This window comes from Jiangella anatolica (assembly GCF_003236295.1).
GTDB classification, from domain to species: domain Bacteria; phylum Actinomycetota; class Actinomycetes; order Jiangellales; family Jiangellaceae; genus Jiangella; species Jiangella anatolica.
Window position 1 is genome coordinate 1 of the sequence record NZ_POTW01000001.1, and the last position, 57,671, is coordinate 57,671.

Annotated in this window: 44 protein-coding genes and 1 pseudogene (1 of these 45 running past the window's edge); 29 read left to right on the forward strand and 16 right to left on the reverse strand. The window is 71.5% G+C overall.

Features of this window, described 5'->3' with window-relative positions; all coding sequences use genetic code 11:
* From C1I92_RS33565 to C1I92_RS00015, 4 genes and pseudogenes are all read left to right on the forward strand, one after another.
* Positions 1-187 (forward strand): annotated as a pseudogene (locus tag C1I92_RS33565) (hypothetical protein); the annotation flags it as partial.
* A complete protein-coding gene (locus C1I92_RS00005) occupies positions 157-834 on the forward strand; it encodes a DUF305 domain-containing protein (RefSeq protein ID WP_111252603.1) in 678 nt (225 codons plus the stop codon). The pseudogene C1I92_RS33565 and the gene C1I92_RS00005, both read left to right, overlap by 31 nt.
* Positions 831-1,373 (forward strand): signal peptidase I, encoded by a 543-nt coding sequence (gene lepB, locus C1I92_RS00010; protein WP_111252604.1) that lies wholly within the window; start codon positions 831-833, stop codon positions 1,371-1,373. Before C1I92_RS00005 ends, lepB begins: the two co-directional genes overlap by 4 nt.
* A 354-nt stretch (positions 1,374-1,727) precedes the next feature.
* Positions 1,728-3,839, forward strand: coding sequence for an alpha/beta hydrolase (locus C1I92_RS00015; RefSeq protein WP_199520802.1), 2,112 nt, complete (start codon positions 1,728-1,730; stop codon positions 3,837-3,839).
* A gap of 50 nt (positions 3,840-3,889) precedes the next feature.
* Here C1I92_RS00015 and C1I92_RS00020 read toward each other — a convergent pair whose 3' ends face one another.
* Positions 3,890-4,924, reverse strand: coding sequence for a LacI family DNA-binding transcriptional regulator (locus C1I92_RS00020; RefSeq protein WP_111252606.1), 1,035 nt, complete (start codon positions 4,922-4,924; stop codon positions 3,890-3,892).
* Positions 4,925-5,127: 203 nt separating this feature from the next.
* On the opposite strand from C1I92_RS00020, the gene C1I92_RS00025 reads away from it, so the two are divergent.
* The 7 genes from C1I92_RS00025 (at position 5,128) to C1I92_RS00055 (ending at position 14,147) form a co-directional block, all read left to right on the forward strand.
* Positions 5,128-6,501 (forward strand): ABC transporter substrate-binding protein, encoded by a 1,374-nt coding sequence (locus C1I92_RS00025; RefSeq protein WP_111252607.1) that lies wholly within the window; start codon positions 5,128-5,130, stop codon positions 6,499-6,501.
* A gap of 82 nt (positions 6,502-6,583) precedes the next feature.
* Positions 6,584-7,528: a carbohydrate ABC transporter permease gene (locus C1I92_RS00030; RefSeq protein ID WP_111252608.1), complete on the forward strand. Its 945-nt coding sequence runs from the start codon at positions 6,584-6,586 to the stop codon at positions 7,526-7,528.
* Positions 7,525-8,409 carry a carbohydrate ABC transporter permease gene (locus tag C1I92_RS00035; RefSeq protein WP_111252609.1) on the forward strand — a complete coding sequence of 295 codons (885 nt, stop codon included), beginning with the start codon at positions 7,525-7,527 and terminating at the stop codon, positions 8,407-8,409. Before C1I92_RS00030 ends, C1I92_RS00035 begins: the two co-directional genes overlap by 4 nt.
* A 43-nt stretch (positions 8,410-8,452) precedes the next feature.
* Positions 8,453-9,961, forward strand: coding sequence for an arabinosylfuranosidase ArfA (gene arfA, locus C1I92_RS00040; RefSeq protein WP_111252610.1), 1,509 nt, complete (start codon positions 8,453-8,455; stop codon positions 9,959-9,961).
* An 11-nt stretch (positions 9,962-9,972) separates the two neighbouring features.
* Positions 9,973-11,355: a glycoside hydrolase family 5 protein gene (locus C1I92_RS00045; protein WP_111252753.1), complete on the forward strand. Its 1,383-nt coding sequence runs from the start codon at positions 9,973-9,975 to the stop codon at positions 11,353-11,355.
* Between the two features lie 48 nt (positions 11,356-11,403).
* Positions 11,404-12,414: a LacI family DNA-binding transcriptional regulator gene (locus C1I92_RS00050; protein WP_146604962.1), complete on the forward strand. Its 1,011-nt coding sequence runs from the start codon at positions 11,404-11,406 to the stop codon at positions 12,412-12,414.
* Positions 12,415-12,683: 269 nt separating this feature from the next.
* Complete coding sequence (locus tag C1I92_RS00055; RefSeq protein WP_111252612.1) at positions 12,684-14,147, forward strand: HNH endonuclease; 1,464 nt, start codon at positions 12,684-12,686, stop codon at positions 14,145-14,147.
* A gap of 17 nt (positions 14,148-14,164) precedes the next feature.
* Here C1I92_RS00055 and C1I92_RS00060 read toward each other — a convergent pair whose 3' ends face one another.
* The 5 genes from C1I92_RS00060 to C1I92_RS00080 are packed head-to-tail and all read right to left on the reverse strand — an operon-like array spanning position 14,165 to position 19,580.
* Positions 14,165-15,367 (reverse strand): fumarylacetoacetate hydrolase family protein, encoded by a 1,203-nt coding sequence (locus C1I92_RS00060; RefSeq protein WP_111252613.1) that lies wholly within the window; start codon positions 15,365-15,367, stop codon positions 14,165-14,167.
* The gene (locus C1I92_RS00065; protein WP_111252614.1) at positions 15,364-16,545 is read right to left on the reverse strand and encodes a mandelate racemase/muconate lactonizing enzyme family protein; all 1,182 of its coding nucleotides are present in this window, start codon (positions 16,543-16,545) and stop codon (positions 15,364-15,366) included. Before C1I92_RS00065 ends, C1I92_RS00060 begins: the two co-directional genes overlap by 4 nt.
* 1 nt (position 16,546) lies before the next feature.
* Positions 16,547-17,377, reverse strand: a complete 831-nt coding sequence (locus C1I92_RS00070) for a carbohydrate ABC transporter permease (protein ID WP_111252615.1) — start codon at positions 17,375-17,377, stop codon at positions 16,547-16,549.
* Positions 17,374-18,315, reverse strand: a complete 942-nt coding sequence (locus C1I92_RS00075; RefSeq protein WP_111252616.1) for a carbohydrate ABC transporter permease — start codon at positions 18,313-18,315, stop codon at positions 17,374-17,376. Before C1I92_RS00075 ends, C1I92_RS00070 begins: the two co-directional genes overlap by 4 nt.
* Positions 18,316-18,320: 5 nt before the next feature.
* The gene (locus C1I92_RS00080; protein ID WP_158563829.1) at positions 18,321-19,580 is read right to left on the reverse strand and encodes an ABC transporter substrate-binding protein; all 1,260 of its coding nucleotides are present in this window, start codon (positions 19,578-19,580) and stop codon (positions 18,321-18,323) included.
* 137 nt (positions 19,581-19,717) lie between these two features.
* On the opposite strand from C1I92_RS00080, the gene C1I92_RS00085 reads away from it, so the two are divergent.
* Positions 19,718-20,491 carry an IclR family transcriptional regulator gene (locus C1I92_RS00085; RefSeq protein WP_146604963.1) on the forward strand — a complete coding sequence of 258 codons (774 nt, stop codon included), beginning with the start codon at positions 19,718-19,720 and terminating at the stop codon, positions 20,489-20,491.
* 70 nt (positions 20,492-20,561) lie between these two features.
* Here the strand turns inward: C1I92_RS00085 and C1I92_RS00090 are convergent, their stop codons facing one another.
* Positions 20,562-22,127, reverse strand: coding sequence for an alpha/beta hydrolase-fold protein (locus tag C1I92_RS00090; RefSeq protein WP_111252619.1), 1,566 nt, complete (start codon positions 22,125-22,127; stop codon positions 20,562-20,564).
* Between the two features lie 124 nt (positions 22,128-22,251).
* Positions 22,252-23,430, reverse strand: a complete 1,179-nt coding sequence (locus C1I92_RS00095) for a XylR family transcriptional regulator (RefSeq protein ID WP_111252620.1) — start codon at positions 23,428-23,430, stop codon at positions 22,252-22,254.
* Positions 23,431-23,515: 85 nt separating this feature from the next.
* Here C1I92_RS00095 and C1I92_RS00100 point away from each other — a divergent pair, with 85 nt between their 5' ends.
* The 11 genes from C1I92_RS00100 to C1I92_RS00150 all read left to right on the forward strand — a co-directional run bounded on the left by C1I92_RS00100 (position 23,516) and on the right by C1I92_RS00150 (position 40,245).
* Positions 23,516-24,619 (forward strand): Gfo/Idh/MocA family protein, encoded by a 1,104-nt coding sequence (locus tag C1I92_RS00100; RefSeq protein WP_111252621.1) that lies wholly within the window; start codon positions 23,516-23,518, stop codon positions 24,617-24,619.
* Positions 24,620-24,663: 44 nt separating this feature from the next.
* Positions 24,664-25,791, forward strand: coding sequence for a branched-chain amino acid ABC transporter permease (locus C1I92_RS00105; RefSeq protein ID WP_199520803.1), 1,128 nt, complete (start codon positions 24,664-24,666; stop codon positions 25,789-25,791).
* Positions 25,788-26,798 (forward strand): branched-chain amino acid ABC transporter permease, encoded by a 1,011-nt coding sequence (locus C1I92_RS00110; protein ID WP_111252622.1) that lies wholly within the window; start codon positions 25,788-25,790, stop codon positions 26,796-26,798. The genes C1I92_RS00105 and C1I92_RS00110 overlap by 4 nt, the downstream gene beginning before the upstream one ends.
* Positions 26,795-28,273, forward strand: a complete 1,479-nt coding sequence (locus tag C1I92_RS00115; protein ID WP_111252623.1) for an ABC transporter substrate-binding protein — start codon at positions 26,795-26,797, stop codon at positions 28,271-28,273. The genes C1I92_RS00110 and C1I92_RS00115 overlap by 4 nt, the downstream gene beginning before the upstream one ends.
* Positions 28,274-28,282: 9 nt before the next feature.
* On the forward strand, positions 28,283-29,029 hold the full coding sequence (locus C1I92_RS00120; protein WP_111252624.1) for an ABC transporter ATP-binding protein: 747 nt from the start codon (positions 28,283-28,285) through the stop codon (positions 29,027-29,029).
* A complete protein-coding gene (locus tag C1I92_RS00125) occupies positions 29,026-29,760 on the forward strand; it encodes an ABC transporter ATP-binding protein (RefSeq protein WP_111252625.1) in 735 nt (244 codons plus the stop codon). Before C1I92_RS00120 ends, C1I92_RS00125 begins: the two co-directional genes overlap by 4 nt.
* Positions 29,757-30,641 carry a sugar phosphate isomerase/epimerase family protein gene (locus C1I92_RS00130; RefSeq protein ID WP_111252626.1) on the forward strand — a complete coding sequence of 295 codons (885 nt, stop codon included), beginning with the start codon at positions 29,757-29,759 and terminating at the stop codon, positions 30,639-30,641. Before C1I92_RS00125 ends, C1I92_RS00130 begins: the two co-directional genes overlap by 4 nt.
* Before the next feature lie 83 nt (positions 30,642-30,724).
* Complete coding sequence (locus C1I92_RS00135) at positions 30,725-35,419, forward strand: ThuA domain-containing protein (protein ID WP_158563831.1); 4,695 nt, start codon at positions 30,725-30,727, stop codon at positions 35,417-35,419.
* A 771-nt stretch (positions 35,420-36,190) separates the two neighbouring features.
* The gene (locus C1I92_RS00140) at positions 36,191-38,377 is read left to right on the forward strand and encodes an MMPL family transporter (protein ID WP_199520804.1); all 2,187 of its coding nucleotides are present in this window, start codon (positions 36,191-36,193) and stop codon (positions 38,375-38,377) included.
* A 24-nt stretch (positions 38,378-38,401) separates the two neighbouring features.
* Positions 38,402-39,577, forward strand: a complete 1,176-nt coding sequence (locus tag C1I92_RS00145) for a sensor histidine kinase (protein WP_111252629.1) — start codon at positions 38,402-38,404, stop codon at positions 39,575-39,577.
* Positions 39,574-40,245: a response regulator transcription factor gene (locus tag C1I92_RS00150; RefSeq protein ID WP_111252630.1), complete on the forward strand. Its 672-nt coding sequence runs from the start codon at positions 39,574-39,576 to the stop codon at positions 40,243-40,245. The genes C1I92_RS00145 and C1I92_RS00150 overlap by 4 nt, the downstream gene beginning before the upstream one ends.
* On the opposite strand, the gene C1I92_RS00155 is transcribed toward C1I92_RS00150, so the two are convergent.
* Genes C1I92_RS00155 through C1I92_RS00170 form a run of 4 tightly spaced genes read right to left on the reverse strand, consistent with a single transcriptional unit; the run spans position 40,209 to position 44,515 of the window.
* Entirely contained in the window at positions 40,209-41,366 is a 1,158-nt protein-coding gene (locus tag C1I92_RS00155) for a glycoside hydrolase family 68 protein (protein WP_111252631.1), read from the reverse strand. The two genes, C1I92_RS00150 and C1I92_RS00155, sit on opposite strands and share 37 nt — an antisense overlap.
* 4 nt (positions 41,367-41,370) lie before the next feature.
* Complete coding sequence (locus C1I92_RS00160; protein ID WP_111252632.1) at positions 41,371-42,195, reverse strand: carbohydrate ABC transporter permease; 825 nt, start codon at positions 42,193-42,195, stop codon at positions 41,371-41,373.
* Positions 42,192-43,145, reverse strand: a complete 954-nt coding sequence (locus tag C1I92_RS00165) for a carbohydrate ABC transporter permease (protein ID WP_111252633.1) — start codon at positions 43,143-43,145, stop codon at positions 42,192-42,194. Before C1I92_RS00165 ends, C1I92_RS00160 begins: the two co-directional genes overlap by 4 nt.
* Before the next feature lie 5 nt (positions 43,146-43,150).
* Positions 43,151-44,515, reverse strand: coding sequence for an ABC transporter substrate-binding protein (locus C1I92_RS00170; protein WP_111252634.1), 1,365 nt, complete (start codon positions 44,513-44,515; stop codon positions 43,151-43,153).
* 147 nt (positions 44,516-44,662) lie between these two features.
* Here C1I92_RS00170 and C1I92_RS00175 point away from each other — a divergent pair, with 147 nt between their 5' ends.
* On the forward strand, positions 44,663-45,721 hold the full coding sequence (locus tag C1I92_RS00175) for a LacI family DNA-binding transcriptional regulator (protein ID WP_199520805.1): 1,059 nt from the start codon (positions 44,663-44,665) through the stop codon (positions 45,719-45,721).
* Positions 45,722-45,863: 142 nt separating this feature from the next.
* Complete coding sequence (locus C1I92_RS00180) at positions 45,864-47,171, forward strand: PHB depolymerase family esterase (protein ID WP_111252635.1); 1,308 nt, start codon at positions 45,864-45,866, stop codon at positions 47,169-47,171.
* Positions 47,172-47,239: 68 nt separating this feature from the next.
* Here the strand turns inward: C1I92_RS00180 and C1I92_RS00185 are convergent, their stop codons facing one another.
* Genes C1I92_RS00185 through C1I92_RS00195 form a run of 3 tightly spaced genes read right to left on the reverse strand, consistent with a single transcriptional unit; the run spans position 47,240 to position 51,479 of the window.
* Complete coding sequence (locus C1I92_RS00185) at positions 47,240-48,835, reverse strand: N-acyl-D-amino-acid deacylase family protein (protein WP_111252636.1); 1,596 nt, start codon at positions 48,833-48,835, stop codon at positions 47,240-47,242.
* Positions 48,832-50,214: a serine hydrolase gene (locus C1I92_RS00190; RefSeq protein WP_158563833.1), complete on the reverse strand. Its 1,383-nt coding sequence runs from the start codon at positions 50,212-50,214 to the stop codon at positions 48,832-48,834. Before C1I92_RS00190 ends, C1I92_RS00185 begins: the two co-directional genes overlap by 4 nt.
* Before the next feature lie 20 nt (positions 50,215-50,234).
* Positions 50,235-51,479, reverse strand: coding sequence for an amidohydrolase (locus C1I92_RS00195; RefSeq protein WP_111252638.1), 1,245 nt, complete (start codon positions 51,477-51,479; stop codon positions 50,235-50,237).
* Between the two features lie 103 nt (positions 51,480-51,582).
* Here C1I92_RS00195 and C1I92_RS33570 point away from each other — a divergent pair, with 103 nt between their 5' ends.
* Positions 51,583-52,107, forward strand: coding sequence for a hypothetical protein (locus C1I92_RS33570; RefSeq protein WP_158563836.1), 525 nt, complete (start codon positions 51,583-51,585; stop codon positions 52,105-52,107).
* Positions 52,104-53,357, forward strand: coding sequence for a glycoside hydrolase family 183 protein (locus C1I92_RS33575; RefSeq protein WP_158563838.1), 1,254 nt, complete (start codon positions 52,104-52,106; stop codon positions 53,355-53,357). The genes C1I92_RS33570 and C1I92_RS33575 overlap by 4 nt, the downstream gene beginning before the upstream one ends.
* 10 nt (positions 53,358-53,367) lie before the next feature.
* Here C1I92_RS33575 and C1I92_RS00205 read toward each other — a convergent pair whose 3' ends face one another.
* On the reverse strand, positions 53,368-54,855 hold the full coding sequence (locus tag C1I92_RS00205) for a GntR family transcriptional regulator (RefSeq protein WP_111252639.1): 1,488 nt from the start codon (positions 54,853-54,855) through the stop codon (positions 53,368-53,370).
* Between the two features lie 105 nt (positions 54,856-54,960).
* On the opposite strand from C1I92_RS00205, the gene C1I92_RS00210 reads away from it, so the two are divergent.
* Positions 54,961-56,448: an aldehyde dehydrogenase family protein gene (locus tag C1I92_RS00210; protein WP_199520806.1), complete on the forward strand. Its 1,488-nt coding sequence runs from the start codon at positions 54,961-54,963 to the stop codon at positions 56,446-56,448.
* A 61-nt stretch (positions 56,449-56,509) separates the two neighbouring features.
* A protein-coding gene (locus C1I92_RS00215) for an ABC transporter substrate-binding protein (protein WP_111252640.1) crosses the window boundary here: on the forward strand, positions 56,510-57,671 show its 5' portion. 494 nt of this gene lie beyond the right edge of the window; only the first 1,162 of its 1,656 coding nucleotides appear in the window; it begins with the start codon at positions 56,510-56,512; its stop codon lies beyond the right edge, outside the window.

A 57,671-nucleotide genomic window follows, 5' to 3' on the forward strand; every position in this document is an offset into this window, starting at 1 on the left:
CGCCGACCCCGTCCGCCACGCCGACGGCGACGCCGACCCCGTCGCCCAGTCCGACGACGAGCCGGCCCCGGCCGACCTCGGTGCCGCGGCCGACCGGCCGGCCGACCGGCTGGGGCTGACCGTCGTGACCGCCGGCGCGCGAGGGAGGAGGTTCGGATGTCGCTGGACCTGGACGAGCCCGTCCTGACCGCGCCGGCCGGCCGGCGGCGCGGGTCACGGTGGCTGCCGTGGCTCGCGGTGGCGGCGGCCCTGGTGCTGCCGGCCGCCTGGGTGACGACGGCCGGCGGCGGCCACGACACGCACGCCGCCGGCGGGGCCGCGACTGCGGCGCCCGCCGGGGACGTGCCGACCGCCGCCGACGTCTGCTTCGTCGAGATGATGATCCCGCACCACGAGCAGGCCGTGGAGCTGAGCGACCTGCTGCTGGCCAAGCCGGGGGTGTGGGAGCGCGGGCGCCGGTACGCCGAGTTCGTCCGCGCCGCGCAGTCCCGCGAGATCGAGGCGATGCGCCGCTGGCTGGACGCGTGGGGCGCGGCGACCCACGGCGCGCATGCGGGCGCCGCGGCCGGCTGCGGCCACGCCGGCCCGATGCCCGGGATGCTGCCGGCCGAGCGCGTCGACGCCCTGGCGGCGGCGGACGGTCCCGCGGCCCAGCTGCTGTACCTGCAGCTGATGATCCCGCACCACGAGGGCGCGGTCGAGATGGCCTACGACGAGATCGCCGCCGGCTCGAACGTCTACGCGATCTCCGTCGCCAAGCACGTCGTCCAGGACCAGCTCGGTGAGCTCGCCGCGATGGAGTCGATGCTCGCCGAGCTCGCCGCGGTTCCGTGACCCGGGCGCGGCCGCGGGCCGGGCGGCTCCGGCTCGCGGCCGTGCTCGTCCTGGCGCTGCTCGTGGGCGGGTTGCTGCCCGCCCGGGTGGCCCACGTCTTCACCCTCGACAGCACCTCGATGCTGCCGACCCTCCAGCCCGGCGACCGGGTGGTCGCGAACCGGCTGGACCGCCCCGGCCGCGGCGACCTCGTCGTGTTCCGCGACCCGGGCGGCTGGGTGCGCTCCGGCGCCGGCGAGTACCTCGTCAAACGGGTCATCGGAGTGCCCGGCGACCGGGTGAGCTGCTGCTCCCGCGGCGCCCTTGTCGTCAACGGCGCCCGGTTGCCAGAGCCGTACCTGTCCGCCGGCCCGGCCAGCGCGCTCGCCTTCGACGTCACCGTGCCCGGCGGCACACTCTGGGTGATGGGCGACAACCGCGCCGACTCCAGGGACTCCCGCTCCGACCCGCTCGGCGAGCACGGCGGCGCCGTCGGCCTGGAGCTCGTGGTCGGCGTGGCCGTCCTGGCCTGGGGCGACGACGGCCTGCGCGCCCTCTGACGCGGCCTCGGTTGCACATCCTAAATCATACCGTTGCACATTATGCAACCAATCACAACGTTATAAATGCCGCCTCAGAAGTATTGACACCCTCCGAGCGGCGCCGCCAGCATGGGCGTCGGGCCATTTTTGCCGACGTTGTAAATGAGGAGGGCGCCCACACGTCGCGACCGGCCCGCCCGCACGGCCGAGGGTGAACGGCTCTCTCGGTGGTCGCATCCGTGTCGTCCCGCGCCGCGCCGGACGACGACGGACTCAGGACAGAGAGGATCAATGGTGATGGCATCTCGCCAGAGACGAACGCGCCGGTTCGGGATCGGGCGGCGCTTGGCCGCCCTGCTCCTCGGCGCTGCGATGGCCGTAGCCGGCTTGGCGGCCGCGCCGCCCGCGGTGACGGCGGAAGCGCCGTGGGTCAGCGTGGACGAGAACGGCTTCGTCACGTTCACGATCTCCGCCGAGGAGGCACAGAGCACGTTCGGCGACTTCAGCCAGATCGTCGCCGAGGGCAACTTCGGCCCGTCGGCCAACTGGGCCCAGTGGGGTCTCGCGCGCCGCGGGGCCAACTGGACGTCGGTGATGGGGCCGCTGGAGCCGGGCCTGTACTACTACCAGTTCACCGCCGACGACACGAACGTCGTGAAGGACCCGACGAACCCGACGAGCGTCGCGTCGGAGCCGGAGTGGAGCACGTTCTTCGTCCCCGGCGACTCCGCCGACCTGCTCGCGGACGTGCCCGAGGGAAGCGGCGGCGCGGTCGAGACGATGACCTATCGCAGCACCGTCACCCGCGGGGAGCGTTCCGCCCTGGTGTGGACGCCGCCGGGCTACGACGCCGACCGCAGCGAGCCGTACCCGGTGCTGTACCTGCAGCACGGGGGTGGGCAGGGCCACCGCGACTGGGTCGAGGTGGGCCGCGCGAAGCAGATCTTCGACAACCTGACGCTCCGGGGCGAGATGGAGCCGATGGTGGTCGTGATGGGGGACGGCAACGTGGCGGACTTCCAGAAGGAGCTGCTGCGCAACATCATGCGCGAGGCCCGGCACGACTACAACATCTCCCACAGCCCCTCGCAGCAGGCGCTGGCCGGCCTGTCGATGGGCGGCGGGCAGACGTTGGCCACCCTGTCCGAGCGCCCGGGTGAGTTCGCGTACCTCGGTGTGTTCGCCGGCGCACGCAACCTGACCACCATCGACGCCGAGAAGATCAACGAGGGCACCGAGCTGCTGCGGCTGTACACCGGCAACGTCACCGACGGGGCGCACAACCGCACCTACCGCCTCATGCAGCAGCTCGACGCGGCCGGCGTCGAGTACCAGTTCGACGGCGTCAACCCCGACCGCGGGCACAACTGGAACGCCTGGCAGGAGAACCTGATCGACTTCGCGCCGCGGCTGTTCCAGAAGGTCGACGACGACGGCCCCAGCCCCGGGCACCTGCCGCTGGAGGGCGAGTTCACCCTCCCGCCGACCGGCACCACCCCGACCCCGTGGATCACCGAGGACCGCTTCGTCACGTTCGAGACCACCACGGACTTCAAGGACGCCGAGCACGTCACCGTGTGGGGCAACTGGGCGCCCGGCGGCAGCTGGATCCGCGTCGAGATGGCGCGCGTCGGCGACCGGTGGCGCGCCACCATCGGCCCGCTGAAGCCCGGTTTCCACCACTACCGCCTCATCGTCGACCGCGTGTCCACGAAGGACACGTCGAACCCGACCAGAGTGACCTCGGAGCCGACCTGGAGCACGTTCTTCATCCCCGGTGAGGAGGCTCGCCTCCTGGCCGACGTCCCGGAAGGTCAGGGCGGCACCGTCGAGACGATGACGTACCAGAGCACGGTCGCCGGGGCCGAGCGGAAGGCCTACGTCTGGACCCCGCCCGGCTACGACCCGAACCGGGCCGAGCCGTACCCCGTGTTCTACCTGCAGCACGGCGGTGGGCAGAACTACACCGACTGGATCGAGATGGGCCGCGCCAAGCAGATCCTCGACAACCACTTCCTCGACGGCAACCTCGAGCCGATGGTCGTGGTGATGGGCAACGGCAACTCCTCGAACTTCACCAGGGAGTTGCGGGAGAACATCGTCCCGGTGTCGTTGGAGCGGTACAACATCTCCGACGAACCGTCTCAGCGGGCGCTGGCGGGCCTGTCGATGGGCGGCGGGCAGACGTACACCGTGCTCAAGGCCTTCCCGGGTGAGTTCGCCTACATCGGCACGTTCTCGGCCGGGTTCGGCAGCGCCACGGGGGTCGATGCCCAGGCGATCAACGACGGCACGACGCTGCTGAAGATCTACGTGGGCGATCCCACGGACTTCGTGTACCCGTCGTTCATCAACTCGCTGGCCGTCATGGACCAGCTGGGGATCGACTACGAGTACGACGGCCCGACCCCCGGGCCGCACGGCTGGGACGCATGGCAGAAGAACCTCATCGACTTCGCACCGCTGCTGTTCCGGTCGGAGTGATGCAGTCGTCGCGGGCGCCGGCCCTCCGCAGCAGGCGCCGGCGCCCGCGATCAGCTCGACCCGGTGGACCCGGTGGACTCGCGGGCGACGATGCGGAACTCGGACTTCACCAGCAGCGGCGGTATCGCCTCGCCGTCCTTCTCGTTGATGCGCTCGACCAGCAGCTCGACCGCCGTCTCGGCGATCTCCTGCCGGCCGGGGTCGACGCTGGACAGCGACGGGATGGAGTACCTGGCCTCGTCGATGTCGTCGAACCCGATGACGGCGACGTCGTCGGGGACCCGGACGCCGGCGTCGCCGAGGGCGCGCAACGCACCGAGCGCGAGGGTGTCGTTGAGCGCGAACAGGCCGTCGAACGCGACGCCGGACGCGATGAGGTCGCGCATCGCCTCGGCGCCGTTCTCGCGGTGCCACGGCGCCGCGACCCGGATCAGCTGCGGGTCGACGGGGATGCCGGCCGCGCCGAGGGCGCGCTTGTAGCCCCGCACCCGCAGGTCGGCCGAGCGGATCTCTTCGCGCTGGTCCGGGTGCGCGCCGATGATCGCGATGCGCCGCCGGCCGATCTCGAGCAGGTGTTCGGTGGCCGCCTGCGCGGAGCTCACGTTGTGCATCGTCACGTGGTCCGTGGGGCCGCCGAAGATCCGCTCGCCGAGCAGCACGAAGGGGAACTTGGGTTGGATGAGGTCACGGTCGTCCTGGCCGAGACGTTCGGGGCTGAACAGCAGCCCGTCGGTGAGGCGCAGCCGGCCGGCGCCGGTGACCGCGGCGATCTCGCGCTCGCGGTCGCCGCTGGTCTGCTCGACCAGCACGCCGAGGTCGTGCTTCTCCGCCGCGCGGATGATCGCGTCGGCCAACTCGGCGAAGTAGTTCTGCCGCAGCTCGGGCACCGCCAGCCCGATGACGCCCGTGCGGCCGGACCGCAGGCCGCGCGCCGACAGGTTCGGCCGGTAGCCGAGCTCCTCGATGGCGGAGAGGACCCGCATCCGCGTCGACGGCCGGACGTGGGGAAAGTCGTTGATCACGTTCGAGACCGTCTTGATGGAGACTCCGGCCACCCGTGCGACGTCGTGCATCGTCGGGGTCACGTGGGTGCCTCCTCTGTCCGGCGGCGCGGCGGCGCCGCCTCTGCATTGTATGGGCCGACCTGCGCTCCGACGGTGCAGAGAGCGCTGGCCACGTCGGTCTTGACAGGGGTGAAGCGCGTTGCCATAGTCGCCTTTATCGCTAAATATACAACGTTATAAATGCTCTCCGCGGCCGACTCAGCATCTGGAAGGGAACTCACGCAATGAAGCGCAAGCAATTCCTCGCCGCGGCGGCGACCCTCGTCCTCGCCGGCTCGCTCGCCGCCTGTTCGTCCGACGACGACGGCGCCAACAGCAGCAGCAGTGAGGGCGGCGGCGGGTCCGACGCCACCAACTGCACCAACACCATTCCCAAGCCGGACCTGCCCGCCGTGACGCTGTGGGCCTGGTACCCGAACATGGAACTGGTCGTCGACAACTTCAACGAGCAGAACGACGAGGTCCAGGTGTGCTGGACCAACGTCGGCGAGGGCGGCGACGAGTACGAGAAGTTCCAGACCGCCATCGCCGCCGGCACCGGCGCGCCCGACGTCATCATGATCGAGGCGGACCGGATCCCGACGTTCCAGGTGCAGGACGCGCTGGTCGACATCAGCGACTTCGGCTACGAGGACGTCAAGGACGACTACAGCGAGGGCGCCTGGCAGGACGTCTCGGTCGGCGACGCGGTCTACGGCGTCCCCGTCGACGGCGGGCCGATGGGGATGATCTACCGCAAGGACATCTTCGAGCAGTACGGCATCACGCCCCCCACGACCTGGGCGGAGTACGAGCAGGCCGCGCAGACGGTGCGCGACGCCGGCGGCCCGCTGTTCGGCGACCTCGGCGCCAACGTGCCCGCGGTGATGATGGCGCTGCAGATCCAGAACGGCGCCGACCCGTTCACCTACGACACCGACAACCCGGAGAACATCGGGATCGCGCTGAACGACGAGGCGTCGAAGGAGGTGCTCGACTACTGGGGCGGCCTGGTCGAGAAGGGCCTCGTCGGCACCCAAGACCAGTTCACGCCGGAGTACATCGCCGGGGTCATCAACGGCGACTACGCCACCTACATCTCCGCGGCCTGGGCGCCGGGCTACCTCACCGGCGCCGGTGTCGGCGCGGGCGCGGACTCCGGCCAGTTCGCGGTCGCGCCGCTGCCGCAGTGGGACCCGGCCAACCCGGTCCAGGTGAACTGGGGCGGGTCGGCGTTCTCGGTGACCAGCCAGGCCTCGGACCCGGAGCTGGCGGCGCAGGCGGCCTTCGGCCTCTACGCCGACGAGGCGTCGCTCACCGACGGCTGGACCAACCAGGTCATCTTCCCGCTGAACCTCAACGCGCTCGAGGACCCGGCCTTCGCCGACCTCGCGGTGGAGTTCTTCGGCGGCCAGCAGGCGAACAAGGAGGTCTACGTCCCGGCGGCGAACGCCTACGAGGGCTTCACCTACAGCCCGCTGCAGCAGTACTACTACGACGCGATGACCGAGCAGCTCGCATCGGTCAACGAGGGCTCGATCACGGGCTCCGAGGCGGCGGACCGGCTGCACGAGGACGTCGTGGGCTACGCCGAGGAACAGGGGTTCACGGTCGAGTGACCTGACCGGGTGGGACCGGCGCACCCCCCGGCGCCGGTCCCACCCACCGCCCCTGCCCGTCCACCCACTCCGGAGCTCGAGAATGACCCTGCAGATCACCGAGACCGCGCCACCGCGGACCCCGAAGACAAGACGCAAAGCGCCCAAGTTACCGCTGCGCGAGCAGCTCATCGGCTGGCTCTTCATCGGGCCGTTCGGGCTGGTCTTCCTCGCCTTCCTCGTCGCCCCGCTGGTCTACGCGCTCTACCTCAGCCTGTTCCGGAAGGCGATGATCGGCGGGACCAGCTTCGTCCTCCTGGAGAACTACACGAAGGCGTTCACCGACCCGAGCTTCCTCGACGGCGCGTGGTTCGTCATCCGGTTCTCGCTCGTCCTCATCCCGGTGCAGATGCTGATCTCGCTCGCGATGGCGCTCATCCTCGACATGGTCACGTCGCGGTTCGCGCGGTTCTCGCGGCTGATGATCTTCCTGCCCTACGCGATCCCCGCGGTCATCGGCGCCCTGATGTGGGGGTTCCTGTACAGCAAGAACTTCGGCCCGCTCGGTGACTTCTTCGGCCTGTTCGGCGCCACCGCGCCGGACTTCCTCAGCCGGGACCTGATCTTCTACGGCCTGCTCAACATCGTCACCTGGCAGTGGGCCGGCTACTACATGATCATCCTGTACGCCGCGCTGCAGGGCATCGACCCGACCCTGTACGAGGCCGCCCGCATCGACGGCGCCAGCAACTGGCAGATCACGCTGCGGATCAAGATCCCGCTGATCACACCGGCGCTGTTGCTCATCCTGGTGTTCGCGCTGATCGGGACGCTGCAGTTCTTCAACGAGCCGAAGATCCTGCGCGACCTCGCCGCCGGCGCGATCGGGCCGGACTTCACGCCGAACATGTACGCCTACCAGCAGGCGTTCGGCCTGGCGAACTTCAACTACGGCTCGGCCATCTCGTTCGCGCTCGGCGCTGTCGTCTTCGTCTGCGTCTACATCTTCCTGTTCGCGACCCGCAAGCGGGGGAGCTTCCTCTCATGACCGTGTCCATCGACGCCGCCTCGCGACGCCGGCGGCCGCAGCGCCACCTGCCGTTGCAGATCCTCCTCGGCTTCCTGCTCGTCTACTTCCTCATCCCCTTCTGGTGGGTCGTCGTCAACAGCTCGAAGGACGCCTCGGGCCTGTTCGGCGGCGGCAGCGCGCTCTGGTTCGCCGAGGACGTCGACTTCATCGGCAACCTGCGGGAGCTGTTCACCTACAGCGGCGGCATCTACACCCGCTGGCTGCTCAACTCCACGCTCTACGCCGTCGTGGGCGGGGTCGGCGCCACGGCGCTGGCCGTCCTGGCCGGCTACGGCTTCGCGAAGTACCGCTTCGCCGGCCGGCGGTTCAGCTTCGCCGTCCTGCTCGGCGCGGTGATGGTCCCGGCCACCGCGCTGGTCATCCCGACGTTCATCATGTTCTCCCGGCTGGGCCTGACGAACACGATCTGGGCGGTGATCCTGCCGTCGCTGCTCAACCCGTTCGGGGTGTACCTGATGCACGTCTACGTGCGCGACGCCGTTCCCGACGAGCTGCTGGACGCCGCCCGCGTCGACGGCGCGGGCGAGCTGCGCTCGTTCCTCCAGGTCGCGCTGCCGATGATGCGACCGGCGATGGTGACCGTCCTGTTGCTCTCGATCGTGGCCACCTGGAACAACTACTTCCTGCCACTGGCGATGCTGTCGGACAACGACCTGTATCCCGTGACGGTCGGCATCGGGCAGTGGCAGGGCATCGCCTCGGCCAACAACTCCGGCGGCACGTCGCTGTGGAGCATCATCATCATGGGATCCCTCGTCTCGGTCATCCCGCTGATCATCGCCTTCCTCACGCTGCAGCGTCACTGGCGCGGCGGCCTGGCGATCGGCAGCTTGAAGTAGGCCGGCGCACGTCGCTGCCCGTCCGTCGACCGATAAGAGGATCATGAACCGCGCTCATCTGACCATCGACCCCTATTTCACCGTCGGCACCGTCAACCGCCGCCTCTTCGGCTCCTTCGTCGAGCACCTCGGCCGCGGCGTGTACGACGGCATCTACGAGCCCGGCCACCCGGCCGCCGACGAGAACGGCTACCGCGAGGACGTCATCGCGCTGGTCCGCGAGCTCGGCGTTACGGCCATCCGCTACCCCGGCGGCAACTTCGTGTCCGGCTACCGCTGGGAGGACGGGATCGGCCCGCGCGAGCAGCGGCCGCGCCGGCTCGACCTCGCCTGGCACTCGATCGAGACCAACGAGGTCGGGCTGGACGAGTTCGCCGCCTGGCTGCGCAAGGTCGGCAGCGAGCTCATGTACGCGGTGAACCTCGGCACCCGCGGCATCCACGAGGCGCTGGACGTGCTCGAGTACGCCAACGTCCCGTCGGGCACCCGGCTGTCCGACCTGCGCATCGCGAACGGCACGCCCGCGCCGCACGACATCAGGATGTGGTGCCTGGGCAACGAGATGGACGGGCCGTGGCAGCTGGGCCACGGCGCCGCCGAGGAGTACGCGAGCCTCGCCGCCAAGACCGCCCGGGCGATGCGGCAGGTCGATCCCGGCCTCGAGCTCGTCGTCTGCGGCAGCTCCAGCGCGCAGATGTCGACGTTCGGCAGCTGGGAGCGGACGGTGCTCGAGGCGACCTACGACGAGGTGGACTACATCTCCTGTCACGCCTACTACGAGCCGAAGGACGGCGACCACGCCAGCTTCCTCGCCTCGGCGGTGAACATGGACCGGTTCATCGAGTCGGTCGCGGCGACGGCCGACCACGTCAAGGCCGAGCGCCGCAGCCCGAAGACCATGTACATCTCCTTCGACGAGTGGAACGTCTGGTACCAGTCGCGCTACCGCGCCGAGCGCCACACCGGCATCGGCGACTGGCCGATCGCGCCCCGGCTGCTGGAGAACACCTACTCGGTGATGGACGCGGTCGTCTTCGGCAACCTGCTCATCTCGCTGCTCCGGCACGCCGACCGCGTGACGTCGGCCAGCCTCGCCCAGCTGGTCAACGTCATCGCGCCGATCATGACCGAGCCCGGCGGGCCGGCCTGGCGCCAGACGACGTTCTTCCCGTTCGCGCTCACGTCCCGGCTGGCCCGCGGCGAGGCGCTCGAGGTCAAGCTGGACAGCCCGACGTACGCGTCGGGCCTGCACGGCGACGTCACGGTCGTCGACGCGGTCGCGACACACGACGCCGGCAGCGGCGCGACGGCGGTGTTCCTCGTCAACCGCGACGAGGAGGCGGAGGCGGAGATCGAGATCGACGTGCGGATGCTCGGCGAGGTCCGGGTCCGCGACGTGTGGACGCTCAGCGACAAGGACCCGCACGCCGTCAACACACTGGAGCAGCCGGACCGGGTGCGGCCGGCGGCGAACCCGACGGCCGCCCTGGCCGACGGGACGGTGACGGTGTCGCTGCCGCCCGTCTCGTGGACCGCTCTCACCCTCGGATGAACGGAGTCGGCATGCTCAGGATCGACGGAAGCCGGCTCGTCGCCGGGGACGAGCCGGTGGTGCTGCGAGGGGTCGGCCTCGGCGGCTGGATGAACATGGAGAACTTCATCACCGGCTATGCGGGGACGGAGTCGCAGCATCGGCGGGCGCTGCGCCGGGTGCTGGGCGAGGAGGGCTACGCCAGGTTCTTCGACCGCTTCCTCGAGGCGTTCTTCACCGACGAGGACGCCGCGCTGCTGGCGGGGCTGGGCCTGAACTCGGTGCGGATCCCGTTCAACTACCGGCACTTCGAGGACGACGCGGCGCCGTTCGAGCTCAAGCCCGAGGGGTTCGCGCTGCTGGACCGCGTGGTGGAGGCCTGCGCGCGTCACGGCATCTACACGATCCTGGACCTGCACGCGGTGCCGGGCGCGCAGAACCAGCACTGGCACAGCGACAACCCCACGCAGTGGGCGCACTTCTGGGGCCAGCGGCAGTTCCAGGACCGCGTCGTGCACCTGTGGGAGCGGCTGGCCGAGCACTACAAGGACAACGCGTGGGTGGCCGGCTACAACCCGGTGAACGAGCCCGGCGACGTCGAGGGCACAACGATCGGGCCGTTCTACCGGCGGCTCGAGGCGGCGATCCGGGCCGTGGACCCCGACCACATCCTGTTCCTCGACGGCAACCGCTTCTCCACCCAGTTCGACCAGCTCGGCGACCCGTTGCCGAACTGCGTGTACACCGCGCACGACTACGCCCTGCCGGGGTTCGCCGACGGCGGCCCCTATCCCGGCACCAGCAGGGGCCAGTACGTGGACCGCGACCGGGTCGAGGAGACGTTCCTGGCCCGCACCGAGTACATGCGCCGGACCGGCACCCCCGTCTGGGTCGGCGAGTTCGGGCCGGTGTACACCGGCGATCCGGCGCGGGACGAGCAGCGCTACCGGCTGCTGGAGGACCAGCTGGAGATCTACGGCCGGCACGAGGCGAGCTGGTCGCTGTGGACGTACAAGGACATCGGGCTGCAGGGCCTGGTGACCGTCGACCCGGCCTCGCCCTACGCGCAGCGGGTGGCGCCGGTGGTGGACAAGAAGGCGCGCCTGGGCGTGGACTCCTGGGGCTCGACGGACGCGGGGATCCGGCACATCATGCGGCCGATCGAGGAGCTGTTCGAGCGCGAGTTCCCGGACTTCCAGCCCTACCCGTGGGGCGCGGCGCGCTGGATCCACGGGCACGTCCGCCACGTCATGCTGGCCGAGGCCATGGTCGACGACTTCGCGGCGGCGTTCGACGGCGTGGACCCCGACGAGGCCGAGCGGCTCGCGGACTCGTTCGCCCTCGGCCGCTGCCAGGTGCGCAAGACGCTCGCCGAGATCCTCCGCCAGGCGACGGCGGGGGAGCTGAGCCGGTGACGGTCCGGCATTCCGGCCGGAGCGGGGGATGATGGGTCTGTGGTGCGGATGATCGATGTGGCCCATGAAGCCGGCGTGTCGGCCATGACGGTGTCGAACGTGATCAACGGCCGGCCCGGCGTGAGCGCGCAGACCCGGCTGCGGGTGCTCGCGACGATCTCGAAGCTGGGCTACCAGGTGAACCACGCCGCGCGTCACCTCCGTGCGGGCCGCACCGGCGCCGTCGGGCTGATCGTCCCCGACATCGACCGGCCCTACTACGCGCAGCTGGCCAGCCGGCTCGCGGGCGGCGTGGAGAAGCGCGGCCTGCACCTCGTCGTCGAGCGCACCGGCGGCGACGCGGAGCGCGAGCTGGAGGCGATCTCGTTCGGCCGGCTGCGCATGTACGACGGCGTCGTGATCAGCCCGCTGCGGGTCGACGCCGCCGACCTGGACCAGCTGCGGTTCGAGACACCCGTCGTGTTCATCGGCGAGCGGCCGGTCCCGGCGTCCTTCGACCACGTCATGATGGACAACGTGGGCGGCGCCCGGCAGGCGGTGCGGCACCTGCTCGAGACCGGCTCGCGCCGCGTCGCCGTCATCGGCGGCCGGCACGACGACCAGGTCGACGACATGCCGTCGCTGCGCACCCGCGGCTACCGCCAGGCGCACGCCGAGCTCGGCGTCGACGTCGAAGAGGAGCTGGTGGTGCAGGTCGAGTCGTTCGACCCCTGGTCGGGCTTCCACGCGGTGAAGCGGCTGCACGAGTCCGGCGTCGCCTTCGACGGCGTCTTCGCCCTCACCGACGCCGCCGCGACGGGCGTCCTGCGGGCGCTGGCCGACCTCCGGATCGAGGTGCCGCGCGAGGTCCAGGTGATCGGCTTCGACAACGGCAAGGAGACGGAGTTCCTCGTGCCCCGGCTGTCGTCGGTGGAACCGGGCAACGACGCGATGGCCGACAAGGTCCTCGAGCTGCTGGACCACCGGGTCGCCGCTGCCGGTGACGGCGGCCAGGACGCGCCGGACCCGACGACCACCATCGTCACCGCACAGCTGGCCCTGCGCGAGTCGACCCGCTGAGCTCGCGCCGCATGGCCGATCAGTTGTCGGCCGGACGTGTGTTCGATAAGATCATCGGTAGAAGGTCTGGCCGTCACCGGGAGCGGCAGCAGTGGGTTCCCGGGCGTTGAAGCAGGGCATCACGCCAGGTGTCCCACCTCGTCCACGGTCGCAGCCGATCAGCGAGTCTGCGGTCGTCCCATCCCAGCCCGGACGGGCCAATGCGGGTGGCACGCGCTCGCCCCTGAGGGGGTGGGCGTCCTCATCGTGGACGAGAGAGGTGACCCGCCGTGTCCGATCCGATCGACCACCTGGCCGCCGCGCCGCCGGGCCCAGGGCTGGCCGCGCTGCTGGCCCGGGTGGACCTCACCGTGCTGCCGGCGCACGAATTGGTCGTGGTGGCACAGGCGCGGCAACGTCAGCTCGCCCACGACGAGGCCGCGCTGCTGCGGGTCTTCGCCGAACTCGCCGCCCGGCCCGAGTACCAACGCTGCAGCGCACCCGACGACCTGACACCGGGGCACACCCACCAGGCGGTCCAGGCCGCCGGCGACGAGGTGTCGCTGGCGCTTCGCTGGACCCCGGGCCGCGCCACCGCACGGGTCGCGCTGGCGGTGGAGCTCGAGGAGGACCTCCCCGACACCCTTGCCTCGCTCGCCACCGGCCACATCGACGCGGACAAGGCACGGCTGATCGCCGAACGCACCCGCTGCCTGCCCGACCTCGCCCTGCGCCGACGGGTCGAGGCCGCCGTACTGCCCTGTGCCCGGACACACACCCGATGGACGCTGGACCAGCGGCTTCGCCGCGAGGTCATCGCCGCCGACCCCGCCGGAGCAGAAGAGCGCCACCGCCGGGCGGCCCGAGACCGCCAGGTGAGCCGTCCCGAACCCGCCGCACCGGGCGGTGAGGACGGCATGGCCACGATGACGCTCTGCGGCCCGGCCGAAGACCTCACCACACTGTGGGCCGCCACCGACGCCGCCGCACGCCACACCCGGACCAGCGGCGACCCACGCACCCTCGACCAACTCCGCTTCGACCTGCTCACCGGCCAGGCCTGGACCGCGCTCGAGACCGGGCACCTCGGCTGCTGCCACCCCGCCTGCGCCAACGCCCCCGGCGCCACTGCGCCCACTCGCCCGCCCGACCCCGGCCGACCAGCCGTCCCAGCCGCTTGCGGCGGGCCGGTGGTCCTCGGTCAGCGTCGAGGCCGCGGTGCCGTGGTGCAGGTCACCGTGCCGATCACCGCTCTGCTCGGGGACGACGGCGTGCCTGGCGAGCTCGACGGATACGGACCCATCACGGCCGGCGCAGCCCGGCGCATCGCCACCGATGCCACCATGCGCCGGCTGCTCACCGATCCCGCGGACGGCCGCCTGCTCGAGTACGGCCGCACCACCTACGCCCCGCCGGCCGACCTCGCCGCGCACGTCGTCGCCCGCGATCGCACCTGCCGGTTCCCCACCTGCCACCGCACTGCCACCGAGGCCGAGATCGACCACAAGATCCCTTACGCCCGCGGCGGCACCACCGACCCGGCCAACGCCTGGGCCCTGCATACCGGCCACCACCGCGCCAAGACCTGGCACGCCTTCACCATCACCACCGACACCCATGTCACCACCTGGTGGACCACCCCCGCCGGCCACCGGTACCCGGTCGAACCTGAAGCCATCGGAGCCAATCTCGTGGCGCCGGCCCCAGCACTCCAGCCGGCTGGCACAGCATGCGTCGAGACGCCGCCCTTCTGAACCTCGTCAAGACACGGTCAGAGCAGGCCTCGACGGGCGAGGTTGCCCATGAGGGCTCGGACGCCGAAGTCCCACGGCTCGCAGTCCTCGGCGTGGCGGACCCGGTTGACCAGCGCGCCCAGTGCCGGCGAGCCGATCCGGACGACGTCGCCGAGCTTGTGGGTGAAGCCCTCGCCCGGACGGTCGCGGTCCTGGATCGGCGCGAACATGGTGCCGAGCATGAGCACCGCGCCGTCCGGGTAGTGGTGGTGGCGGCCGACCAGCTGGCGCACCAGGGCCTCCGGCTCGCGCGAGATCCGTGACATCTCCGACACCGCCTCGAGGCGGAACCCGTCCTCGCCCTCGATGGTGAGGCCGACCTCGAGCTCGCGCACCTGGTCCGGGCCGAAGCGCTCGTCGAAGAGGCGGATGAACGGGCCCAGCGCGCAGGAGGCGTTGTTGTCCTTCGCCTTCGGCAGCAGCAGCGCGGACCGGCCCTCGACGTCGCGCAGGTTCACGTCGTTGCCGAGGGTCGCGCCGACGACCCGGCCGCTGGACTGGACGATCAGCGCCACCTCGGGCTCGGGGTTGTTCCAGGTCGACGCGGCGAGCACGCCGACCGGAACGGCGGTGCCCACCGCGGACAGGACCTGGCCCTTGGTGAAGATCTCGGCGTCGGGGCCGATCCCGACCTCCAGGTACGGGCTCCAGGCGCCCTCCGCCAGCAGCAGGTCCTTCAGGCGCGACGCCTCCTCCGAGCCCGGCGTCAGGGCATGGAAGTCGTCGCCGACGTCGGCGAGCATCCGGCCGCGGATCTCCGCGGCGAGGGCGAGGTCGCCGCGGGCCCGTTCCTCGATGACGCGCTCGATCATCGACACCGCGAACGTCACGCCCGCGGCCTTCAGCGCCTGCAGGTCCACGGGCGCCAGCAGCCAGGGCCGGGTGGTGTCGCGAACGGCCGCACCGGTGTTGGCCAGCGCATCAGCGAGGCTCGCGACCGGGCGGCCGTCGAGGCCGGCGACGGCGGCGGCCGGGTCGGGCAGCTCGCAGATGTCGCGGACGGTCGCGAACCGGTCGCTGAGGTCGAGCAGCTCTCCGTTCCGGACGAGCACGGGGGACGGCCCGCCGGCGTCCGGGTCCCAGACCCGGCCGATCAGGACGCTCCGGTCCGCGTCCTCCGGCAACGCGTCGGCGGCGGTTCCGAACCAGGCGTCGACCGCCTCGGACGCGGGCACGGTCATTCGTCGGCTCCCAGGTTGAAGAAGGACCGCTCGTCGGGCGGGCGGATGTCGTAGACGGCGTCGTCGAACAGGCGCAGCGGATGCGGCGTGAACGGGTGCCGGGCGATCTCCTCCAGGTTCAGCTCGATGCCCAGCCCCACACCGGGCGGGACGACCACGTCGCCGTCCTCGGTGAGGGTGAGCCGTTCGCTGGTGACGTCCGGACGCCACGGCACATCGGTCGCCATGATCTCCAGGTACCGGAAGTTGGGCAGGGTGGCGCCCAGCTGCAGGGTCGCCGCCGTGCTCAGCGGACCGCTCGGGTTGTGCGGCGCGAAGCCCACGTAGCTCGTGGCCGCGAGCGTGGAGATGAAGGCCAGCTCGGCCAGCCCGCCCGCGTGCGTGACGTCGGGCTGGACGAAGTCGACCGCCTGACGCGCGAGGGCGGGGACGAAGCCCTGCCGGCCGAACCAGCGCTCGCCCGCCGCGATCGGCACCGGCGACGCCCGGCGGACGTCGACCAGGGCATCGAGGTTGTCCGGCGGGCACGGCTCCTCGAACCAGACCGGCTGGAACTGCGCGATCTCCCGCGCGACCAGGATGGCGTGGCGGACGTCGAAGCGGCCGTGCCCCTCGATGAACAGCTCGACGTCGGGTCCGACGGCGGAGCGGACGGCGTCGATCTGCGCCAGCACCCGGTCCAGCTGCCGGGACCCGATGACGAGGTCGTGGTTCTCGAACGGGTCCCACTTGAGCCCGCGGAACCCGGTGGCGACCGTCCGCGCGGCCGCCGCCGCGTAGTCCTCGGGGCTCCTCGCGCCGGAGAACCAGCCGTTGGCGTAGGCGCGCACCCGGTCGCGGGTGGCGCCGCCGAACAGGCGCGCGACCGGCACGCCCAGCTCGCGCGCCGAGATGTCCCAGAGCGCCATCTCCAGCGAGCTCAGCGCCGTCATGACGACCGGGCCGCCGCGCCAGTACCAGTCGCGGGCCAGCTCGTACATCGTGCCGGCGATGCGGGTCGGGTCGAGGCCGGTGACGGCCTCGGCCAGCTCGGCGAGCGCGCCCTGCACAGCGCGCTCCTTGCCCTCGAGGGTGGCCTCGCCGAGACCGGCGATGCCCTCGTCGGTGGACACGCGGACGATGACGAGGTTCGTGCGGTAGAAGTCGACGACGAAGGTGTCGACCGAGGTGATCTTCATGTCATCCCTTGACTGCGCCGGCGGTCATGCCGGCGACGACGTACTTCTGCGCGAACAGGTAGAACGCGACGGCGGGCAGGGTGAACATGAAGGCCACAGCCATGACCGTCTGCACCGGCGTGCCGACCTCGCCGATGAAGTTCGCGATGCCCACCGACGCCGGCTGCGTCTCCGGCGCGTAGATGAAGGTCACCGCGAACACGTACTCGTTCCAGGCGTGGAAGAACGCGATGACCGCCGCGGCCGCGATCGACGGCCCGATCAGGGGCACGTTGATGCGCAGCAGCATGGTCAGCGGCCGGGCACCGTCGACCCGTCCGGCCTCCTCGAGCTCGCGTGGGATGCCGTCGATCGCGCCCTTGAGGATGAGCGCGACGATCGGCAGCACGAACGCGGAGTTGGCGAGGACCAGCCCGGTGAGCGAGTCGAGCAGGTCGAAGCGGTTGAACAGCGCGAACAACGGCACGACCATGAGCGCCTCGGGCAGCATCTGGGTCAGCAGCAGCACGACGGCCGTCAGCATCTTGCCGCGGAAGGAGAACCGCGAGAGCGCGTAGCCGAGCGGGATGCCCAGGCCGATCGACAGCACGGTCGTCCCCAGCGCGATCACCAGGCTGTTGCGCAGCCAGGTCAGCGCCTCGCCGTCGGCCAGCGCGTCGGCGAAGACGCCGAGCTCGGAGAAGTCCGGGAGCAGCCGGGCGTCGGCGGCGAACAGATCGGCGTTGCTCGACAGGGCCGTGACGAACATCCAGTACAGCGGGAAGACCGCGATCCCCATGACGACCAGGACGCCGACCACGCGCAGCGTCACGCCGATCCGGAGCCGGCTCATCGCAGCCCCTCCTTCTCGGCGGCGCGGGTGACGAGCCGGCTGCCCGCGATGACGATGAGCGAGATGACGACGCCGACCATGCCGATCGCGGCCGCCGTGCCGAGCTGCTTGGAGTCGAACGCCTGCGCGTAGAGGTCGATGACCAGGGTCTCCGTGGAGCCCACCGGCCCGCCCTTGGTCATCAGCCAGATGAGCTCGAAGCGGCGGATCGACCAGATCGTCATCAGCAGCGCGAGCAGCCCCACCGTCGGCTTGATGACCTGCCAGGTGACGGCACGGAACGTCCACCACCGGCCGGCGCCGTCCATCGTGGCCGCCTCGAGGAGGTCGCGCGGGACCGCCTGCAGCGCCGACAGCAGCACCACGGAGGTGAGCGGGAAGAGCTGCCAGACGGTCGTCACGAGGATCGCCGGCAGGGCGTAGGTCGAGCTGTCCAGGATCGCCCCGCCAGGGACGCCCAGCCCGACGGCGTCGAGGAACCGGTTCACGATGCCGTACTGGGGGTTGAGCATCCAGGTCGCGATGAGCGCGACCGCGATGCCGGGCGCGGCCCACGGGATCGTGACGAGCGCGCGCACGACGCCCCGGCCGCGGAAGCTCCGGTTGAGCAGCAGGGCGACCAGGAGCCCGGCGCCCACCGAGCCGGCGACGCAGGCGACGACGTAGACGAACGTGGTGCGCAGGGTGCGGCGGAAGTCCTCGTCGCCGAAGATGTCGACGTAGTTCTCCAGCCCCACCCAGGTGCTGTTCGTGGGATTGAGCAGCGAGGTCCGGGTGAAGCTCAGGTAGACCTCCTGGGCCAGTGGAACGCCCTGGAACAGCAGGATGAAGATCGCTGCGGGACCGAGGAACAGGTAGGGCGTCCACCGGCTGCCGAGCGGGCTGCGGCGGCGCCCCGCCTCGGTGCGGGGCGCTCGCCTCTGCTCGAGAAGGGTCATCGGGGTCAGCCGACCAGGTCGGTCGCCTGCTCCTGGGCGGTGTCCAGCGCGGTCTCCAGGTCGACGTCGCCCTGGAGCGCGGCGATGACGTTCTGGACGACGATCTTGCGGATGTCGGGCGTCTGGGCCTCGAAGCCGAGGACGACCTGCGGGAGGCTGGTCTCGGTGAGCTCGTCGAAGACCGTGAGGAACGGCATGTCCTGCAGCGACTCCGGGCTGCGCTCGGTCGCCGTCGCGACGCTGCTGGCGCCGAGGATCTCCTGCAGCGCCGCCTGGTTCTCGGCCTCGAGCGCCCACTGGATGAACGTGGCCGCCTCCTCCTTCGCCTCGCTGGCCTCGTTGATCACGATGGGTGCGAGGATCGCGCCCTGGCTGCGGACCGGGAAGGGGATCGGCGCGACGCTGAAGTTCAGGTTCGGGCTCTCCGCGCGCAGGTGCGTGGCGTAGCCGCCGTTGTTGAGCTCCATGGCGACCTTGCCCTCAGCGAACATGCGGCGGAACGTGGCCGCGTCGGCGCCGCGCGGGATGACGTTCGCGTCGTACAGGTCCTTGTAGGCCTGCAGGCCCTCGAGGTTCTCCGGCGCGTTGATGGTGAGGTTCTCGCCGTCGGACCACGCGCCGCCGAAGCCGTAGACGTAGTTGAAGATGTCCTGCCAGACGCCGGCCTCCTCGGCCTCCGTCTGGCGGAAGGCCAGCCCGAAGACGTCGCCGGCCGTCAGCGACTGCGCGGTCGCGAAGAAGTCGTCGTAGGTCGTCGGCGGCTCGGGGATCAGGTCCGCGTTGTAGAACATCGCGTAGTTGGACGCCTCGAAGATGACGCCGTGCCGCACGTCGTCGTGGACCATGAACCGGTCGGGCTCCTCGAGCAGGTCGTACTGCTCGACGTCGACGAGGTCGTCGAGCGGCGCGATCAGGCCGGCGTCCGACGCCGCCTCGAACTCGGGCATGTCGAAGCGGACGAGGTCCGGCCCTTCGCCGCCGCCCATCTGCGTCAGCACCGTCTGGCCGAAGGTCGGGTAGGGGACCGACGCGGCCTCGACGATGATCTCGTCCTGGCTCGCGTTGAACTCGTCGAGCCACTCCTGCAGCTTCGGCCCGCGGCCGGGATCGCCGAACGTCGACGCGGCGAACGTGAGCGTCGTGACACCGCCGTCGGAGCCCGAGTCCGAGCTCGAGTCCGAGTCGGAGCCGCAGGCTGCCGTGACGACGAGCCCGGCGGCGGTGGCCGCGGCGACCATGGCGCGGCGAACGCGAGTAGTTCTCATCAGGTGCTCCTTGTGGAGTCGTAGCTCTGATTGAACGTTAAAGGTCTGCAACGATCGTAGGAAGTTCTGCAACGCTGTCAAATCACGGTTGCGCATCGCTACATATCCGTTGCGTATAGTGCAATCTGGAGGTGGTCGTGGCACAGACGATCCAACGGGCGATCGAGCTCATCCGGAGGTCGGCGGAGCACCCGCTGAGCCTCACCGAGGCATCGGAGGTGCTGGGCGTCCACAAGTCGACGGCGCTGCGGATGCTCCAGACCCTCGAGGCGGCCCGGTTCGTCCGGAAGACCGGCGTCGGCACGTACGTGTTCGGGAGCGGCCTCATCGAGCTGTCCGAGCTCGCTCTCGGTTCGATGGACCTGCGCCAGTTCGCCTCGGCGCACCTGCGCCGGCTCCAGCGGGAGACCGGCCACACGGTGCACCTCGCCCAGCTGACCGGCGACGAGATCATCTACATCGACAAGGTCGACAGCCCCGCCTTCGACGCCGTGAAGCTGCCGTCGCGGGTCGGCCGCGCCGTGTCGATCTATGCCAGCGCCGTCGGCAAGGTGATCCTGGCCCATCTGCCGCGCGAGGAGCGCGACCGCCTGCTGTCCCACGTCACGTTCGAGCGCTACACCGACACCACCTTCGCCGATCGTGCGTCGCTGGAGCTCGAGCTCATCGCGGTGCGCGAGCGCGGCTGGGCGACCGACAACGGCGAGCACGACGCCTACGTGATGTGCGTCGCCGCGCCGATCAAGGACACCCGGGGCCGGGTCGTCGCCGCTGTCTCGATCACGGCGATCGAGGTCATCGCGACGCTGCCGCAGCTCGAGGCGCGGCTGCCGCTGCTCCTCGACACCGCGGCGGCCATCTCGGCCGAGCTCGGCCACACCTCCGCCGTGACGGAGGCATCGGCGGGCTGACCGCGCCCGGGCCGGGCCCGGGACGGCGCCTCGGGATCGAGGAGCCGCCCCGGAACCGGTGCGGAGGTGGTCAGCCGGCGTCGGCCGGTGCACTCGACGACCCGTCGAACAGGTCGTCGCCCTGGTAGCGGGCGACCACCGGCTCGTCGAGCAATGCGCCCTCGACCGGCCGGTGGAACCGCGCGACACCGTCGCGGACCGGCGCGGAGCCGAGGTACTGCTCGCCCGCGTAGAACTCGACCCTGCCCGAGGGTGCGGCGACGCTGGTCGTCACGGGATCGACCGTGGCGACCGCGGTCAGGAGCACGTGCTCCGATCGCCCGACCGGCTCGGCGGTGGCCTCGAGCCCGGTCGTGGTGGTGCGGAAGGCGATCTCGCGCAGGTAGTGGTTCAGCAGCGGCCGCCAGACGTGCCAGGTGTGCACGCCCGGGACGTTGTACTCGTCGAGCTCGACGCCGGCCGCCCGCAGTGCGGCGGCGTTGCGCTGGGAGTTCTCGGCGATGTTGCCCAGGCGGTCCTGCAGCCCGGTACCGATCATGATCCCGCCGGCGACGTTCTTCATGCGGTCGATCTGCGCCTGGCTCGCCTGCGGGCCGCCGGCGCTCCACGCCGCGTGGTAGCCGAACAGCTCCGTGTGGTCGTACAGCAGGGTGTAGGCGCGGCTCCCGCCCGCCGAGAACCCGGCGAAGGCGCGGTCCTCGGCCCGGCTGGAGACGTTGTAGTTCTGCTCCACGAACGGGAAGACGTTGTTCCTCAGCTCGTTGACGTAGCCCAGGTTGCCGCCGGGCAGGCCGTTGAAGTCGGTCGACACGATGACCATCGGCTGCACGGCGCCGTCCTGGATGGCGTTCTCCAGGATGCGGTGGGCCACGCCCTGCATCGTCCAGGCGGTCGAGTGGTCGCCGCCGCCGTGGCTCAGGTACAGCGTCGGGTACGGCGTCGACCGGTCCGGGTCGTAGCCGTGCGGCAGGTACACGACCATGTCGTGGACGCCGGCCGGGTTGGTGGACAGCGGCGACGGGTAGCGCCGCGACTCCAGCGTGCCGGCCTTGTTCGGCCGCTGCGGGGCCTGGTAGTCGGTGTCGTAGGTCGGGAACTTCTTGCTCTCCGGCACGTAGACCGTGCTGCGCACGGCTCCCGGCGCGCCGGGGTACTGGGGCTGGAGCTGCCACGGGTTCGCCGGGTCGTCGTGCAGCGGGCAGCCGGTGGCCAGCACGTTGGTGCAGTCGTGGGTGAACGCGTAGCGGAAGGTGCCGGCGGGCAGCGGCACCGTGATCGACCAGACGCCGTCGTCGCCGCGCTCCATCGGCAGGATCTGCCACGGCGTGGCGGCGATGTCGCCCGGCAGCCACTGCGACGGCGGCCGGCCGTCGCCGCAGTCCTGGCAGGTGACGCTCTCGGGACGCGAGTAGAACCAGTCGCCGTAGATGTGGACCGACTCCACGTCGTCCGGCGCCTCGTACCTGAACGTGACGGAGTGCCCGGTCGGTGGCTGGTCGGTGCGGACGACCTCGGGACCGAGCGGCTGCGGCGGCGCGGCCGTCGCCGGCGGCGCCATCGCGGCGGCCGCCACGGCTGCGGCGACGGTGAGGCCGGTCAGCAGCGAGCGCATCCGGTCGGGGCGTAGCAGGTGCATGTATCTCTCCCTCCGTTGGGCGATTACATCGTTGGAACCTTCCCGGAGGGAGTGACACCGTGTCAAGAGCCAATTGCGTATGGCGAGCAACTTCGTTGCGAGATGCGCAACGCCTTCGAAGGGGTCAGCGCTCCCAGAACGCCTGCCGTGCGACCGCCCCTTTGACCGTCCGGCGGTAGTGCCCGGGCGACATGCCGGTGTGCTTCTTGAAGACCACGCTCATGTACTCCGAGTGGCTGAAGTTCAGCCGCTCCGCGATCTGCTGCATCGTCCAGTCCGTCGAGGACAGCAGCTCGGCGACGTGGGCGATGCGGACCCGGATGATCTCGCTGTGGACCGACCGGCCCAGGGTCGCGACGAACCGGAGGTCGAGCGCGCGGCGCGAGAGGCCGACGTGGCGGAGGACGGCGGTGACGGCGAGGTTCTGGTCCGACCGGACCCGGATGAACCGCAGCGCCTCGGACACGAGCGGGTCGTCGACGGCGAGGATGTCCGACGACTGGCGGGCGACGACGCGGACCGGCTCGATCAGGCGCAGGCCCGGCTCCAGCGTGTGGCCCTGCAGCATCAGGTCGAGCAGATGCGCGGCCAGATACCCCGTCGCGGTGGTGTTGGGCTCGATGCTCGACAGCGGCGGCGTGGTGAGGTTGCCGATCAGCTCGTCGTTGTCGACGCCGATGACGGCGACCGAGTCGGGGACCGTGAGACCGGCGATCTTGCACGCCTCGAGCACCTCCTGACCTGCGATGTCGTAGCAGGCGAGGACGCCGACGGGCTTCGGCAGCCCGGTCAGCCAGGCCGCCAGCAGCTCGCGGTCGGCGGCGCGCATGCTCGACGGCTTCATCCGGAACTCGTGCGGCGTCGCGCCGCGCTGGCGGACGTGGCCGGCGAACCACTCGCCGCGCTTGACCGACCAGGCGAACCGCTCGTCGCCGCAGAAGGCGAAGTGCCGCAGGCCGCGCTCGGCGAAGTGGCCGACCGCCCAGCGGGCGATCGTGCCGTCGTCGGTCTCGACGCCGGGCAGCTCCGGCACCAGCCGGGCGGCGCTGAGGTCCACCGTCGGCAGGCCGAGCCGGCGGATGAACCGCGCGGTCTCCTCGTTCTCGATCCGGGCCAGGACGCCGTCGCCCTGCCAGCCCTCGAGCCAGGAGAAGTCGGTCTCGTGCCGGCTGTGTTCGGCCAGGTAGATCGACCAGTGCGGGTGCTCCTCGACGTACTTCTTCACGCCGACGAGCAGACCGCGGGCGTAGGCGTTGGACGTCTCGACGAGCAGCGCGACGTGTCGCGTCCCGGTGACAACCATGTAAAAAATCTAAGCTCTGCTGCTGGATTGCGCATGGTTTGCCCGGTTGTGTCCTCCGTAGCCTTCACGACACAGGAGGTCAACGATGACGCAGAAAGTACGGGTCGCCATCGCCGGACTCGGTTTCGGGTCGGAGTTCGTGCCGATTTATCAGGCCCATCCTGATGCCGAGCTCGTCGCCGTGTGCCAGCGAACCGAAACCGCGCTCAATGCGACCGCCGACCATTTCGGCGTGCCCGGCCGCTATACGGATTTCGACGCGATGCTGGCCGATCCGGACATCGACGCGGTGCACATCAACACCCCCATTCCCGACCACGCGCGCCAGACGATCGCCGCGCTGCGGGCGGGGAAGCACGTCGCCTGCACGGTCCCGATGGCGACGACGCTCGAGGAGTGCCGCGCGATCGTCGAGGCCGTGCGGGAGTCGGGCAAGAACTACATGATGATGGAGACGGTCGTCTACTCGCGCGAGTTCCTGCACGTCAAGGACCTCGCCGACAACGGGACGCTGGGGCGGATCCAGTTCCTGCGCGGTGCACACCACCAGGAGATGGCCGGCTGGCCCGGTTACTGGGAGGGCCTCCCGCCCATGCACTACGCCACGCACGCGGTGAGCCCGGTCCTGTCGCTGGCCGGCGCGCTGGCCGAGAGCGTCGTGTGTCTCGGCTCGGGCCGGATCTCTCCCGAGCTCGCCGAGAAGTACGGTTCCCCGTTCGCCGTGGAGAGCGCGCTCATCACGATGCGCGATTCTCCGGTCGGCGCCGAGATCGCCCGGTCGCTATTCAATACCGCCCGCGAGTACGTCGAGAGTTTCACCGTGTTCGGTGAGCTGGCGACGTTCGAATGGGAGCAGACACAGGGTTCCGGTCACGTGCTGCACGTGGGTGAGATTCCGAAGACCGTCGAGATACCTGACTTCGCGCACCGGCTGCCGGCGCAGATCGCGCCGTTCACGACGCACGGGGTCTACGACGCCGAGAACGAGCACCTCTCGTTCGTCCAGGGCGGCGGGCACGGCGGGTCCCACCCGCACCTGGCCCACGAGTTCGTCCGCAGCGTTCTCGAGGGCCGGGCGCCGGCGATCGACGAGGTCACGGCCGCCAACTGGACGTCGGTGGGCATCTGCGCCCACGAGTCGGCGATGAACGGCGGCGCCCGGGTCCGGATCCCCGACTACACGAGCTGAGACCCGGGTCGTCCGACGACACGCACCGACATGTGGAGGTACCGATGACGCCTGCCTCGAACGGACTCGACCAGGTGCGACGCGAGGACGAGCGCACGACGAGCACCGAGGTGCGCAGCCGGTCCGCCGCGTCCGTGCGGAGCCGGCTGACGGAGCTTCGCCGGCCCTCGGTCTGGGTCGCCGCCGTCGTCGCCGTGGCCGTGGCCGCCTGGGTGCTGGTGCTCGCCGACGGCACCCCGGCCGGCGCGGCGGCGGACGATCCGGGCAAGTTCCTGGTCACGGTCCTGGACGCGGTGACCTTCGCCGGCCTGCTGTTCGTCGCCGCGTCGGGCTTCACCCTGATCTTCGGGCTCATGCGCACGGTGAACATGGCGCACGGCTCGCTGTTCCTGCTGGCCGCCTACGTCGCCATCCGCGTGCAGGAGGCCATGGTGGGCCGCAGCCGCAACATCGACCCCGCCGACGTCGGGCTGCTCGACTGGCTGGTGCCGATGCTGGCCGGCGCGGGGGTCGCGGCCGTCCTCGGGCTGGCGATCCAGCAGGTGTTCCTGCAGTGGAACGAGGGCCAGGAGATGCGGCAGACGCTACTGACGCTGGCGATCACCGTCGTGCTGGCCGACCAGATGCTGCGCGAGTTCGGCGGGCTGGCGCAGCGGATGGTCTGGCCCGGCGCCGTCACGCACTTCTTCACCATCGGCGGCGAGCGGTACGCGGCCACCCGGCTGTTCATGCTCGGCATCGCGGTGCTGGTCGGCGTGCTGCTGTGGCTCTGGCTGAACCGCACCAGCGTCGGCATGGTCATCCGGGCCGGTGTGGACGACCGGCAGATGGTGCGCGGGCTGGGCATCAACATCAAGCGGGTCTTCGCCCTCACGTTCCTCGTGGGCTCGTTCCTCGCCGGGGTGGGCGGCGTGCTCGGCGCGTCGTTCGCCGGCGCCGCGCCCGGCACCGACGGCAGCTGGCTGCTGAACTCGCTCGTCGTCGTGATCATCGGCGGCCTGGGCTCGCTCAAGGGCGCCGCGGCCGGCTCGCTGCTGTACGGCACGGTCGTCGCCTTCTCACCGGCGTACCTGCCGAGCCAGTACTCCTACTACGCGATCATCATGACGTTCGGCCTGCTGGCCCTCGTGCTGGCCGTGCGTCCCTACGGGCTGTTCGGGAGGCCGGCATGAACCTGCGCGCACGCCTGACCGGCGAACCGCTCGCCCTGGCCGGACTGGTCCTGTTCCTGATCCTGCTGCCCAGCCTGGCCACGGCGTTCTTCGTCAACTTCGTCATGACCCAGACGCTGATCCTGGGGCTGGCCGCCGCGACCATCGTGTTCCTGTCCAGGTACGGCGGCATGACGTCGCTGGCGCAGCTGCTGATGTTCGGGATCGCCGGCTTCATGTTCGGCAACGCCGCGCTCGACGGCGGCGCCCGCGGCCTCAACCTCGGCTGGCACCCGTGGGCCGCCGTCGGGTTCGCGATCGTCGTCACGACGCTGGCCGCGGTCGTGCTCGGCGCGATCGCGAGCCGGACGACGGGCATCTACTTCCTGATGCTCACGCTGGTGTACGGCGTCATCGGCTACTTCGTCTTCGCCCAGATCGTCGAGATCTCCGGGCCCGGCGGCATCACCAGCATCCAGCGGCCGGACCTGCTGGGCCCGCCGGTCCGGCTCTACTACGCCGGCCTGCTGCTGTCGGTGCTGGCCTACGTGGGCTTCCGCGCGCTGCGCCGGACCGCCTTCGGGCTCGCGCTGCAAGGGGTGCGCGACGACCCCGTCCGGATGGCGTCGCTGGGCTTCAACGTACCGCTGCACCGCACGCTGGCCTTCGTGCTGGCCGGGTTCGTGGCGGGGCTGGCGGGCCTGCTGAACGTCTGGTGGAACGGCCAGATCGACCCGGCCTCGATCTCGATCGGGCCCACGTTGATCCTGCTGATCATCGCGGTCATCGGCGGCATCTCGTCGCTGGAGGGCGCCTGGCTCGGCGCGTTCGTCTACGTCCTCGTCTTCACCTACCTGCGCGACCTCCCGCTCGTCGACCGCATCGGCATCACGGAGGCGCGCTTCAACACCGTCATCGGCGTCATCGTCCTGGCGATCATGGTCCTCTCGCCCGAGGGCCTGACCGGGATCGCGCGCCGGCTACCCGTACGCACGATCCGCAAGGAACTCGGAGGGACACGAGCATGAGCAGACAGAGGAGACGGGCATCGCTGGCGCTGTCCGTGACGGCCGGCCTGGCGCTGCTGGCCGCCGGCTGTGGTGGCGGGGACGACGACTCGACGGGGCTGCCCGCCGACCAGGAGTCCGCCGGCGGCGGGGACGGCTCGCCGGCCGGCGGCGACGAGGGGATCCGCCTGGGCATTCTCGGCCAGTGCGAGGGACCGTTCGGCGGCTTCCACGAGGACGTCGTCGCCGGCACCACACTGGCGCTGGCGCAGTTCGCCGGCGCGACGCCCAACTCGTCGACCAGCGCGCTGGAGGGGTTCAGCGGCGCCGAGGTCGCGGGCACGCCGATCGAGCTGGTCGGCATCGGCTGCGGCGACGACACCGCCGACCGCATCGTGCAGGAGGTGCGCCGCCTGGTCGAGCAGCTCGGCGCGAACGTCATCATCGGCCCGCTCTCCGGCGACGAGGGCATCGCCATCGCTGAGTACGCGAAGGCCAACCCCGAGATCACGGTGTTCGCCGGCATCTCCGGCTCGCAGGAGCAGACGCTGCAGGTCCAGGCGCCGAACTACTTCCGCTTCTACGGCGACGGCGCCATCTGGAGCGCCGGCCTCGGCGACCTGCTGCACAACCAGGAGGGCTGGGACACCGTCGCGGTCATCGCCGACGACTACAGCTTCGGCCACACGTCGGCCGCGGGATTCATCGCCGACTTCTGTGCCGTCGGCGGCGACGTCGTCAGCCGCGTCTTCCCGCCGCTGGGCACCACCGACTACTCGTCCTACATCGCGCAGCTGCCGAACCCGGACGAGGTCGACGGCTACTTCTGGGCGGTCGGGGGCACCGGCACGCAGGCCGCGCTCGAAGCGTTCGTCAACGGCAAGGGCGACCTCACCGGCGACCAGCACGCGGGCAACCTGTTCTTCAACCCGAACCTGGCGCAGGCGCTGGGCACCGGCATCGCCGGGGCCTACGTGGGCGGCTTCGCGACGCTCCCGGGCGACGTTCAGACACCGGAGATCGAGGAGTACCTGGCCGCCGCCGACGCGACCTGGGAGACCATCCCCGGCTCGCTGAGCGGCAACGAGCCGGCGCCGCCGTCGGTGGCCGCCGCGTTCGGCTTCTTCTACGGCTACTACACGGCCGGCGTCGCGCTGGTGGAGTCGCTGGAGGCGGTGGGCGGCGACATCTCCGACCTCGACGCCTACCACGCGGCGATCTCCGATCTCACGCTCGACCTGCCCTACGGCGAGATCAGCCTGGACGAGAACCGCAGCGGCATCGTCGACGTCGGCCTGTCGCGCCTGGTGCTCGACGACGCCGGCGATGTCGTCCAGGAGACGGTGGCCATCGTGCCCGGCGTCGACCAGACCTTCGGCGGCACGTTCAGCCCCGACACCCCCTCGCCCGGCCGCGACTTCCCGGCCTGCGAGGAGCGGGATCTGCCGTGGGTGGGCAACGCCATCCCGGTCGTCGACGGCGTGCCGCAGGGCTAGGCGAGCGTCATGGCGTCCGTCGTCGAGATCCGCGAGGTCACGGTGGCGTTCGGCGGGCTGCGCGCCCTGCGCGGTGTCGATCTCGACATCGCGCAGGGCGAGCGGCTGGCCGTCATCGGGCCCAACGGAGCCGGCAAGACCACCCTCTTCAACGTCATCGCGGGCGACATCGCGCCGACCACCGGCACGGTGGTCATCAGGGGGCAGGACTGCACCCGCCGGCCGTCGCGGCACCGTCCCCGCCTCGGCCTGGCCCGGACCTACCAGAAGGCCCGCGCCTTCGCCGGCCTGACCGTGCGCGAGAACATCTACCTCGCGCTCGCGGGACACCGGGGCCGGCACCGTGCGCTCTGGCGGACGCCGGCCGACCGCGCGATGGGCGACGAGGCCGCGGACGTCGCGGACCGGGTCTGGCTGTCCGGTCAGCTCGACGAGCTCGCCGGCGAGCTCGCGCACGGGCAGCGGCGCCAGCTCGAGCTGGCGATGGCGATCGCGACCCGGCCGGACGTCATGCTGCTCGACGAGCCGGCGTCGGGCCTGTCCCGCGGCGAACGGGAGCGTCTGGTCGAGCTGCTCGAGTCGTTCGACGACCGGCTGACGCTGCTGCTCATCGAGCACGACATGGACGTCGCGTTCCGGATCGCGCAGCGCGTCGTCGTGATGGCCGACGGCGAGCAGGTCATGGCCGGTACGCCGGACGAGGTCCGGGCCGACCCGCACGTCCATCGCATCTATCTCGGCACGGAGGCGGCATGACACGCGACGACGCGCTGCTCGAGGTCCGCGACCTGCGCTCCGGCTACGGAGCGTCGCTGGTCCTCGACGGCCTGAGCTTCAGCATGGGGGTCGAGGCGGTCGCCGTCGTTGGGCGCAACGGGATGGGCAAGACCACGCTCTGCGACACGCTGGTCGGGTTCCTTCCCGCGGCGGGCGGCGAGGTCCGGCTGGCCGGTCGCCGGCTCGACGGCATGGCGCCGGAGGCGGTCGCCCGCGCCGGCCTCGCCTACGTGCCGCAGGGCCGCCGGCTGTTCCCGTCGCTCACCGTCGACGAGCATCTGGCCATGCTGGCCCGGCGCGCCCGGGGCAGGCGGTGGACGACCGACTCGGTCTACGAGCTGTTCCCGCGGCTGGCCCAGCGCCGGCACCACGGGGGAGCGGCGCTGTCCGGCGGCGAGCAGCAGATGCTGGCCGTCGGCCGGGCACTGATGCTGAACGCGCCGCTGGTCGTGATGGACGAACCGTCCGAGGGGCTGGCCCCGACGATCGTCGACGTGCTGGTCGACGCCGTCCACCACCTCGTGGCCGAGGGCGTCGCCGTCCTCGTCGTCGAACAGAACCTGCGGGCGGCGGTGCGCATGGCGGACCGGCAGCTCGTCATGGTCTCCGGCCGCATCGAGGCCGAGTTCGCCGGCGACGAGTTACTGGACCGGCCCGATCTGCAGCACCGTTTCCTCGGCGTTGGCGCTACGGCAGGAGAACCCGCATGACGACCACGAGGGCGCTGGGCGCCAACACCTGGATCTGGACCTCGCCGTTGACCGACCGGCGGCTGGCCGAGCTGGCGCCGCGCATCCGCGGCTGGGGCTTCGACGTCATCGAGCTACCGGTCGAGAACGTCGGCGACTGGGACCCCCGCCGCGCGGCGACCCTGCTCGACGGGCTCGGGCTCTCGGCCACCATCGTCGTCGCGATGGCGCCGGGGCGGGAGCTGGTGGGCACCGACCAGGAGACGATCCAGACGACGCGCGACTTCCTGCGGCACGTGGTCGACGTCGCGGCGGCCGTCTCGTCGCCGGTGATCGCCGGCCCGATCTACACCTCGGTCGGGCGGACCTGGCGCCTCGACGACGCGGAGCGGCGCGGCTGCTACCGGCAGCTGCGCGACAGCCTCGGGCCGGTGGTCGGGCACGCGATGGACGCCGGCGTGACCGTCGCCGTCGAGCCGCTCAACCGGTTCGAGACCAGCCTGCTCAACACGGTCGACCAGGCGCTGGAGGCGCTGGACGGCCTGCCCACCGCGGGCTGCGGCCTGGGCCTGGACACGTTCCACATGAACATCGAGGAGCGCAGCATCACCGAGGCCATCCGCCGGGCGGCCGGCCGGATCGCGCACGTGCAGGTGTGCGCGAACGACCGCGGCGCGCCGGGCGCGGACCACCTGAACTGGCCCGGGATCGTCGCCGCCCTGGACGCGGCCGGCTACCGGGGCCCGCTCGTGATCGAGTCGTTCACCGGCGACAACGCGACGATCGCCACGGCGGCGTCGATCTGGCGGCCGTTGGCGAAGACCCAGGACGCCATCGCCGTCGACGGGCTCGCGTTCCTCTCCGGCGTCGTGCGGGGAGGAGGTGTGTCCTCACCGATCTGAGCATGTCGGGCTGTTCACATCCGCAACGAAGCGACGGTGAGAGGTCTATGCAACGACTTTATCGTTACATCACATTCACGCTGGTGGCGGCCCTGCTGGCCGTGGTGTTCCCCGGCGCCGCCAGCAGCTTCGCCCATCCGCCGGAGGAGCCCTACGAGGTCCTGTTCTTCCACAAGACCACCGGCTTCCGGCACGACTCGATCCCGGCGGCGCTCGCCGCCGTCCAGGCCCTCGGCCAGGAGCACGGCTTCACGGTGACGGAGACGCAGGACGCGTCGGTCTTCACCGACGCCGGCCTCGGCGAGTACGCCGCCGTCGTGTTCTACACCGACGGCGAGAACACGCTCACGACGCCGCAGCGCACCGCGTTCGAGCGGTACCTGCAGCGCGGCGGCGGCTTCGTCGGTCTGCACTCCACCTCCAACACCGACAAGTCGAACTGGCCGTGGTGGAAGGAGCTGTTCGGCGGCGGGTTCTTCGTCAACCACCCGCCCATCCAGTCCGCCACGGTGAAGGTCGAGGATCCACAGCACCCGGCGACGGCGCAGTTCGGCGCGTCGTTCCAGTGGCCGAGCGACGAGTTCTACAACCTCGCCGCGAACCCGCGCGCGGCGGGCGTCAAGGTCCTGTTGACCGTCGACGAGTCCACCTACACCGGCGGGCAGATGGGCGCGGACCACCCGGTGTCCTGGTGCTCGCTCTACGACGGCGGCCGGACGTTCTACACCGCGCTCGGGCACTCGGCCAGCCACTACGCCGACCCGGGGTTCCGCCAGCACATCGGCTGGGCCATCGAGTGGGCGTCCGGCACGACCGAGGCCGACTGCGGCGAGCCGCGCGAGGGCATTCCCACCGCGGCCGCGTTCGAGAAGGTCGCGCTCGACGACAACACGGCCAACCCGATGAAGCTGGACATCGCTCCCGACGGCCGGGTCTTCTACACCGAGCTGGCTGGCGCGGTGAAGGTCTACCACCCGGACACCCAGCAGATCACGACCGCCGGTCAGATCCCGGTGTACCGGGGCCAGGAGAACGGCCTGATCGGCATCGCGCTGGACCCGGCGTTCGAGGAGAACAACTTCCTCTACCTCTTCCACAGCGACCCGGCGTCGAGGACCGTCGACGGCATCGCCGGCGGCGTGCAGCACGTGTCGCGGTTCACGCTCGACCCGGTGAGCGAGCAGATCGACCTGGCCTCCGAGGTCGTCCTGCTGGAGATCCCGCACCAGCGGGTGGAGTGCTGCCACAGCGGCGGGCACATGGACTTCGACGCCGAGGGCAACCTCTACATCTCCACCGGCGACGACACCAACCCGTTCGCGTCGGGCGGCTTCGGCCCGTTCGACTACCGGCCCGGCCGCCAGCCGTGGGACGCGGCCCGGTCGTCGGGCAACGCCGCCGACCTGCGCGGCAAGATCCTGCGGATCAACCCGATCGAGACGGCCACCAGCACCGACGCTCCCGGCGTCGGCAGCACCTACGACGTCCCGGACGACAACCTGTTCACCAGCGGTGAGCACGACGCCCTGTTCCCCGGCGGCGTCTACGACCCGGCGCTGGGCCGGCCGGAGATCTACGTCATGGGCCTGCGCAACCCGTTCACCCTGGACATCGACCAGGCGACCGGCGTGCTGACGTTCGGCCTCGTCGGCCCCGACGCCAACCCGGCCGGCGGCGTCGACCCGAACCGCGGCCCGCGCGGCTACGACTACTGGGCCCAGGTGCACGAGGCCAGCAACTACGGCTGGCCGTTCTGCATCGTCAACAACCAGCCGTACAACCACTTCGACTTCGCCACGAACGTGTCCGGTGAGCCGTACGACTGCGCCGGCGGCCCGACGAACGACTCGCCGAACAACACCGGCATCGACACGCTGCCGCCGGTGGAGCACCTGCCCACCGTCCACTACCCCTACTGCAACAGCCAGGGCGGCTACCCGGCGCCGCCGCCGCACGCGGGGGTCCCGTGCGGCCCGGTGCCCGGCGGGTCGGCCTATGGGACCGGCCGCGCCGCCTACGCCGGCGACACCTACCACTTCGACCCGGAGGTCACGGCGGACGGCCGGTTCCCGGCGTTCTTCGACGGCAAGCCGTTCGTCATGGAGTGGGAGCGCGACTTCATCGCGACGATGACCCTCGACGCGAACGGGAACTACGTCAACGGGTCGCTGAGCGAGCAGTTCTTCGGCTTCCGGTTCGACGAGAGCCTGCGGCTGCGCAAGCCGCACGACATGGAGTTCGGCCCCGACGGCAACATGTACCTGATCGAGTGGGGCGACGAGTTCAACTTCGGCGGCGGCGGGGTCAACCCCGACTCCGGCCTGTACCGGATCAGCTACGTCAAGGAGGGCCGCACGCCGACGGTCCACACGTCGGCGACGCCGGACAACGGCCAGCCTCCGGTGGAGGTGACGTTCTCCTCCGAGGGCACGTTCGACGCCGACGGCGACGAGATCACCTTCGCCTGGACGTTCGGCGACGGCGGCACGAGCACCGAGCCGAACCCGACGCACACCTACACCGAGGCCGGCGTCTACACCGCGCAACTCGTGGTCACCGACGCCACCGGCCGCTCGGCCAGCTCGAACGCGACGATCACCGTCGGCAACACCGAGCCGGAGGTCACCATCGAGCTGCCGGCCAACGGCCAGGTCTTCGAGTGGGGCGACGAGGTGCCCTTCCGGGTGACCGTCACCGACGCCGAGGACGGGTCCACGGCCGATGGCGGCATCGACTGCGCGGACGTGACCGTGCAGCAGGGCGTCTACCACGACACCGGCGGCGCCGTGCACGTCCACCAGGGGGCGTCGCAGAACGGGTGCGAGGGCACCATCGTGACCGACTCCGAGAGCGGACACGAGGGCCAGAACGTCACCGTGATCGTCACCGCCAGCTACACCGACGAGGGCGATCACCCCGACGCGCAGCCGCTGACCGGCGGCAGCAGCCACCTGCTGCGGCCGGCCCGGACGGAGGCCGAGCACTTCAGCGAGTCCTCCGGCATCGTCACCGGCCCCGGCAACGACGCGCAGGGCGGCGGCGAGACGGCGCGGGGCGCGGACGGCGACTGGGCCGCCTACGACCCGGTGAGCCTGGACGACCTCGAGTCCCTGGACCTGCGGGTCTCGGCGCTCGCCGACACGACCGTCGAGGTCCGCCGGGACGCGCCGGACGGCCCGCTGCTGGGGACCGCGGACATCCCGGCCACGACCCAGATCGGCCGGGCGGCCGGCCAGAACGGGTTCGGCAACGCCGTCCAGTTCAACTCCGGAACGGCGAGTCAGTACGCCACCCTGCCCACCGGCGTGGTCAGCGACCTGACCGGCGACTTCACCATCGCCACCTGGATCAACCGGCCCGCCACCGGCCAGGAGTGGTCGCGGATCTTCGACTTCGGCTCCGGGACCGGTGTCAACATGTTCCTGACGCCGAACGCCGGCGGGGCGCCGGGGCTGCGCTACGCGATCAAGCCGCAGGGCGCCTCCGAACAGCAGATCACCTACAACCAGGAGGTTCCCACCGGCTGGCACCACGTGGCGGTGACGCTGTCCGGCACCACCGGCACGCTGTGGCTCGACGGCGTCGCGGTCGCGACGAACGCGACCATGACGTTCAACCCGTCCGAGCTCGGCGAGACGACGCAGAACTGGCTGATCCGGTCCCAGTACGCCTCCGACCCGTACCTGAACGCGACGCTGGACGAGTTCCATGTCTTCGACAGCGCTCTCGGGCAGGCACAGCTCCAGGCGCTCATGGCCGGGCCGGCTGGTGACGCCGGTGGCAACGTCGTCGCCTACGACTTCGACGAGACCGGTGGCGCCGCCATCGAGGACTCGTCCGGTCAGGGCAACGACGCGACCATCGGGGTGAACGCCTCGGTCGCGAACTGGACCGACGTCAGCGTCGACCTCGCCCCGTCGCAGGGCAGCACCCAGCTGTACCTGGTGTTCCCGGGTGCTGAGGCGAACGTGAACTGGCTGCACCTCAACACGGGTCCGGGTGTCGAGATCCCGGTCGTCTCGGCCGCCGTGGCCCCGGCCTCGCCCGACGGCGACAACGGCTGGTACGTGACGGCGCCGGCCGTGACGCTGTCGGCCGACGACCCCGGCGCCGCCATCGAGTACCGCGTCGGCGGCGGGGCGTGGACGGCCTACAGCGGTCCGGTCACGCTGGACGAGGACGGCACGCACACGGTCGAGTACCGGGCGACCAACGCGGCCGGCACGTCCGAGCCCGGCTCCGTCGAGGTGGCGGTCGACCTGACCGCGCCGGAGACCGTGGCCACGGTGGACGGCGATCTCGACCAGGACGTCTACCTGGGACCGGCGACGCTGACGCTCGCCGCCTCGGACGCGACGTCGGATGTGGCCGAGACGCACTACCGGCTGGCCGGCGACGCGGAGCACACGGTGTACTCCGGCCCGGTGACGTTGGATCCGGCGGCGGTGTACGAGGTCGAGTACCGCGCCGTCGACGCGGCGGGGAACGTGGGCGAGTGGCAGCCGCTCACGGTCGTCGTCGCCGACACGTCGGTGATCGTCGGCGGCGTCGACTCCGGGGTGGCCAACCGGACGGTGTCGAGCGGCACGACGATCAACGACCTCATCCTGGACGAGCAGCCGTGGCCCAACCGCGCGGCGTTCCTCCGGCACGTCACCGAGGTCACCCGGCAGCTGCAGGCCGACGGCGTCATCACCGGCCGCGAGGCGAGCAGCATCCAGCGGGCCGCCGCACAGAGCGACGTCGGGAGGAGCGGCGGCGGCTTCGTGCTCGGCTGACGAAGACCTGGCCGGGGCGGGCACACTCTCTCCTCCCCGCCCCGGCCAGCTACGGCGCCCGCACTACTGCGATCGCAGCAGTGCGGGCGCCGCCGGCTCTGGGGGCTTCTACCGTTGGCCGTCCCCCTGCTGCCCATTTTCTTAGCCGGGCCGGCGCGCCTCAAGTCCGGCGGCTCTTGCTGGTTGCTGTCGTGTCGTGGTTGGGGCCGCCGTACTTGACCCGCGTCGTCCCGGCCAAGAACGGGCAGCTATCAGGGGGACGGGGGGAGTGTGGCGACGACCGTCGGGGCTCGGGCGTCGTGTTGGCGCTTCGTCGGGTTCGCTGGCCCCTCCCGGTGATCTGGCGGGCGTCGCGTTGGCGGCGGTTCTGGTTCGCTGGCCGCTCCCGGCGGCCTGTCGGGCCAGCGGTGTGGCGTTGGTTTCGCTGGGTGTCCACGTGGTGAGATTTCGCCGCGATTTCCGGGCCGCCCACCAGGCGTACTCCCGCTTTGCGAGGCATGCATGGGTGGTAGAGCGGGAGAACGCCTAGTGACGTACCGAATCGTTGATGATCATGGGTATCCACAGTCCGGCAAACGCCGCAAAACGGGCACCGCGAACTGGTGAAGCGGCGACCAGGGCCGGGGAAGGCGCCCGCACTACTGCAGCCGCAGCAGTGCGGGCGCCGCCGGCGGTTCGGATCGAGTAGTCAGAAGCCGGTGATCGGACGACGACGCGGACCGGTCCCGGTTGCGACCGTTGAGGTCTCATCCCCTCGAGATGGAGACCTCGGTGGCAACGATCTTGGCGAGACTCGGCCGGTTCGCGTTCCGGCGCCGTCGTGCGGTGGTGCTGGCCTGGCTGGCGGTCCTGGGCGCGGCGATCGTCGCGGGACTGACGGCGCCGCCGGCGCCTCCCGACGACTTCTCGATGCCGGGCACCGAGTCGCAGCAGACGTTCGAGCTGATGCGCGAGCGGTTCCCCGGCCTGGCCGCGGAGGCCGGCGGCGCGACGATGGTGTTCGTGGCGCCGGACGGCCAGGACGTCGGCGCGGAGCCGAACCGGTCGGCGATCGAGTCGGCGGTCCGGGAGCTGGCCGGTGGCGAGCAGGTGGCGTCGGTGGCCGATCCGTTCGAGTCCGGCGCGGTCAGCGCCGACGGCTCGACGGCGTACGCGAGCGTGATGTACGAGGTGCCGGCGAGCGAGGTGACCGCGGACAGCCGGGCCGGGATCGACGCCGCCGCCGACGGCGCCCGGGCGGCGGGACTGACCGTCGACACGCGTGGGGACGTGCTGGAGTCCGGCGGTCCGGCCGGGGTCGCCGAGCTGATCGCCATCGGACTGGCCGCGGTGATCCTGCTGGTCACCCTCGGATCGCTGGTCGCCGCCGGGTTGCCGCTGCTGACCGCGCTGCTCGGGGTGGCGGTGAGCATGCTGTCGTTGCTCGCGGTCAGCGACGCGTTCGGCCTGTCATCGACGTCCACGACACTGGCGCTGATGCTGGGGCTCGCGGTGGGCATCGACTACGCCCTGTTCGTCGTCGCGCGCTACCGCGAGGAGCGGGCCCGTGGCCGGTCCGCCCCCGAGGCGGTGACGACGGCGGTGGGCACCGCGGGGTCCGCTGTGACGTTCGCGGGGTTGACGGTCGTGATCGCGCTGGCCGGCCTGACGGTCGTCGGCATGCCGATGCTGACCAAGATGGGGCTGGCGGCCGCCGGGGCGGTCGTGGTGGCGGTGCTGATCGCCCTCACGCTCGTGCCCGCGGTGATCGGGTTCGTGCCGGACAAGGTGCTGTCCCGGTCGGCCCGCGCGGGCCGGCCGGAGGGCGACCAGGCGCCCAACGCGGCGCAGCGGTGGGCCCGGTTCGTGCTGCGCCGTCCGGTCGCGGTGCTGACGCTGGGTGTGGTGATGCTCGGTGCGTTGGCGATTCCCGCGGCCGGCCTGCGGCTGGGGATGCCGGGCGACGAGGCCAAGCCGGCCTCGGCCACCGAGCGGCGTGCCTACGACGCGCTGGCCGAGGCGTTCGGGCCGGGCGTCAACGGGCCGCTGATGATCGTGGCCGACGCCAGGGGAGCGGCCGACCCGGAGCGGGCGGTCGCGGCGATCGCCGACGGGATCGCGGGCACCGAGGGCGTGGTCTCGGTCTCGCCGCCGATGTTCAACGACGCGGGGGACACCGCGTTCTTCGAGGCCGTGCCCTCCACCGCGCCGACCGACGCGGCGACCAGCGACCTGGTGAACGAGCTGCGTGACCGGCGCCCGGAGCTCGCCGGCGGCGCCGGCGCCACGTTCACCGTCACCGGGACGACGGCAATCGACATCGACCTGTCGGCCAAGATCCAGGGTGCGCTGGTGCCCTATCTCGCCACCGTGGTCGGGCTCGCGTTCGTGCTCCTGCTGCTGGTGTTCCGCTCGATCCTGGTGCCGGTCAAGGCGGCCCTGGGGTTCCTGCTCTCGGTGCTGGCCGCGCTGGGCGCGGTGGTGCTGGTCTTTCAGGACGGTTTCCTGGCCGGGCTGCTGGGGGTCGAGCAGACCGGGCCGATCCAGAGCGCGGTGCCGATCTTCCTGATCGGGGTCGTGTTCGGCCTGGCCATGGACTACGAGGTGTTCCTCGTCTCGCGCCAGCGGGAGGCCTACGTCCACGGTGAGAGCCCGCGGGCGGCGATCGAGACCGGGCTGCGGCACAGCGGCCGGGTCGTGGTCGCGGCGGCCCTGATCATGATGGCCGTCTTCGCCGGATTCGTCGTCGAGGTCGATCCGTTCATCAAGATGCTGGGCTTCAGCCTCGCGGCCGCGGTGTTCCTCGACGCGTTCGTGGTCCGGCTGGCCATCGTGCCCGCCGTCATGGCGCTGCTGGGCCGCAGGGCCTGGTGGCTGCCGGGTTGGATGGACCGGATCCTGCCCCGCGTGGACGTCGAGGGTGCACAGTTGGACCGGAACCCCGTCGACGAGCCGAAGGTGGTCGCGCATGCTCCCTGAGATCCCGCGGGCCCGCGGCTGACCATGACCGGCCTGGTGGAGTACGCCGAGCGGCATCCCTGGCTGACCGACGCCATCGTCGTGGCCGCGCTGCTCGGCAGCGGCGTGCTCGGTGTGCACCTGGTCGGCCCGGGCGACAGCCGGCCGGAGGACGTGTGGGTCGCCGACGCGGTCACGGTGGTGGCCTGCCTGGCGGTGTTCGGCGCCCGCACGCACCCCAGGGCAACGGTCGTGGTGACCACGGTCTGCGCGGTCGTCGGCGGCGGGCTCGGGTTCCTCCTCACCCCGCTGCTGCTGGCGCCGGTGATGGTCGCGCTGTACTGGCTCGCCGTCACCACCACGTCCCGGACGGCCTGGACCTACGGCGCCGTCACGATCGTGCTGGTCGTCGGGACGGCCGTCGGAGCCGACATCGACGAGACCGTCGCGCTGCGCAGCGTCGGGCCGGCGCTGTGGCTGGTGCTGCCGCTGGTCATGGGCAGCAGATCGCGGTTGCGCGACGCCTTGCTGGACGCCGTCCGGGCCCGGGCCGAGCATGCCGAGCGGACCCGGGACGACGAGGCCCGGCTGCGCGTCACCGAGGAGCGCATGCGGATCGCGCGCGACCTCCACGACGTCGTCGCCCACCACCTGGCCGTGGCCAACGCCCAGGCCGGCACCGCCGCACACCTGCTCCGGCGCAGCCCGGAGCTCACCCAGAAGGTGCTCGCCGACCTGCAGACCACGACCTCCGCGGTCATGCTCGAGCTGCGTGACACCGTCGGAGTGCTGCGCAACGGAGGCGCCGACGAGGACGGCCTCGAACCGGCGCCGGGCCTGGCGCGGCTGCCCGAGCTGATCGAGGCCTGCGCGTCGGCCGGCCTCACCGTCGACGTCGAGGTGGACGGAGAACCCCGCGAGCTCCCGGCCGGGATCGACCTGACGGCCTACCGCATCGTCCAGGAGGCCCTCACCAACGCCACCAAGTACTCCGCGTCCGGGTCCGCGTCACTGCGCCTGGGCTACGGCGCCCGGCTCATCATCGCCGTCGCGAACGAGACCCGCCCCGGCGATCCCGGCGCCGGCCGGCCCGGCTACGGCATCGTCGGGATGCGCGAGCGCGCCCACGCCGTCGGCGGCGACCTGCGCGTCAGCGACGCCGGCGGTAGGTTCGAGGTCGTGTCGTCCCTGCCGCTGCACACCCCGGCGGCGACGCCATGACCATCCGCGTCCTCCTCGCCGACGACCAGGCGCTGCTGCGCGGCACGTTCCGGCTGCTGATCGACTCCTGCGACGACCTCGAGGTGGTCGCAGAGGCGGCCGACGGCGCCGCCGCCGTCGCGCTCGCCCGCGAACACCGTCCCGACGTCGTGCTGATGGACGTGCGGATGCCCGGCACCGACGGGCTGGCCGCGACCGAGGCCATCTGCGCCGACCCCCGCCTCACCCGTACCCGCGTGCTCATCCTCACCACGTTCGAGAACGACGAGCACGTCGCCCGCGCCCTGCGCGCCGGCGCCAGCGGCTTCCTCGGCAAGTACGTCACCACCGACACGTTGCTCGACGCGATCCGCACCGTCGCCGCCGGCGAGAGCCTGCTCTCACCCGGCGCGACCAAGGCACTCATCGGCCAGTTCCTCGCCACCCCGCCGCCGGCCCAGAGGCCCACAGCACCCGGGATGGACGAGCTCACCAACCGCGAGCTCGAGGTCATGAAGCTGGCCGCCGACGGCAGGTCCAACGCCGAGATCGCCGGCGAACTGCACCTCAGCGTGCTCACCGTGCGCACCCACGTCCAGCGCGCCATGGCGAAGCTCGGCGCCCGCGACCGCGCCCAGCTCGTCGTGCTCGCCTACCGCACCGGGCTGGTCTCGCCGGACGGGCGGTGAGCCGGCACGCGCACCTCGGTCTCGGCGCCGTCGACGGACAGACCGAACACCGGGGCGAACGTCCCGCCGAACCGGGACCGCGCCTCGTCCGCCGGAGCCTCCCCGGCGTCGACGCCCGCGGGGGTGAGGTAGTCGACGAAGCTGTGCACCTCGAGCGTGGGCAGCACCAGCCAGCCATAGGCCTGGCCGGGCTGCTCCGGCGGGTTCCGGACGACCAGGCCGGACCGGTTGAGCGGCTCGTACGGCCCGTCGACGGCGGGGGCGACGAAGCCGTACAGGCCGGTCGGCGCGGCGCCGGCCGGCTCGAACCCCTGCCCGTGGGTGGCGATGAACAGGTAGTACCGCGACTCGTGGACAACGATGTGCGGCCGCTCGATCTCGCGGTTGACGCCGTCCGCGACGAGGAGCGGCGCACCCAGCTCCCAGCCGCCGGCGCCGGCCCGGGCGAGCGCGATGGCGCCCATGAACCGGTCGCCCCAGGGTACCGAGGCGGCGACGAGCAGGTACTCGGCGCCGTCGGCGGGGTCGCGGAACCGGTAGGGGTCGCGGAACGCCCGGATCCGGCCGGGGCCGCCCTCGACGTCGTCGGCCGGCAGGTAGTGCGGGGCGCCCGCGCGGAGGATCTCGCGATGCCCGGTCGTGGCGCGCAGGCCGACGCCGCCGGCGCCGGTGACCAGTTCGGCCCGCGCCTCGACGACGCGCTGGTGGAACGTGGTGCGGCCGGCGTCACGGCGCCCGGCGGCGGTGTAGTACGTCGAGACCGAGCCGTCGGCGTGCCGGACCGCGGAGCCGGACCACTCCCGGGTGCCGAGCGACGCGCCGGGCTCGAAGACGTCGCCGTGGTCGGTCCAGCACCTGGAGCCGCGGCCCAGCAGCCGCAGCCGGGCCCGGTCGTGGCGCTCCTCGGGATGGCCGTCGGCCGGGGCGGCCAGCGCCATCCAGAGCTCGCCGCCGTCGACGACCGCGGTCGAGCCGTCGTGCTCCTGGACCGGCCACATGTCCCAGACGTCGTGACCGGGCAGCACCCGGGGCGGCGCGGAGACGATCAGCGGTGCGGTGGTGCCGGGGACGGTGGCGATGTGGGCGAGCTGATCCGCGGTCCAGCGGGCCGGTCGGCGCATCTGGTCAACCCTTCACGGAGCCCTGGAGCAGGGCGGCGACGAATCGGCGTTGGAAGACGAGGAAGACGAGCAGCGTGGGCGCGAGGATGAGCAGCGCGCCCGCGCACAGCAGCGGGATGTTCGTGCCCCACTGGCCTTGGAACGCGCCCAGGGCGCCGGCCATCGTCCGTTTCTCCGGATCGTCGACCAGCACGATGGCCAGCAGGAACTGGTTCCACGTCCACAGGAACAGCAGGATCGCCAGCGACGAGATCGCGGGCATGGCCAGCGGCACGTGGATGCGCCAGAACTGCTGCCACACGTTGGCGCCGTCCACCTCGGCCGCCTCGGAGATCTCCTCCGGCACGTTGATGAAGTGCGCGCGCATCCAGAAGACCGCGAACGGCATGAACAGGCCGATGAGCGGCAGGATGATCGCCCAGCGGGTGTTGAGCAGCCCCAGGTCGCGGATCTGGTAGTAGAGCGGGGTGACGATGCCCTCGTACGGGAGGGTGAGCCCGAAGACGAACAGCAGGAACAGCGCCCGGCGGCCCCTGATGCGCAGGTGGCCGATGGCGAATCCCGCCATCGTCCCGAGGAGGACCGCGACGGGGACCACGCCGGCCACGATCAGCGCGCTCGACTCCAGCAGCGCGCCCATGTTCGACACGCGGAACGCCTCGGCGAAGTTGCCCCACTGCGGGTCGTCCGGCCACTGCAGGCCCAGCGGATAGCTCCCCGAGGGGTGCAGCGCGGTGACGAAGAGGCTGACGAACGGGACGATCGTCACCGCCATCAGGGCGATGAGGAAGAGCCGGCCGGTCCACGCCTCGCGGCGTCCGACGATCACGATGCCTCCCGGGTCAGCCGCTGGACGGGGAGCACGCAGGCCAGCACCAGCACCATCAGCACGACGGCGAGCGCGGACGCGACGCCGACCTCGCGGCTGAAGAACGCCTGCCGGTAGATCTCCAGGCCCGGGACCATGGTCGAGTTGCCGGGACCGCCTTGGGTCGAGATGTAGACGATGTCGAAGGCGGCCAGCGCGGAGATGACGGTGACGGTCACGCAGACGCCGATCTCCTGGCGCAGGCTCGGCACGGTGATCGAGAAGAACTCCCGCACCGGGCCGGCGCCGTCGATCCGGGCCGCCTCGTACAGCGCGGCGTCGATCTTGCTCATCCCGGCCAGGAGCAGCAGCGTGCACAGGCCGAGCAGCACCCACGCGCCGATCACGCCGACGGCGGGCAGCGCGGTGCCGAAGTCGCCCAGCCAGGCCCGCGTGACGCCACCGAGCCCGACGGCCGAGAGCACCTGGTTGACCAGCCCGTCCGACGCGAGCAGCCAGCTCCACGTGATGCCGGCCGCGACCAGCGGGATCACCTGCGGGATGAAGATGACCGTCCGGGCCACGAGGGCGAGCCTCGTCGTCGCGATGCGCCGGATGGTGTTCGCGATCGCCAGCCCGAGCCCGACCGGGACCACGCAGAAGTACAGGATCAGCTCGAACGCGTGCAGGATCGTGTCGAACAGCTCGGGATCGGTGAAGACCTGCACGTAGTTGTCGAGGCCGACCCACGTCGACGCGCCGATGCCGTTCCAGCTGTACAGCGAGTACTGGACCGTCAGGCCCATCGGCCAGAGGACGAACAGCGCGTAGGCCACCAGCGCCGGCGCGGCGAACAGCCAGCCGGCCGTCTGCCGCCTGCGCCGCCGCGAGCGGCGGCCGGTGCCGCCGTTCGTCCGTGCCGGGAGGGACCCCGCGGCGTGCGCCGCGGGGTCCAGGGTCGGCCGTGCCATCGGCGTCAGCTCCCGACCTGACTCTCGTAGTCGCTCTGGACGGTCTGCAGCAGCGCCTCGGGCGACTGCTCGCCCGCGAACAGGCGCTGCAGCTGCGGGGTCCAGCTCTCGGCGTAGATGGCGCCGGTGGCGTTGGCGATGAAGTCCATCGCGCCGTTGTCCTCGCCGATCTGGGCGCCCGCCGCCAGCGTCTCGGCGGTCACCGTGCCCTCCTGGATCTCCGGCATGGGCGCGTCGGGCAGGCCCATCGGGTGCGATCCGCCGACCTCGACGGCGACGGCGCGCGCCTCCGGGTTCGTCGCGACCCAGTCGAGGAAGAACGCCGCACAGTCGGCGTTCGGCGAGTCCGTGCCGATGCCGAACGTCAGCGGCGCGGACATCGTCGCGAGCGCGCCGCCGTCCTGCGCCGACGGGAACAGGAAGAAGCCGACCTCGCCGGGCAGCTGCTGGTCCAGGTTGCCGGACTCCCAGTCGCCGTTGAACATGAACAGGCCGTCGCCGGCGATGAACTTGCTCATCATCGTCGCGTAGTCCATGGCGTTGGCGTCCGGGTCGAAGTAGCCGGCCTTGATCCACTCGTCGAGGTGCTGGACCGCCTCCAGGTTCGACGGCGTGTCGATGGTGGCGCCGTCCTGCTGGAAGATCCAGTCGTTGATCGGGCCTGGCTCGCCGTACGCCGCCATCAGGTTCTGCAGCGGGAAGGCGAAGCCGCCGGTGGCGCCGCCGTTGAACTGCACGATCGGGGTGACGCCGGCCTGCTGGGCGCTGGCCAGCACGTCGTCGAACTCGGCCAGCGACGTCGGCGGCTCGGTCATGCCGACCTGCGCGGCGAGGGTCTTGTTGTAGAAGACGCCGGTCATGCTGAAGTTCAGGCCCATGGCGTACAACGAGCCCTCGCCGCGCGGGCGGCCGCCGTCGCCCAGCCGCAGCTGCTCCAGCTGCGAGGCCGGCCACTGGTCCCAGCCGAAGGCCTCGGCGTAGCCGTCGAGGTTCTTCAGCAGGCCGTCCTTGACCAGCTCGGAGACCTGCGGCAGCCGCATCAGGTCCGGCGGGTCGTCGGCCAGCACGCGGGGCGCGTTCTGGGTGATGACCGCGAACTGGTCCTCGCGGATCTCCCAGGTGACGTTCGGGTACTGCGCGGTGAACTCGTCGGTGAGCGCCTTCGGCATCGGGAACCCGGTCTCGAAGTAGGCGTTCATCGTGACCGGGTCGTCGCCACAGGTCGGCGCGCCGGAGGCGGCGGCGTCCGTGGCCGTGTCCGACGGCTCAGAGCTGCTGTTGTCGCCGGGCCCGCCGCAACCGGCGGCCAGGATGCCGGTCAGCGCGACGGAGCCCAGCGCAACGCGACGGCGGCTGATGCGACGCGACATTGCGTCCCCCTCGATAGATTTGGGTGACTGACCGGCGGTCCGTGCTGTCGGAGGCCGGTTGCTAAATCGGATTAGCACCGTTAGTGTTTCGACGGCGCAGCCACCTGTCAAGCGCCGATTCCGGTTCGTTATCTTGGAGGTCCCCGGGTGAGCCGACGGCGGGTCACGATGGCCGATGTCGCCAGGCAGGCCGGCGTCTCGCCCACGACGGCGTCGCTGGTCCTGTCCGGGCGAGCGCGTGAGCTGCGCATCTCGCAGGCCGTCGAGCAGCGCGTTCTCCAGGCCGCGGAGGAGCTGGAGTACCGGCGCAACATCGTCTCCGTTGGCCTGCGGACCGGCACGACCCGCACCATCGGTTTCGTGTCCGACACGGTCGCGACCACGCGGCTGGCCGGCGACATGATCAAGGGCGCGCTCGAGGGCGCCCGCGAGCGCGGCGTGATGCTGTTCATCGGTGAGACGGAGGGCGAGGCCGATCTGGAGCAGGGACTGCTCCAGGCGATGCACGACCGCCGGGTCGACGGCATCATCTTCGCGGCGATGTTCACCCGGCCGATGAAGGTGCCGGCCGCGCTGCTCGGCGGGCCGGCGGTGCTGCTCAACGTGGTGCCGAAGCGGCCGGCGGCGCTGCCGTCGATCGTCCCGGACGAGGTCGAGGCCGGCCGGGCGGCGGCGCGGATCCTGCTCGACGCCGGGCACCGCGAGGGGATCCACGTCATCGGCGCCGGGCCGCGGCCGAGCGACGTCCCGCCCGACGCGCTGGCCGGCGTCGAGCGGGTCACGGGGATCCGTGAAGTCCTCGCGGAGGCCGGCGTGAAGCTGGCCGGCGGCCGGGTCTGCCCGGACTGGCTGCCCGAGTACGGCTACGAGGCCACCATGGAGCTGCTCGCGGCCGAGCGGCCCCGGGCGCTCATCTGCCTCAACGACCGCATCGCCTTCGGCGCGTACCAGGCGCTCGACGACCATGCGCTCGAGGTGCCGGCCGACGTCTCCGTGGTCTCCTTCGACGACCATCCGCTCGCCACCTGGATCCGGCCGAAGCTGACCACGATCGCGCTCCCGTTCTACGAGCTCGGCCGGAAGGCCGTCGACGTGCTGTTCGACGTGATCGAGCGGCAGCGTGAGGGGAAGCCCGCGGGCGACGAGAGCCACCGCGTGCCCATGCCGGTGCGGATCCGCGAGTCGGTCGCGCCGCCCCGCGCCTGACGTTCCGCCGGCCGGATCCGCCTCTTGACACCCGGCGGCCGGACCATCATGCTACCGAGCTAATCCGATTTAGCATCGGATCGGCACTCGTGCCCGGTACCTCGCACCACGCGCAACGTCGCCCGATTGGACGGAGGTCCCCATGTTCATCCGCCGCCTCGCCGGCACCGCCCTGATCGCCGCCGCCCTGATCGTCGCGGTTCTGGCCGGCGCCCTCGCGGCGCCCGCCACCGCGGCGCCGCCGGCCCGCCCCGGCCCGCCCGGCATCCAGAGCGTCACGCCCATCACGCAGGTCTACACGTACGGGCAGAAGGTGGCCGCCGTCGCCGTCGAGTACGCGGCGCCGGTCAACCCGTGGGAGCTCGACGCGGACACGTTCACGGTGTCGGACAGCATCTACAACTTCCGCTACAACCCGATCGAGGACCTCGCCCGTCGCGCCGACCGCACGGTCACCAGGGTCTACACGAACGACTCGATCGCGCTGAACCCTTACGGGCGGTCGACGCCGGGCCGCTACGTGATCGTCGAGCTCGCCGCCGCCGACCCGGGCGGCAACACCGTCATCGCCGAGGGCCGCTACGTGAAGGTGAACCCGGCCCAGCCGACGCTGGTGGTCCAGAACGAGGACGTCTACGCCCGGCCGGGCAACGGCGTCGGCCGCGGCCGGGTGCTGTCCGACGCGTCGTCGACCGCGTACCCGCTCAGCGGCGAGTCGGTGGACCTCCTGGCCGACGACTTCGCCTACGAGACGTTCGTCCAGGGCGGGACGGTGCTCCCGTACGCCTACCACCTGCCCGAGGACTATGACCCCAGCCGCGACTACCCGCTGGTCGTGATCCTGCCCGGGCACGGGATGGGCTTCAACGGCGCCAACGCCGGCGTCCAGGTGGCCGCCGACATCCCGGCCACCGCGTGGCTGCAGCCGGAGTGGACCGGCGCCGACGAGGACGTCATCGTCCTCGCCCCGCAGAACCAGCGGGTCGGCGCCGCGGCGGAGTCGGCGCTCATGGTCGCCCTGGTGAAGAGCTTCATGGGCCGCTTCAGCGTCGACGCCGAACGCGTCTACGCCTCGACGGTGTCCTACGGCTCCACGCTCGCCTGGCAGACGCTGGCCACCGAGCCCGGCCTGTTCACCGCCGTGCTGCTCACCGGCGGCTTCCGGGTCAGCGCCGCCCAGGCCGCTCAGATCGCCGCGCACCCGACTCCGATCTGGATCACGCACGGCACCAACGACCACCTGCTCCCGGTGGCGTTCGCCCGCGACTCGGCCGTGCTGCTGCGCGACGCCTACGTCGCCGCCGGCGTGGACCCGGCCGACGCCGCTGAGCTGATCCGCTACACCGAGTACGGGAACGACGCCTTCAGCGAGCCGGACTACCACGCCGCCTACGGCCCGACGTACGAGGACGCCTCGATCCTGCAGTGGCTGCTCGGCCAGAAGGGCTAGGCACGCGATGAAGCCTGCTCACCTGGGCGTCGAGCGCGTCGATCCCCTGCTCGGCCGGGCCGGGGGCGTCACCGCCGGCGGCGGAGCTGTCGCCCGGGGAGAAGACCGGTCGGCTCGGCATCGGCCAGGGTCGCGATCCCGTTCACGAACACGTGACGGACGCCCGACGCGTACTGAGCGGGCCGGTCGTAGGTCGCCGGCGCCGCGAGCGCCGGGAGGTCCATGACGGCGATGTCCGCGAACGCGCCCGGCCGGATGACCCCGCGCCCGGCCAGGCCGAAGGTCTGCGCCGGCAGCGAGGTCATCCGGCGCACGGCCTCGGCGACCGGGATCACCCGCTCGTCTCTCGCGTGGACGCTCAGCACCGTCGCGAAGGCGCCGAACGCGCGCGGATGGGTGACGTGGCCGGCCTCGACGTCCTCGATCGAGACGGCCTCGGCGTCCGAGCCCACCGACACCCAGGGCCGCTGGAGGACCAGGCCCGTGGCCGCCTTGTCCGCCACGAAGTAGATGGCGCGCGTGGCCGGGTCCGCGGCGAGGATCCGGAACATCGCGTCCAGCGGATCCGGCTCGCCCAGGCGCAGCGCGAGCTGCGCGAGCGTTCCGTCGCCGATCGGGCCGAGTCCCGGCGGCGGGGCCGGGACCAGCACCCCGTCGGCGCCGCCGCTGAGCTCGTACAGGTTCTCCCAGCCGGAGGACGTGGCGATCTTCCGCTTCAGCTCGTCCCGGCCGCCGGCGGTCGTGAGCGCGGCTGCGAGCGCGCTCGCGTCGGCCCGGATGTCGAGCGGTATCGCGGCGACGAGCCCGGTGGAGGCCGCCTCGTAGGGGTAGATGTTCGCGGTGACGCGGACGCCCTCGGCACGGGCGGCGTCGATCGCGTCGAGCGCCTGCGCCAGCTTGGGCCAGTTGGCCCGCCCCACCGCCTTGAGGTGGTAGACCTCGGCCCGTGCTCCGCTGTCGCGGGCGATCTCGATGAGCTCGCCGATCGACTCGAGCAGCCGGTCGCCCTCGCTGCGGATGTGCGAGATGTACGTGGCCTCGTGCGGCGCGAGCACCCGTGCGTAGCGCAGCAGCTCGCCGGTGTCGGCGAACGCGCCCGGCGGGTAGATGAGCGCCGAGCCCACGCCGAGCGCGCCGGCGTCGAGCTCCGAGGCGAGCAGGGCGGCGGCGCGGTCGAGCTCCTCGGCGGTGAGCGGGCGCGCCTCGGTGCCGGCCTGGGCGAGGCGGAGGTTCGCCGCCCCCACGAACGACGCGACGTTGAACCCGACCCCGCGCCGCTCCAGCGCACGCAGCTGCCCGGCGACGCTCGGCCACACCTCGGGGAGGTCCTTGATGCGCGTCAGCCTGGAGACCATCGCCTTCGTCGCCCGGCCGGTGACGGGGCCGAGGGTGGTGCCCTCCCCGAACACCTGGGTCGTCACGCCCTGGTACAGCTCCGAGAGCCCGCGGCCGTCGCGGAGCAGGCTCGCGTGGGAGTGGCTGAGCGGGTTGATCAGGCCGGGCGTCACCAGCAGGCCGTCCGCCTCGACGACCTGGTCGCCGGCGAGTGGCCGGACCTGCCCGACGGCGGCGATGACGTCACCGTCGACGGCGATGTCGGCGCGGACGGCGGGACGGCCGGTGCCGTCGGCCAGCAGCCCGCCGCGGATGACGGTCCGTGTCACCGGTCGGTCCGCCTCGCGGCGAAGAACGGATCGAGCAGGTGCGAGACCTTGCCGGCCGGGTCGCGGACGAACGCGCGGTCCCAGGGACCCAGCTCCGTGCCGTCGGACGTGACGAACCGGAACAGGTCGTCGCCGAGGGGGAGGAGGCCGAACTCCTCGACCTTCGCGACGGCGCCGATGCCCGCCTCGTGGGTCGAGCTGACGCTCACGCGCAGGCGGCCGCCGTCCGCGTCGACCCGCATGCGCACCGCGTCGCGCACGTACTCGCCGGCGTAGTCGGCCGGGTTGTCGACGGTGGTCCCGATCGGGGCGCGGGCACGCGGCTTGCGGATGCCCAGCCGCTCGGGGAGGAGGAAGTCGAGGACCGCCTCGCTGAACGGGTGGATCTGGGCCGGCACGTTGCACACGATGGCCAGCGCCGATCCGGACTCCGGGACCCAGTGCACCTGCGAGCCGCCGCCGCGCACCATGCCGGGATGCCCCAGCACCCGCCGGCCGTCCCACTGCCGGATCCACGGGCCGAGGCCCCACGAGTCGGCCACGGTGGCGTTGGTGACGGCGACCTGAGGCGACTGCATGAGGCCGGCCGCCTCGGGCGAGAGGATCCGCCGGCCGGTCCACGCGACTCCGTCGCCGAGGAAGAGGGCGGCGAGGCCGAGGAGATCCTCCGCCGTGGACGTGATGGTGCTCCCGGTCGGGCCGAACCCGCGCCCGAGGCCCCGGTGGTCGATCACCTCGGCGCCGGCGTCGGTGACCATGTGCCCGACGGCGGTGGGCCCGACGATCTGCCGGCGCGGGTCGGCCGTCGTGCGGCCGAGACCGGCCGGGTCGAGCAAGAGCTCCTGTACCGCGCGGTCCCAGGGCAGGCCGGTGAGGCGTTCGACGATCAGGCCGCTGACGTTCGTCGACGCGTTCGTGTAGGCCCAGAACGTGCCGGGCGCGAACGTCAGTGCGGACATCGCCACCAGGCCGACGGCCTTCTCGACCGCGTCCCGCTCGTCGCCGGTGTCGACGTAGCGCCCGTTGTCCAGGCCGCTGCTCATCGACATCAGCATGCGCGGGGTGATCAGCTCGGCCGCCGGCGTGTCGGTCCAGATGCCGAGCTCGACGCCGGGCAGGTAGGTCGCCACCGGCCGGTCGAGGTCGACCAGCCCCGCGTCGACGAGCTGCATCATCAGGATCGCGGTGTAGAGCTTGCTGGTCGAGCCGATCTGGATGCCCGTCGTGGGCGTCATCGCCATGTGCGGGTCGCTCCGCGCGGCGCCGAACGTGTAGCTCTCCGGCCCGTCCGGGGTCAGGAGCGCGATCTGGGCGCCCACGATCCCGAACGCCGTGCACAGGTCACTGAGGGCAGCTCTCGTGCCCGGATCCTCCTGCATGACACCGTCTCCTTCGCCGCTCATCTGGGTACCAGCCATTCACGTGCCGCACTCGTCAGGGTTCTCGTGCCGAGCCCGATGGTCCGCTCGGCGGCGGGAGCGAACCGGGGCGAGTGGTTGGACGGCAACTCCGCCGGCGGCCGCCGGAAGTCGAAGGATCGTGCCGGCACGGACTCGAAACCGCCGATGAACCAGTAGACCAGCGCGGCGCCCGCGGCCGAGGACAGCTCGCTCACGTCCTCGCTGAGCATGACCGATCCGGGGTCGATGACGCGGACGCCGGCGAGATCGCGGGCGAACGCCGCGGCGACGCGCTCGGTCGCGCCGGCGTCGTTGACCGTCATCGGATAGCGCTGCTCGTGGAAGAACTCCGGCGGCCGCGGCGCCGCCGAGGCGGCGCACTCGGCCCGGACGACCCGCTCGACCGCCGCCAGGACCGACTCGCGCACGGACTCGTCGAGCGTACGGACACTGACGTTGAGCTCGGCCGTGTCCGGGAGGATGTTGGCCTTGGCGCCGGCGATGAGGCTCCCGACCGTGACGACCGCCGCGTCGTGGGCGGCGATCTCCCGGGTGACGATGCCCTGGAGACGGACGACCACGTGCGCCGCCAGATGCACCGCGTCGACCGTGGTCTCGGGTCTGGACGCGTGCCCGCCCCGGCCGTGCACCACGATGCGAAGACGGTCGGAGAAGGCCATGAACGGCCCGGCCCGCACCGCGACCGTCTCCACCGGCATCGGCATCACGTGCTGGCCGAGCACCACCTCGGGCCGCGGAACTCGCTCGAACAGCCCGTCGGCGACCATCGCGGCCGCTCCGCCGGCCGCCTCCTCGGCCGGCTGGAACAGCGCGACCACGGTGCCCGACCAGTCCTGCCTGCTCCGGGCCAGCAACTCGGCCGCGCCCAGGAGACAGGTCAGGTGGACGTCGTGCCCACAGGCATGCATGACCGGGACCTCGGCGCCGCTCGCGTCCCGCGCCCGGACGGTGCTGGCGTAGGGGAGGCCGGTCCGTTCGAGCACCGGCAGGCCGTCGAGGTCGGCCCGGAGCAGGACGACCGGACCACTCCCGTTCTCGAGGACGCCGACGACGCCGGTCTTGCCGATGTGCGTCTGAACCGCGTACCCGAGAGCGCGCAACCGGTCCGCGACCTTCGTCGCCGTGCGGACCTCCTGGAAGGCGAGCTCGGGGTGGGCATGCAGGTCCCGGTACACGGCCAGCAGCTGCGCGGCCAGGGCCCGCTCGTCGTCGGTCCGGTCCATCCGGCGTCCTTCCGTCGCTCGCGCCGCCCCTTGTCCGCGGCCGGCCCCTCCTTTATAGTCGAAAACCAAATATTTGTATACGTAGAGTTAAGGAGGCACGACCGTGGAGTACCGGCGGCTGGACGACAAGGAGTTCGACTCGCACTACCTGTACGTCGAACGAGAGATCCACCACCCCGTGAAGGCCGTATGGCCGCACGTGCTCGCCATCGGCTCGTGGATGAACGCGCACGAACTGCGGACGCTGGACGGCGCGCCCGGCGAGGTGGGCTTCTTCGAGCGGGTCCTGCCGCGCGATCTCGCGCCGGACGTCCCGCCGCCGCACTACCACCTCTATGGGATCGCCCATGTCGTGCCGTACAAGTACGTCGCCCTCGAGGTCTTCCCCGAGCGCGGCGGCAGCTACGGCAAGGCGCGGCCGAAGATCGATCTGGACGGGATCCACCTCGTCGACGTGGGCGCCTCCACGAAGCTGATCTTCTGCATGATCGACATCCAGCTCGGCGAGGGCCCGCCCGGCTCGTACGAGCAGCGCGAGTCGGAGCTCGACGGCGTCCGGGGCATGCTCGAGGACTACTTCGACACCCTGGAGGCGCTGGTCGAGGAGTCGGCGGGGCGGGGCCGATGAGCGCGGCCCGGATCACCGGCGCCGTCCGGCGCGACGAGACGATCGCCCGGCTCACCCTCTACTCCAACCCCTTCCACGTGACCTGGGCCGCGGACGGCCGTCAGCTCGTGTCCACCTCCGACGGGGTCGGCCTGACCGACCCGCCGAGGGCGTTCCACGCGAACGTCTACGAGGTGATCGGCGACCCGCCGGCCCTCACGTTCGCCGAGCTCCCGGGGTATCCCGACATGCGCTTGAGGTTCCGCGAGTCCGAGTACGCCTCGTACTGGGCCGGCAGCTGCCTCGCCGTCGGCGACCGGATCTACCAGGTCCTGATGACGACCAACCACCCATACCTGAACCCGGACCTGACCTTCTGGCCCGGGTTCCGGCGGATCGGCGCCAAGCTGATCTACTCGCCGGACGGCGGCAGGACCTGGCACAACCAGGACGGGTCGCACCCGGTGGTGTGGGAGAACTGGGACGCCCGCTCCAGGGCGAACATGCTGTTCTTCGACGAGGACCCGCCCGGCTCGTTCGCGTCGCCGTCGTTCCTGCAGATGGGCCGGGGCTACGGCGCCAACCGGGACGGCTACGTCTACGTCTACTTCGAGAACGGCGACGCCGAGCCGGCCGCCAACGAGCTGGGGCTGCTCCGGGTCCCCACCGCCCGGGTGCTGGAGCGAGACGCGTACGAGTACTTCGCCGGCCCGGCCGCGGCCGGCGGGGCCACGTGGACGAGCGACATCGCGGCGCGCGCGATGGTCCACACCTTCCCGGCGGGGTGGGTCAGCAGCAACGACGAGGACGGCAACCTCCCGGCCGGCTGGGCCGTGAACGTCGTCCACAACGAGCCGCTGGGCGTCTACCTGATGGTGGCTCAGGGCACCGGCGTCGGCGCCGACGGGGCCTGGTTCAGCAAGCCCAGCTACTTCGGCATCTGGGCCGGCCCGACGCCGTGGGGCCCGTTCGAGCAGATCCACGAGGACACGGCGTGGACACCGGCTGGCGACCTCGGCTCCCGCGCCTTCGCGCCGCAGATCGTGCCGAAGTGGATCGCGCCGGACGGCCGGTCCTTCTGGCTCGTGTGGGCCGACTACCAGTACAAGCGTGACTCCTCGACGCTGCACAACCGCGACGCGGACTTCCTCGTCCGGGCCGGGCACATCACCGACGACGACGAGTTCGGCCGGGTCTTCCTGGAGCGGCTCGCCGCCAACGAGGCCAGGACCGGGTTCAACATCCAGCGGGTCGACCTGCAGGTGGAGTGACGCCGGCCCGCTACGACCGGCCGGTCCCCAGGGTGGGCTCCGACGCGAGCACCCAGCCGAAGCTGCCGATGGGTTCCCGGGAACCGTCGGCCGCCGGGTGGGCGAAGGAGCCCACCGCCCTCGTCGGCGAGTTGGACACGACGACCCGGTCCTCGTGGTTGAGCAGATAGCTCTGCGCGGTCTCGGCTGCGAGCCACGGCGCGAAGTGCGTCTCCAGTGCCGAGACCCGGAAGTCGGCCGCGGCCACCCCGAGGAACCGTCCCTCGTGCTGGATGGGTGCGGAGATCGTCACGACGTAGTCGTCCACGCCTCCGTAGTCGACATAGGGCCCGGTGGCCCACGCGCTGCCGTCCGCCCGGGGCCGTGCCATGAACTCGCGGTCGGCGTAGTCGTAGAAGTCGTCGTGCCCCGGGTCGAGGACGTGGCTGGTGTCGCGCTCGAACGTCCCGTCGGAGCCGCGGTGCCACCAGTTGATCCAGTACTGGTGCCCGGGCACGACGCCGACCTCCGCGATGACGCCGAACCCGTCCGCGACGGACTCGATGTCGCCCAGCCCCGAGAAGACCCGCCGGCCGACGGCCGCGCTCAGGTCCCGGGCCGCGACGCCGCCGGCGAGCTTCGGCGCGACCGCGTCGGCGACCTCCTCCAGCTGCTGGGTCACCAGCCGGGCGAACTGGCGGATCGCGGGGGCCAGCGCGTCGGCGCCGGCGGCTCCCCGGGGCTGGGTGGCGCCGTCCGAGAGCAGCTCGAACCGTAGCCGGATGAGCTCGCGGATCGTGGCCGCCTCGGTGTCGACGGCGCGGCCGCGGGCCAGGTCGGGGTCGCGCGCCTCGACGGAGGCGACGATCCCGCGCAGGTCCTCGGCGCGCGCCTTCCGGAACTCGGGATCACCCAGGAGCGGGGTGAGCAGGAGGTTGTGGTCCTCGCTCATGGTCAGCTCCGCCCGCGTCAGGCGCGAGGACTGCGCGGCCGCCGCCAGCTCGAGGTGGAAGCGCCCGAACGCCTGCCGGGCGTCCTGCACGGTGCCGGCCTGCGCGAGATCGGTCGCGAGCCCCAGCATCCGTTCCATGCTGGAGCGGGACGCGCGTTGTGCCGCCAGGGACGCGGCATACCCGCTGAGCATCTGGCGCCAGTCGCCGATGTCGATCAGTTCGGAGCTGGAGAGCCCGCGCAGGGCCGTCCTCGCCACCGGGTCGGGGTCGGGCGGCAGCTGCACGAAGCTGCCGCCGTTCTTCCCCGGCCGGGTCTCGATCAGGCCCTCGGAGCGCAGCAGGCTGAGCGCCTCGCGCAGCGAGAACAACGACACCTCGAGCTGCTTGGCCAGATCGGACTCGCGGGGCAGCCGGGTGCCGTCGGGCAGGATGCCGACGCCGATGGCCGACCGCAGCCGCCGCGCGATGGCGGAGGGCGCGTCCGAATGCGCGAGCGGCCCGAAGATGGCGCGATGCAGGGAGACGGACAGGTCCCCGGCGCCGGGCGAGCCGAAGGCGGATTCCACGTCCGAAAACTTACCAAGTCAAATATTTGTGGTCAACCGAGATCGGCCGCAGAGGTGAACGAGAAACTATTTACATTTGAATATTGGGATCCGTATGATTAGCGCGTGCCCACAGACAACCTCGCGAGCGGGTCGGCCCTCCTGGAGCAGCTGACCCGCGTGCGCGCACCCGGATCCCGAGGCGGCGCCGACGGCTCCATCAGGCAGCTCGTCGATCCCGCGACGGGGAAGCCTGTCGCCACCGTCGAGGACGAGACCGCGGCCGCCGTCGACCGCGCCATCGCCGGTGCGGAGGAGGCGCTCACGTCGTGGCGGCGGACGACGCCGGCCGATCGCGCGACGGTGCTGCTCGCCCTCGCCGACGTCGTCGACGCCAACGCGGCCCCGCTGGCCCAGCTGGAGTCGCTGGGCACCGGCAAGCCGGTCGGCATGAGTCTCGGCGAGATGACCATGGCGGCCGACGCGCTGCGCTTCTTCGCCGGCGCGGTGCGCGCGCCGGTGGGCCCGGCGCCCGGCACGTATGTGACGGACCATACGTCCCTGCTGGTCAGGGAGCCGATCGGGGTCGTCGCCGGTATCGTCCCGTGGAACTACCCCCTGCTGACGGCCGTGTGGAAGATCGCGCCGGCGCTCGCGGCCGGCAACTGCGTCGTCGTCAAGCCGTCCGAGCTGACCCCGCTCACCACCCTCGCCTTCGCCCAGCTCGCCGAGCAGCAGCTGCCGCCGGGCGTCCTCTCGGTGGTGCTCGGCACCGGCGCCGTCGTCGGCGCCGCGCTGGCCCGGCACGAGCGGATCGGCCTGGTCTCGCTGACCGGAAGCGTCGCGGCCGGACAGGCCGTGTCCGCGGCCGCCGCCGGCAGCCTCAAGCGGGTGCACCTCGAACTCGGTGGCAAGGCGCCGGTCATCGTCTTCCCCGACGCGGACCTCGACCACGCCGTCGCGACCATCGCGACCATGGGGTTCTGGAACGCCGGCCAGGAGTGCGGGTCGGCCACCCGGGTGCTCGTGCACGAGTCGGTGCGCGGGGAGCTGGTCGCGCGTCTCGTGCGGGCGACGCGGGAGCTGGCGGTGGGCGGCCCCGCCGACGGCGTCGAGGCCGACGTCGGCCCGCTCATCAGCGATGAGCACCGCCGGCGCGTCGACCGGCTGGTCCGCGGCGCCGTGGCCGAGGGCGCGCTGGTCTCCTGGGGCGGACGGCCGGTCGAGCGGGCGGGCTTCTTCTACGAGCCGACCGTCATCGAGAACGTCGCGCCGGGCATGGAGATCGACCGGGTCGAGATCTTCGGGCCGGTCGTCACCGTTCGTGCGTTCTCCAGCGACGAGGAGGCGGTCGCCGTCGCGAACGACAGCGTGTACGGACTGGCCGCGTCGGTCTGGACGTCGAGCGTCGGGCGGGCGCACCGCGTGGGTCACGACCTCGAGTACGGGACCGTCTGGATCAACGACCACCTGGCGCTGGCCACCGAGATGCCGTGGGGCGGCTTCCGCTCCTCAGGGCACGGACGCGACCTCAGCGCGCTCGCGCTCGACGAGTACACACGGACGAAGCACATCATGATCAACACCGAGACGCCGGCGGCGGCCGGGCCCTGACGGGTCGCCGCCGGCCATCCCATCCCTCAATCCCGATCACCCATCGCTCGAGGAGCGACCCATGAAGCAGACCCGACGCAGCAGGATGCTGTGCGCAGCAGCCGCCGCCCTCGTCCTCGCCGCCGGTTGCAGCTCGCGGCCGGCCACCGAGGAGCCCGTGGACGCGGGCGGCAGCGGAGTCCCGCTGTTCGTCCCGGCCGGCGCCGGCTCGGACGAGCAGATCGACCTGGTCACCTGGGGCATCCTGGGCGGCGTCCCGTCCGTGGACCCGGCCCGATCGACCGCCGTGTCGGCACTCGCCGTGATCGCCACCATCCTCGAGCCGCTGGTCAAGGTCAACGGCCGCGGCGAGCTGGAGCCCAGCCTGGCCGAGTCGTACGAGCAGGTCGATCCCACCACGATCGACATCACGATCCGGGGCGACGTGACGTTCTGGGACGGCTCGCCGCTGACGGCCGAGGACGCCGCGTACTCGATCGAGCGGATGGCGGGGCCGGGGTCGGTGAACGCCGGGCTCTTCGGCGCGTTCGAGTCCGCCGAGGTGACCGGCGACCGCACGCTGCGGATCACGTTGAAGGAGCCCTCCCGGGACTTCCTCTACGTGCTCTGCCGGGCGGTGGTCGTCCAGAAGGCGTTCACCGAGGCCGCGGGTGAGGGCTTCGGCTCGTCAGCCGGTGGCGTCATGGGCACCGGGGCGTACCGGCTGGACAGCTACTCGCCGGAGACCGGCGCGACCCTGGTCAGGTACGACGGGTACTGGGGCGAGGCGCCCAGCGCCGAGACGTTCGAGATCAAGGTGTTCAACGACGCCCAGGCGCTCCGGCTCGCCCTGCAGACCGGCGAGATCGACGGTGCGAACATGCCGCCGCTGACGATCCCGCCCGCCGAGGCCGACTCGTGGGCCGGCCCCGACGTCACGGTCGCGTTCTCGCAGGGCACCGGGACGTGGTATCTCGCCATGGACACCCAGCAGCCGCCGTTCGACGACCTCCACGTGCGCCGCGCCCTCGCCTCGATCGTGGACCGCGAGGGCATCATCCAGGTGACGGACGGGGAGTACGGCGACCCGATGACCGCGCTGACGCTGCCGCCGCTGTGGACCGGCTTCGTCGACGACCCCGCCGAGATCGACGCCATCCTGGCCGGCCTCTCGCCGCTGCCTCCGTACGATCTCGACGCGGCGGCGGAGGAGCTCGCGCAGTCGGCGTATCCGGACGGGTTCT

Coding starts and splice junctions, on each gene's coding strand:
- C1I92_RS00015 (WP_199520802.1), top strand. CDS start 1,728: ATGGCCGTAGCCGGCTTGGCGGCCGCGCCGCCCGCGGTGACGGCGGAA.
- C1I92_RS00030 (WP_111252608.1), top strand. CDS start 6,584: ATGACCCTGCAGATCACCGAGACCGCGCCACCGCGGACCCCGAAGACA.
- C1I92_RS00170 (WP_111252634.1), bottom strand. CDS start 44,515: ATGTCGCGTCGCATCAGCCGCCGTCGCGTTGCGCTGGGCTCCGTCGCG.
- C1I92_RS00065 (WP_111252614.1), bottom strand. CDS start 16,545: ATGAAGATCACCTCGGTCGACACCTTCGTCGTCGACTTCTACCGCACG.
- C1I92_RS00075 (WP_111252616.1), bottom strand. CDS start 18,315: ATGACCCTTCTCGAGCAGAGGCGAGCGCCCCGCACCGAGGCGGGGCGC.
- C1I92_RS00130 (WP_111252626.1), top strand. CDS start 29,757: ATGACGACCACGAGGGCGCTGGGCGCCAACACCTGGATCTGGACCTCG.
- C1I92_RS00050 (WP_146604962.1), top strand. CDS start 11,404: ATGATCGATGTGGCCCATGAAGCCGGCGTGTCGGCCATGACGGTGTCG.
- C1I92_RS00145 (WP_111252629.1), top strand. CDS start 38,402: ATGACCGGCCTGGTGGAGTACGCCGAGCGGCATCCCTGGCTGACCGAC.
- C1I92_RS00110 (WP_111252622.1), top strand. CDS start 25,788: ATGAACCTGCGCGCACGCCTGACCGGCGAACCGCTCGCCCTGGCCGGA.
- C1I92_RS00115 (WP_111252623.1), top strand. CDS start 26,795: ATGAGCAGACAGAGGAGACGGGCATCGCTGGCGCTGTCCGTGACGGCC.
- C1I92_RS00100 (WP_111252621.1), top strand. CDS start 23,516: ATGACGCAGAAAGTACGGGTCGCCATCGCCGGACTCGGTTTCGGGTCG.
- C1I92_RS00005 (WP_111252603.1), top strand. CDS start 157: ATGTCGCTGGACCTGGACGAGCCCGTCCTGACCGCGCCGGCCGGCCGG.
- C1I92_RS00180 (WP_111252635.1), top strand. CDS start 45,864: ATGTTCATCCGCCGCCTCGCCGGCACCGCCCTGATCGCCGCCGCCCTG.
- C1I92_RS00190 (WP_158563833.1), bottom strand. CDS start 50,214: ATGCAGGAGGATCCGGGCACGAGAGCTGCCCTCAGTGACCTGTGCACG.
- C1I92_RS00105 (WP_199520803.1), top strand. CDS start 24,664: ATGACGCCTGCCTCGAACGGACTCGACCAGGTGCGACGCGAGGACGAG.
- C1I92_RS00125 (WP_111252625.1), top strand. CDS start 29,026: ATGACACGCGACGACGCGCTGCTCGAGGTCCGCGACCTGCGCTCCGGC.
- C1I92_RS00120 (WP_111252624.1), top strand. CDS start 28,283: ATGGCGTCCGTCGTCGAGATCCGCGAGGTCACGGTGGCGTTCGGCGGG.
- arfA (WP_111252610.1), top strand. CDS start 8,453: ATGAACCGCGCTCATCTGACCATCGACCCCTATTTCACCGTCGGCACC.
- C1I92_RS33575 (WP_158563838.1), top strand. CDS start 52,104: ATGAGCGCGGCCCGGATCACCGGCGCCGTCCGGCGCGACGAGACGATC.
- C1I92_RS00150 (WP_111252630.1), top strand. CDS start 39,574: ATGACCATCCGCGTCCTCCTCGCCGACGACCAGGCGCTGCTGCGCGGC.
- C1I92_RS00155 (WP_111252631.1), bottom strand. CDS start 41,366: ATGCGCCGACCGGCCCGCTGGACCGCGGATCAGCTCGCCCACATCGCC.
- C1I92_RS00070 (WP_111252615.1), bottom strand. CDS start 17,377: ATGAGCCGGCTCCGGATCGGCGTGACGCTGCGCGTGGTCGGCGTCCTG.
- C1I92_RS00095 (WP_111252620.1), bottom strand. CDS start 23,430: ATGGTTGTCACCGGGACGCGACACGTCGCGCTGCTCGTCGAGACGTCC.
- C1I92_RS00045 (WP_111252753.1), top strand. CDS start 9,973: ATGCTCAGGATCGACGGAAGCCGGCTCGTCGCCGGGGACGAGCCGGTG.
- C1I92_RS00090 (WP_111252619.1), bottom strand. CDS start 22,127: ATGCACCTGCTACGCCCCGACCGGATGCGCTCGCTGCTGACCGGCCTC.
- C1I92_RS00035 (WP_111252609.1), top strand. CDS start 7,525: ATGACCGTGTCCATCGACGCCGCCTCGCGACGCCGGCGGCCGCAGCGC.
- C1I92_RS00195 (WP_111252638.1), bottom strand. CDS start 51,479: ATGGACCGGACCGACGACGAGCGGGCCCTGGCCGCGCAGCTGCTGGCC.
- C1I92_RS00165 (WP_111252633.1), bottom strand. CDS start 43,145: ATGGCACGGCCGACCCTGGACCCCGCGGCGCACGCCGCGGGGTCCCTC.
- C1I92_RS00080 (WP_158563829.1), bottom strand. CDS start 19,580: ATGAGAACTACTCGCGTTCGCCGCGCCATGGTCGCCGCGGCCACCGCC.
- C1I92_RS00060 (WP_111252613.1), bottom strand. CDS start 15,367: ATGACCGTGCCCGCGTCCGAGGCGGTCGACGCCTGGTTCGGAACCGCC.
- C1I92_RS00025 (WP_111252607.1), top strand. CDS start 5,128: ATGAAGCGCAAGCAATTCCTCGCCGCGGCGGCGACCCTCGTCCTCGCC.